At 43.5% G+C, this 57671-nt stretch carries 51 protein-coding genes and 2 tRNA genes (1 of these 53 running past the window's edge); 19 read left to right on the top strand and 34 right to left on the bottom strand.

What is annotated here, in order from left to right:
- Positions 1-44: 44 nt before the first annotated feature.
- From LGT40_RS14155 to LGT40_RS14235, 17 genes are all read right to left on the bottom strand, one after another.
- Complete coding sequence (locus LGT40_RS14155) at positions 45-1178, bottom strand: glycosyltransferase (RefSeq protein WP_226071111.1); 1134 nt, start codon at positions 1176-1178, stop codon at positions 45-47.
- 8 nt (positions 1179-1186) lie between these two features.
- The gene (locus tag LGT40_RS14160) at positions 1187-2068 is read right to left on the bottom strand and encodes a glycosyltransferase (protein WP_226071113.1); all 882 of its coding nucleotides are present in this window, start codon (positions 2066-2068) and stop codon (positions 1187-1189) included.
- A complete protein-coding gene (locus LGT40_RS14165) occupies positions 2065-2787 on the bottom strand; it encodes a glycosyltransferase domain-containing protein (protein WP_226071115.1) in 723 nt (240 codons plus the stop codon). The genes LGT40_RS14160 and LGT40_RS14165 overlap by 4 nt, the downstream gene beginning before the upstream one ends.
- Entirely contained in the window at positions 2784-3416 is a 633-nt protein-coding gene (locus tag LGT40_RS14170; protein WP_226071116.1) for a class I SAM-dependent methyltransferase, read from the bottom strand. The genes LGT40_RS14165 and LGT40_RS14170 overlap by 4 nt, the downstream gene beginning before the upstream one ends.
- Entirely contained in the window at positions 3397-4695 is a 1299-nt protein-coding gene (locus LGT40_RS14175; protein WP_226071118.1) for a lipopolysaccharide biosynthesis protein, read from the bottom strand. The genes LGT40_RS14170 and LGT40_RS14175 overlap by 20 nt, the downstream gene beginning before the upstream one ends.
- A 47-nt stretch (positions 4696-4742) precedes the next feature.
- Complete coding sequence (gene glmS / locus LGT40_RS14180) at positions 4743-6647, bottom strand: glutamine--fructose-6-phosphate transaminase (isomerizing) (RefSeq protein ID WP_226071119.1); 1905 nt, start codon at positions 6645-6647, stop codon at positions 4743-4745.
- A 207-nt stretch (positions 6648-6854) separates the two neighbouring features.
- Positions 6855-7835: a sulfotransferase gene (locus LGT40_RS14185; protein WP_226071120.1), complete on the bottom strand. Its 981-nt coding sequence runs from the start codon at positions 7833-7835 to the stop codon at positions 6855-6857.
- Positions 7828-8517 (bottom strand): WbqC family protein, encoded by a 690-nt coding sequence (locus LGT40_RS14190; RefSeq protein WP_226071121.1) that lies wholly within the window; start codon positions 8515-8517, stop codon positions 7828-7830. Before LGT40_RS14190 ends, LGT40_RS14185 begins: the two co-directional genes overlap by 8 nt.
- A 1-nt stretch (position 8518) precedes the next feature.
- Positions 8519-9688, bottom strand: coding sequence for a DegT/DnrJ/EryC1/StrS family aminotransferase (locus LGT40_RS14195; protein WP_226071122.1), 1170 nt, complete (start codon positions 9686-9688; stop codon positions 8519-8521).
- Between the two features lie 143 nt (positions 9689-9831).
- Positions 9832-11010, bottom strand: a complete 1179-nt coding sequence (locus tag LGT40_RS14200; protein ID WP_226071123.1) for a nucleotide sugar dehydrogenase — start codon at positions 11008-11010, stop codon at positions 9832-9834.
- Positions 11011-11045: 35 nt separating this feature from the next.
- Positions 11046-12983 carry a polysaccharide biosynthesis protein gene (locus tag LGT40_RS14205; RefSeq protein WP_226071124.1) on the bottom strand — a complete coding sequence of 646 codons (1938 nt, stop codon included), beginning with the start codon at positions 12981-12983 and terminating at the stop codon, positions 11046-11048.
- 49 nt (positions 12984-13032) lie between these two features.
- Complete coding sequence (gene rfbD, locus LGT40_RS14210; RefSeq protein WP_226071125.1) at positions 13033-13905, bottom strand: dTDP-4-dehydrorhamnose reductase; 873 nt, start codon at positions 13903-13905, stop codon at positions 13033-13035.
- Complete coding sequence (rfbC, locus tag LGT40_RS14215; protein ID WP_226071127.1) at positions 13906-14451, bottom strand: dTDP-4-dehydrorhamnose 3,5-epimerase; 546 nt, start codon at positions 14449-14451, stop codon at positions 13906-13908.
- Entirely contained in the window at positions 14451-15332 is an 882-nt protein-coding gene (gene rfbA / locus LGT40_RS14220; protein ID WP_226071129.1) for a glucose-1-phosphate thymidylyltransferase RfbA, read from the bottom strand. The genes rfbC and rfbA overlap by 1 nt, the downstream gene beginning before the upstream one ends.
- Positions 15329-16399: a dTDP-glucose 4,6-dehydratase gene (gene rfbB, locus LGT40_RS14225; RefSeq protein ID WP_226071131.1), complete on the bottom strand. Its 1071-nt coding sequence runs from the start codon at positions 16397-16399 to the stop codon at positions 15329-15331. The genes rfbA and rfbB overlap by 4 nt, the downstream gene beginning before the upstream one ends.
- 126 nt (positions 16400-16525) lie before the next feature.
- Positions 16526-16602, bottom strand: a tRNA-Arg gene (locus tag LGT40_RS14230).
- Between the two features lie 35 nt (positions 16603-16637).
- A tRNA-Pro gene (locus tag LGT40_RS14235) sits at positions 16638-16714 on the bottom strand.
- Positions 16715-16855: 141 nt separating this feature from the next.
- On the opposite strand from LGT40_RS14235, the gene folD reads away from it, so the two are divergent.
- A complete protein-coding gene (folD, locus tag LGT40_RS14240; protein WP_226071133.1) occupies positions 16856-17710 on the top strand; it encodes a bifunctional methylenetetrahydrofolate dehydrogenase/methenyltetrahydrofolate cyclohydrolase FolD in 855 nt (284 codons plus the stop codon).
- Positions 17711-17754: 44 nt separating this feature from the next.
- Here folD and LGT40_RS14245 read toward each other — a convergent pair whose 3' ends face one another.
- The 4 genes from LGT40_RS14245 to LGT40_RS14260 form a co-directional block, all read right to left on the bottom strand.
- On the bottom strand, positions 17755-20136 hold the full coding sequence (locus tag LGT40_RS14245) for a phosphoketolase family protein (protein WP_226071134.1): 2382 nt from the start codon (positions 20134-20136) through the stop codon (positions 17755-17757).
- 13 nt (positions 20137-20149) lie between these two features.
- Entirely contained in the window at positions 20150-21343 is a 1194-nt protein-coding gene (locus LGT40_RS14250) for an acetate/propionate family kinase (protein ID WP_226071137.1), read from the bottom strand.
- A 162-nt stretch (positions 21344-21505) separates the two neighbouring features.
- Entirely contained in the window at positions 21506-22912 is a 1407-nt protein-coding gene (cysS, locus tag LGT40_RS14255) for a cysteine--tRNA ligase (protein WP_226071139.1), read from the bottom strand.
- Between the two features lie 3 nt (positions 22913-22915).
- Positions 22916-24583: a glutamine--tRNA ligase/YqeY domain fusion protein gene (locus tag LGT40_RS14260; RefSeq protein ID WP_226071141.1), complete on the bottom strand. Its 1668-nt coding sequence runs from the start codon at positions 24581-24583 to the stop codon at positions 22916-22918.
- Between the two features lie 165 nt (positions 24584-24748).
- Between LGT40_RS14260 and LGT40_RS14265 the strand changes: the two genes are divergently transcribed.
- The gene (locus LGT40_RS14265) at positions 24749-25330 is read left to right on the top strand and encodes a peptidylprolyl isomerase (protein ID WP_226071143.1); all 582 of its coding nucleotides are present in this window, start codon (positions 24749-24751) and stop codon (positions 25328-25330) included.
- Between the two features lie 15 nt (positions 25331-25345).
- Positions 25346-26098: a UDP-2,3-diacylglucosamine diphosphatase gene (locus tag LGT40_RS14270; RefSeq protein ID WP_226071145.1), complete on the top strand. Its 753-nt coding sequence runs from the start codon at positions 25346-25348 to the stop codon at positions 26096-26098.
- On the opposite strand, the gene LGT40_RS14275 is transcribed toward LGT40_RS14270, so the two are convergent.
- From LGT40_RS14275 to ffh, 8 genes are all read right to left on the bottom strand, one after another.
- Positions 26087-26815, bottom strand: a complete 729-nt coding sequence (locus LGT40_RS14275; RefSeq protein ID WP_226071146.1) for a thioredoxin fold domain-containing protein — start codon at positions 26813-26815, stop codon at positions 26087-26089. The two genes, LGT40_RS14270 and LGT40_RS14275, sit on opposite strands and share 12 nt — an antisense overlap.
- 13 nt (positions 26816-26828) lie before the next feature.
- The gene (locus LGT40_RS14280; RefSeq protein WP_226071147.1) at positions 26829-27314 is read right to left on the bottom strand and encodes a YajQ family cyclic di-GMP-binding protein; all 486 of its coding nucleotides are present in this window, start codon (positions 27312-27314) and stop codon (positions 26829-26831) included.
- A gap of 68 nt (positions 27315-27382) precedes the next feature.
- The gene (gene xerD, locus LGT40_RS14285) at positions 27383-28288 is read right to left on the bottom strand and encodes a site-specific tyrosine recombinase XerD (protein ID WP_226071148.1); all 906 of its coding nucleotides are present in this window, start codon (positions 28286-28288) and stop codon (positions 27383-27385) included.
- A gap of 112 nt (positions 28289-28400) precedes the next feature.
- Positions 28401-28745, bottom strand: coding sequence for a 50S ribosomal protein L19 (gene rplS / locus LGT40_RS14290; RefSeq protein WP_226071149.1), 345 nt, complete (start codon positions 28743-28745; stop codon positions 28401-28403).
- A gap of 13 nt (positions 28746-28758) precedes the next feature.
- Positions 28759-29502, bottom strand: coding sequence for a tRNA (guanosine(37)-N1)-methyltransferase TrmD (gene trmD / locus LGT40_RS14295; RefSeq protein ID WP_226071150.1), 744 nt, complete (start codon positions 29500-29502; stop codon positions 28759-28761).
- Positions 29503-29511: 9 nt separating this feature from the next.
- Positions 29512-30033, bottom strand: a complete 522-nt coding sequence (gene rimM, locus LGT40_RS14300) for a ribosome maturation factor RimM (protein WP_226071151.1) — start codon at positions 30031-30033, stop codon at positions 29512-29514.
- Positions 30034-30054: 21 nt separating this feature from the next.
- Positions 30055-30303, bottom strand: a complete 249-nt coding sequence (gene rpsP / locus LGT40_RS14305) for a 30S ribosomal protein S16 (RefSeq protein ID WP_226071152.1) — start codon at positions 30301-30303, stop codon at positions 30055-30057.
- Positions 30304-30389: 86 nt separating this feature from the next.
- The gene (ffh, locus tag LGT40_RS14310) at positions 30390-31760 is read right to left on the bottom strand and encodes a signal recognition particle protein (protein WP_226071154.1); all 1371 of its coding nucleotides are present in this window, start codon (positions 31758-31760) and stop codon (positions 30390-30392) included.
- Positions 31761-32042: 282 nt separating this feature from the next.
- On the opposite strand from ffh, the gene LGT40_RS14315 reads away from it, so the two are divergent.
- The 9 genes from LGT40_RS14315 (at position 32043) to LGT40_RS14355 (ending at position 42205) form a co-directional block, all read left to right on the top strand.
- Positions 32043-32840: a cytochrome C assembly family protein gene (locus LGT40_RS14315; protein ID WP_226071155.1), complete on the top strand. Its 798-nt coding sequence runs from the start codon at positions 32043-32045 to the stop codon at positions 32838-32840.
- Positions 32841-32844: 4 nt separating this feature from the next.
- Positions 32845-34128, top strand: coding sequence for an HlyC/CorC family transporter (locus LGT40_RS14320; protein ID WP_226071158.1), 1284 nt, complete (start codon positions 32845-32847; stop codon positions 34126-34128).
- A 1-nt stretch (position 34129) separates the two neighbouring features.
- A complete protein-coding gene (locus LGT40_RS14325) occupies positions 34130-36058 on the top strand; it encodes a cyclic-di-GMP receptor FimW-related protein (RefSeq protein WP_226071160.1) in 1929 nt (642 codons plus the stop codon).
- 60 nt (positions 36059-36118) lie between these two features.
- Positions 36119-38587, top strand: coding sequence for an AsmA family protein (locus LGT40_RS14330; RefSeq protein ID WP_226071162.1), 2469 nt, complete (start codon positions 36119-36121; stop codon positions 38585-38587).
- Positions 38588-38642: 55 nt separating this feature from the next.
- Positions 38643-39692 (top strand): A/G-specific adenine glycosylase, encoded by a 1050-nt coding sequence (mutY, locus tag LGT40_RS14335; RefSeq protein WP_226071249.1) that lies wholly within the window; start codon positions 38643-38645, stop codon positions 39690-39692.
- Positions 39689-39955, top strand: a complete 267-nt coding sequence (locus LGT40_RS14340; protein ID WP_226071164.1) for an oxidative damage protection protein — start codon at positions 39689-39691, stop codon at positions 39953-39955. The genes mutY and LGT40_RS14340 overlap by 4 nt, the downstream gene beginning before the upstream one ends.
- 307 nt (positions 39956-40262) lie before the next feature.
- Positions 40263-40472 (top strand): cold-shock protein, encoded by a 210-nt coding sequence (locus LGT40_RS14345; protein ID WP_226071166.1) that lies wholly within the window; start codon positions 40263-40265, stop codon positions 40470-40472.
- A gap of 146 nt (positions 40473-40618) precedes the next feature.
- Entirely contained in the window at positions 40619-41374 is a 756-nt protein-coding gene (locus LGT40_RS14350; RefSeq protein ID WP_226071167.1) for a DUF4197 domain-containing protein, read from the top strand.
- 66 nt (positions 41375-41440) lie between these two features.
- The gene (locus LGT40_RS14355; protein ID WP_226071169.1) at positions 41441-42205 is read left to right on the top strand and encodes an Aq_1264-related membrane protein; all 765 of its coding nucleotides are present in this window, start codon (positions 41441-41443) and stop codon (positions 42203-42205) included.
- A gap of 73 nt (positions 42206-42278) precedes the next feature.
- On the opposite strand, the gene uup is transcribed toward LGT40_RS14355, so the two are convergent.
- From uup to ung, 3 genes are all read right to left on the bottom strand, one after another.
- The gene (gene uup / locus LGT40_RS14360; protein WP_226071171.1) at positions 42279-44171 is read right to left on the bottom strand and encodes an ATP-binding cassette ATPase Uup; all 1893 of its coding nucleotides are present in this window, start codon (positions 44169-44171) and stop codon (positions 42279-42281) included.
- Between the two features lie 3 nt (positions 44172-44174).
- Positions 44175-46070, bottom strand: a complete 1896-nt coding sequence (locus tag LGT40_RS14365; RefSeq protein ID WP_226071172.1) for an ATP-binding cassette domain-containing protein — start codon at positions 46068-46070, stop codon at positions 44175-44177.
- A 67-nt stretch (positions 46071-46137) separates the two neighbouring features.
- Positions 46138-46824, bottom strand: coding sequence for a uracil-DNA glycosylase (ung, locus tag LGT40_RS14370; RefSeq protein ID WP_226071173.1), 687 nt, complete (start codon positions 46822-46824; stop codon positions 46138-46140).
- Between the two features lie 222 nt (positions 46825-47046).
- Between ung and LGT40_RS14375 the strand changes: the two genes are divergently transcribed.
- The 6 genes from LGT40_RS14375 to LGT40_RS14400 all read left to right on the top strand — a co-directional run bounded on the left by LGT40_RS14375 (position 47047) and on the right by LGT40_RS14400 (position 54634).
- On the top strand, positions 47047-48099 hold the full coding sequence (locus tag LGT40_RS14375) for a response regulator (RefSeq protein ID WP_226071174.1): 1053 nt from the start codon (positions 47047-47049) through the stop codon (positions 48097-48099).
- Positions 48068-51598: a transporter substrate-binding domain-containing protein gene (locus LGT40_RS14380; protein WP_226071175.1), complete on the top strand. Its 3531-nt coding sequence runs from the start codon at positions 48068-48070 to the stop codon at positions 51596-51598. The genes LGT40_RS14375 and LGT40_RS14380 overlap by 32 nt, the downstream gene beginning before the upstream one ends.
- 64 nt (positions 51599-51662) lie before the next feature.
- A complete protein-coding gene (gene msrB, locus LGT40_RS14385; protein WP_226071176.1) occupies positions 51663-52058 on the top strand; it encodes a peptide-methionine (R)-S-oxide reductase MsrB in 396 nt (131 codons plus the stop codon).
- Positions 52045-52314, top strand: a complete 270-nt coding sequence (locus tag LGT40_RS14390) for a GIY-YIG nuclease family protein (RefSeq protein ID WP_226071177.1) — start codon at positions 52045-52047, stop codon at positions 52312-52314. The genes msrB and LGT40_RS14390 overlap by 14 nt, the downstream gene beginning before the upstream one ends.
- A gap of 54 nt (positions 52315-52368) precedes the next feature.
- A complete protein-coding gene (locus LGT40_RS14395) occupies positions 52369-53967 on the top strand; it encodes an ABC-F family ATPase (RefSeq protein ID WP_226071179.1) in 1599 nt (532 codons plus the stop codon).
- A gap of 103 nt (positions 53968-54070) precedes the next feature.
- Positions 54071-54634, top strand: a complete 564-nt coding sequence (locus LGT40_RS14400; protein WP_226071181.1) for a BPSL1445 family SYLF domain-containing lipoprotein — start codon at positions 54071-54073, stop codon at positions 54632-54634.
- A 12-nt stretch (positions 54635-54646) separates the two neighbouring features.
- Here the strand turns inward: LGT40_RS14400 and LGT40_RS14405 are convergent, their stop codons facing one another.
- Both LGT40_RS14405 and LGT40_RS14410 read right to left on the bottom strand, forming a co-directional pair.
- Positions 54647-54856: a dodecin gene (locus LGT40_RS14405; RefSeq protein WP_226071182.1), complete on the bottom strand. Its 210-nt coding sequence runs from the start codon at positions 54854-54856 to the stop codon at positions 54647-54649.
- A 12-nt stretch (positions 54857-54868) separates the two neighbouring features.
- Positions 54869-55687, bottom strand: coding sequence for a formate/nitrite transporter family protein (locus tag LGT40_RS14410; protein ID WP_226071183.1), 819 nt, complete (start codon positions 55685-55687; stop codon positions 54869-54871).
- A 184-nt stretch (positions 55688-55871) separates the two neighbouring features.
- Here LGT40_RS14410 and LGT40_RS14415 point away from each other — a divergent pair, with 184 nt between their 5' ends.
- On the top strand, positions 55872-57671 hold the 5' portion of the coding sequence (locus tag LGT40_RS14415; protein ID WP_226071184.1) for a DEAD/DEAH box helicase. It continues 9 nt past the right edge of the window; only the first 1800 of its 1809 coding nucleotides appear in the window; its start codon is at positions 55872-55874; its stop codon lies beyond the right edge, outside the window.

Consider the following 57671-nt stretch of genomic DNA (forward strand, 5'->3'; position numbering starts at 1 on the left):
AATGGAGTGTCTCATTGATTCAGTTTTTTTTATTTGAATATCCACTATCTTATCAAAGTCATGTATTTTTCAAACCATTCAGTCGTGGTCGGATAATTTTTAAATTGTTCAAAAGACTGGTTCGATTTGTAAAAATAATATTCAGAATCAATTAATAGGGTTTTTATTATTTCCATACATTCCTCAGCATTATCCTCAGAATAATATAGTCCTGCACTGCCAACAATGGATCGAGCGTATTCTAAGTCTGGCACTATAACAGGCAAGGCATAGCACATGGCTTCTATCAATGGGTTACCAAAGGTTTCAGCCCTTGATGGAAATAAAAACATATGGGTGTTTTCATAATATTGAGCAAGTTCTTCTTGCTTTAACTCACCAATGTTGATTATCGAAATATCTCGAGGAGAAATAGATCTTAGGAAGGTTTGAGACTCGACTAAAGAAGGGTCAACTGTCACTTTAATATTATGAGATATTCCTATTTGGTTTAATAGCTTAGATAACTGAATAAGAAATAGATGGTTTTTATGCGGATAATATCGACTGACGTACAACAAATTCAAATGTGTGGTAATAGAAGCTTCACGTTTTTCTATCAAATCCTTAGTAGTTAGTGACTCAGATCTTATTTTCAGTATTGAGCTTATGGGGTTGGGAATCATTTGAATGGAAAATTTATGCTTAGGATACTTTTTGATCAATATATTTTTCATATATGAACTTTGAACAACAACGGTATCAACCATCTTGGTAGTTAAATAAAACCCAATACGTTTTAACTTTTCTATGAAGCGTGGCTTGTATTCCAGCTGTGAAAGTAAATCATCGTCGACCAAATATGGGTGATGCAATAAAACTATTTTTCTTATAGATATTGGCGAAAAGTTAAAGTTACCAAAGGCTAGTATTTTATTGACTCCAAACCTTTTAACTATAAAGGGAATCAAAAATAATTCTAGATAGACCCTAAATCCAATCTTAAAAAAAACATTTTTAGGGCAACATAGTTTAATTATTTCAACCCTTCCCTCGGAAGTTAAAAAATTATAATCATTATTATCTGGGACTAATAGAAAAAATTTCGCATCCAAATTTGAAGAAAGCACTTCTTGAATAAAGTTTAGGGAGATATGTTTAGGACCCGCTCCTTTTTGATTATATAAATTAACAATCATTCTCAAACTCATAACCAAGAAATCTTAAAAAGAAAAGCCATAACAGTTAAAAAAGTAATTTTTATTGTCAATTTCATTATAGAAAAATAAATTGTTGTTTTACTCACTTTAATTTTATCGACAAGCATACTTTTATTCTTTATAAGCCATTCTTTCACAAGCTTATGTCTTAACAGGCTGAGACTGACATTTTCGCTATTAAACGATAGTAACTTACGAAGAATTAATCCGAAACGACTTATTATTGATGGAGAATTTACAAATTGACCGTTTGTTGTACTGCTTTCATGTCGTCTGTATAAAGCTAGTACTTCAGGAAGAATATATTTAACTCCACAATAATACGCACATAAATGAAGCCATGTATCATGGGACAAAAACTTTTCAGGTATTGGCAAACAAATCTCTAGAAAACTTGACCTTACTGCTGAAGCCATACCGGTAACATGATATTTATGAACATTTGTAAATTTTTTTAAACGATTAAGTTTTGTGTGTCCCATAGGTACAAGATGCTCATCACAAAACTCCAGGTCATGAATCAGCAGAAAAGTATTCGGTAATCTAGAAAACGCTTTAGTTACCATTTCAATTTTTTCGGGTAGCCAAAAATCATCTTGATCACACATCAAGACAATATCGCCAGTAGCAAGACTTAAAGCTTCATTAAAGTTTCGGCTATATCCTAGCCTGGCTTCGTTTACACAATAAATAATATTAAAAGGTGAAGACTCAACAAATTCATTAATTATAGAAGAGGTTTTATCTGTTGAAGCATCATCTGAAATTATCAATTCATTTGGTAATTGGGTTTGTGCGGCGAGACTTTCTAATTGCTTTTTTAAATATGATTGCCCGTTATAGGTGGTCATTACAACTGATATTTTCATGTTCGCTTGAAAATCCTATTTAAAAAAAGCATTATTTTCTCACGATAGTAAATAGTGACTTTTTTCCTATGCGGGCGAATACGAAATGTTGAGTTTCCATATCTAGAGTTACCATTAAATTTACTATAGTTTAACCGATTCAACCATAAGCAATAATTAAAACTTAATTGATCTCTTCTACTATAGTTACTTACCATACCCCACCAATCACTCATACATTTAACTATTAATGGATTATTATGATTTCTAATAACAACATTACTTTCAATTAAACCATTATTTTTTGGATAGGAAATACTGCTATAGAAGTTTATTTGTTTTTTAATTATATCTGGCTCATCTTTACCTTTTTTTATACAAAAATCTGCTTCTGAATATATACAATCGCGACTGGGATGTTCAAATACCTTTATTAAATCACAAGATTTTATAAAATCCCTTATTTCGTCTATTAAAGTAATTCTAAATGCAATATTGGCATCAACCCAAACTGATATATCGTACTCTTTTAAATAGATATGAGGTCGTATCTTTACATCTCTACATCTTCTAACTTTATCCAGCTCTTCATTTGGAAAGGGTCTTATCTCCCAACCGTTGATATTTTCATAGTAAGTATCAGAGAAACAGATAAATTTATACTCCCTTAACTTATTGGGAATTTTATATAAATTATCATATCCATCAGAAACAGCTGTATATATTACGATTTTTTTCATCTATTTTTTTCAAATATATAAAATCTATGGTATGGGTTCTCTTTAACTCTGTAAGTTTTGTTTAAAGTAACTTGACCGGAACCTAACAACATTTTCTCAACATAACTTTCATCGTAACCTTTTTTGTTTACTTCCCAATAATGTTGGCCATCATATTTGTGAGTTGATTGAATAGTAAAAGGTTTTTTTACTATAAATCTGCAATCCCCAATTTTTGGAATATAGATTAAATAGGGCCAGTATTGTGCGGCATCTGGAAGGCTAATAACTACATATTTCTTAGCGACACGACACATCTCTGAAAATATTTTTAGTGAGCTTTCAAAAGGAACGTGTTCAAGCATTTGAAATGCACAAACTACATCAAAAGCATTACCATCAAATGGCATCTGATCTGCTGATGCAATAAAGTCGGGGCTCAAATCATCCGCAATATCTAAAGTTTTCACCGAAATACCGAACACTTCACACATTGCCTTAAACACACCTAAGCCAGGACCAACTTCCAATACTGAAGATGCATCTAACTTAGTAATTTCATCAATCTGATGCCAAATACTTGCCCATCTCCTCTTATGCATGTATTTGTTGAATCGATAATGCTCCTTATTAACTTGTTTTTTTTGCATTTTTCTTCACCGTGAAATTTTTAGCTATAACTAAAACCCATAAAATCAAAATAATGTAGGCTAACGAGCCAGCAATACTGAATAACATTACTGCTATTAAGTCATTGCTGTAGAGGGTATATGCATAATAGAGTGCTATGAACTTACTCCCCGTGCTAAATATTTCATAAATTACAAGACCGAACTGTTTTCCAAGTACCGGAATTGAGGCAACACTTGGCTTATTTATCAGATTCATATAAAACATCAAAGATAACCATTGAGCATATTCTCCAGCTTTTGACCATTCATCCCCAAACACCAAACCAAATAATTCTGGACCCAAAATAATAATCATAGAAAATGGAATAAGGCCTAATAGTCCCAAGGCAATAGTAGCCTTAACAATTATTTTATATACATCCTCACCTTGCTCAGCTGCGTGATTAATTCTTGGGTAAAATACATCACCAACCGCTTTACCAATTAGCTGTGAAGGTAGTGCCATTACGGTTCTACCTAACACATAAAAACCGGCGGCGGCGGCACCAAAAAAGCTTGCCAACATCAAAACTGGCAAACTTTGAGAAATCGCATTGATAAATACTTGTGGTGCTCTATAAAGTGGGAAGTCATAAAACTTTTTTGCAATACTTGCCAAACAAGGAGTTGAGCCCAAATGCCTAATTGTAGTGCTTTTTTTCAATCCTATGAAAAGCATGAATGTATGTAACAAATTGCCAAATATATTTGTGAGTATCAATATAATTGCATAGGGATAAAACAAACCAATCAGCACTTTAGAAATATTTAAAATTAGAGACTGTGAAAATGCAGCTTTTGCAAGTAATGAAAATGCATTTACTCTTATAGACCATTGTTCTGTTACTTGAAAAAATGCAGCAAAAAAAGCAGCCAAGGGTAATAATAATATAAAGTTTGAAATTGTCTCAGCATTTATCAGTTTTAATAAAACATCACCAAAAAGTATAGCTATTAATAATATGAGACCACTCATGAAAACTGCTATGTACAGTGATAGTTTTGTCACTGTCATTGCTTCTTGATTTTTTTTGGGCAATACGATGGCAATAGGGTACGACAATGCTACTATTGGGGTTAGAATAATCAATAATGAGGTAAAAATTCCTAAGAGACCATAAGACTCAGGCCCATACATCCTCGTAATAAATGGAACAAAGATTAGCGCTACAAGCTGTGAAGCAACCGTTCCTGTTGCAAGAACAGCAACATTTCTAACAAACCTACTTTTAACCAATTCTGGAATATATTTTTTCACAAATTATTTTCCACCAGGAAAAAGTTATGGATACCAGAATTGGAAGGTCACTCAACCGTAACTGATTTCGCTAGATTTCTAGGTTGGTCAACATCAGTACCTTTTATCAAAGCCACATGATAACTGAGGAGTTGCAGCAGAATATTGTAGGTTATGGGTGCTGTAATACGACCGACGTTGGTAGTGGCTTTAACAACTTTAAACCCACTTTCAGAACTGATATCCGACCGCTCATCTTCGAATACAATCATTTGGCCACCACGTGCTTTGACTTCCTGGAGATTGGATTTGAGCTTCTCCAATAAATCATCGAGTGGGGCAATCGCAATAACCGGCATATTTTCATCGATCAAGGCTAATGGTCCATGTTTCAGCTCACCAGCGGGATAGGCTTCAGCATGTATGTAGCTGATCTCTTTGAGCTTTAAGGCGCCCTCAAGGGCTATCGGGAACATGGTGCCACGACCTAAAAACAGGGCATGTTGTTTGTCTGCAAATGCTTGAGCGATATCCTGAATTTCCTGTTCATGCATCAGGGCGTTCTGGATCAGGTTAGGTAATTTCTGCAGGCCTTGCGTAATGTGTTTTTCACGTTCACGAGAGATACGTTTTTTAACTTTGCCGATACAGGTTAGCAATAACGCCAGTGCCACAAGTTGTGTGGTGAATGACTTGGTGGAAGCAACGCCGATTTCTGGGCCAGCATGAGTGAGATAACTCAGATCAGCTTCACGTGTCAGGCTGCTCTCCGCCACGTTACAAATCGACAAAGTCGGAATATTTTTTGCTGCAAAAGCCTCAGGACTCTCTGCTGCATGTGCTTTAATTTGCTGAAGTGCTGCCAAGGTATCAGCAGTTTCTCCTGACTGACTGATAGTGACAAACAAGGTGTTGTCTTCAATAACGGGATTGCGGTAGCGAAACTCGCTGGCTACCTCAACCTGACATGGGATACGAACAATATCTTCTGCCCAATATTTCGCCACCATGCCGGCGTGATAACTGGTACCACAAGCGATAATATGCAGCCGTTCAACGCTTTTGAAAATCGATTCTGCACCAGGACCGAAGGTGGAAACCAAAACCTGGTCTTGAGTTACTCGCCCTTCAAGGGTGTCGATGACCGCTTGAGGCTGATCAAATATTTCTTTATGCATGTAATGACGGTGTTCGCCGAGTTCTACAGCAGTAATATTCAGTGTTGATTGTTTGACAGGGCGTTCTACCTTTTCACCCGTGATAGCGCTGAATATTTCTACAGTTTCACGGGTCAGGCGGGCCACATCGCCATCTTCCAGGAAAATAAAATTTTGTGTTACTGGCAGTAATGCAGAAACGTCTGAGGCGATAAAATGCTCGCCAATACCAATACCAATCACCAGCGGACTACCTTTACGCGCGGCTATAAGGATATTGGGATCGTCGGTAGCAATCACACCAAGCGCATAAGCGCCTTCAAAATCACGTGTTGCTTCGATTACCGCTTCCAGTAAAGAAAGGCTGGTTCTATTTGCCGTTGGAGAGGCATCACCGTAGAGATACTGGTAAATGGAATGCGCAGCAACTTCGGTATCAGTCTCAGAGGTAAACCTGTAACCCTGGTGAATTTGTTGTTGTTTAAGTACTTGGTAGTTTTCGATTATACCGTTGTGCACAACGGCGATTCGATGATTACAGATGTGCGGGTGAGCATTGTTTTCAGAGGGTATGCCATGAGTTGCCCAGCGGGTATGGGCTATGCCCATCTGACCCGAAAAGCTGGTATTTTCTGCATCAATTTTGGCTTCAAGTTGCTTGATTTTGCCAAGCGACCTGACACGGTGAATATTGGCATCCGCATTCAGCAGGGCCACCCCGGAGGAGTCATAACCTCGATACTCTAGACGGCGAAGTCCTTCCATTAAAATTGGGGCTACATTCCGCTCAGCAATACCACCGACTATTCCACACACTGATGGTCGTCCTCCAAAAAAGCAAACGAGGATTATACATCAGCCCGCAACCAATAACTCCTGTTGTGATAATCGATTCGATGAAGAAATATCAACTTTTCACTACTGAGCGTTGCTGACAGTATTATTTTTTGTTGTCTTGAGCAGCGAGTTTCTGCAAATGATCAAACAAGATCTGTAAGATTCCATTTCCAACGAACTGAGTCGTTATTCAAAATTAAGCATGCTTTTCGCAATGCATTCAGCATTACGATCTTTTTCTCTACTTGATGTGAATGTTGATGGTCCGTTATAGTTTGCGCTCTCAATAGCGAGTTTTTCAGCCAGTTTGTGAAAGTAATATTCTGGTCGAATACAGAAGTCTTCGTACTGAATAACTAGCTTCCTGTTGGGTTCAACTTTATCCAGCCCTTTATCGACAGCGTTATTTATGTAATGGATCTGACCACAAACTTGTGTAACCGGATCCTTATTTTTAAGTTCTGAATATTCTGGGATCTTGAACGAATACCATTCTGTTTCATTTCCCAATTGTCGTTTGCGGGCATCCAATACAGAAGCCACATTAGTAACAGGGTCACGTTTTATCTGAACGAAAATTACATTGTCAAAAACGCTATTGAGAAATGGAATGTTATAGTTAAACAGCATCCCTTTAGCAGCAAATGGTTTCTGAAATACCTCCATTATGCCAATTAGCTCTGCACGCAGAGTATTGATATTCATACTTTGCTTTAGTTCATCATCTGTCCAGACATCGCGTTGTGGTTCAGTCAGGAAACGCCGCCAGAAATACCAGAATTCATTTGGAGCCAGAGCACCCTTAGTTTTGCCATTCTCTGAACGGTATTCCGTTTGTTGGAAAAACTCACCCAATTCATCCCGAAAGTTAAAACGTGGATCGGTCAGTAAGAGCTGGATTTTGGCTCCCAGAATAGGCGCTTGATAAAAACGCGAGAGCAAGTTTGTTGGGTAAGCAACAAGGCCAGTATTGGCCAACCATTGAGTAAACAATGTAGTTCCACTACGCAAAGGGCCCATCACCATTATTAAAGGATATGGCATTTTTTTGTCTAAGTTTGAGCTGATTAAACTTTGTTCGCTTAGTTGCAGATCATCATTCAGTTCTGCCATCAATTGTTCAAGCAGTATGTTTCTACGAAAATGTTGTGTTCTTCGTTCAGACAAGCTCAAACTCCCTGACCATTTGCTGACATTTTTGCTGACTGTTATACATCATCACATCAATTATGGATAAATAAGGAACAAACTCCCCTTTAGTTTGTTGGTAGGGAACAATTTCAGGGGTTATAAAAGATAGTTGAATATTGTGCTCAGCAAATTTTTTATGGTCATACAGTAATTTCCCTCCTGGCATATTAATGTACTGAGTTGCATTAAAATATTTGCAAATCGCCAAGATTTTCTCTTGGCCTCTCAAGGCGTTATTTTTTTCAATTGCTGAAGATAGATACCATTGAGTATTGATATCCAGATAATGACAAATATTTTCTAGCCCGTTCGTAAGATACTTTGCCAAGTTAGTCTCAACATTCAGCAGGGCTTCCTTTATGACCGGAAATGCCATTTCAAAATATGGAGCTTTTGCGTACCCAAGCTGGATGGTTTTGAGAAGTTTGTCGTTGTTGCACCCAATTTGAATTTCATTGATCAGACGGTTTTGACTTGCTCCTTCAAGCTGCAAGGTCAATCGAATCTTCTGTTCATTTGAAAGCACATAATTCCGATTAATCCATCCTCGGTTTATGTAATTAACGTCATCATAGACAACAAACACATCTACAGCCTGAATCAATTGGAAATAACCAATGTAGGGAAAATAATAAGGCTGCATTATGGCGAGTTTCATTTTAGACCTCTATGCGGGTTTGAATGATTTTGCAAACCGTTTCAACAGCCTCTTCTGTCATTGCTGTCCCCGTTGGCAAAACAATCACTCTTTCAGCAACTGTGAGTGTATTTGGCAGAAGTAAGCCCGCATGTGGAAATAATTGTTTATAGGGATGCATATTATGGCAACCCGGCCAGAAATATTTTCGCGCTCTGACATTTTCGGCATGCAATACATCCACCATTTCATCGCGACTGATTGGACAGTCTGGGCCCACTTCCATCACAATATATTGGTAATTGTTATGCTCATTCTCATCGAATTGATAAAGGCTTATTCCGGCAAGACCGGCAAGTCCTTTTTGATACCCTTCATAATGCTGTTTATTTATCTCAACGACATTTTCAACATTTTCCAGGTTAACCAGGCCCATTGCGGCGGCAATTTCTATCATTTTGCCATTCGTACCTGGATGAATCACATTATCCAGCCCTGTGAAGCCAAAGTTACGCATCAAGCGCATTTTTTCGGCCAGTTCATCATCATTGGTCAGTACTGCACCACCCTCAAAGGTATTGAAAAATTTAGTCGCGTGAAAGCTCAAGACCTCAGCCTGACCAAAATTACCAATTTTTGTCCCTTGATAAGTCCCATTGAAAGCATGGGCAGCATCAAACATCAACTTTAAGTCATATTCATCAGCGATTTGTTGCAGCTCATCAACCGGTGCGGCATGTCCCCATAAATGCACACCAATGATACCGCTGGTTCTGGGCGTGATCATTTTGCGAACAGCATCGGGATCAAGGCAATGCGTGCGTGGATTAATATCGGCAAAAACTGGTGTAATCTCCTGCCACTGCAGGGCGTGTGCTGTAGCAATGAAAGTGTACGAAGGGATAATGACTTCGCCCGTTAAGCCCAGTGCACGAATAGCAATTTCCAGTGCTATTGTGCCATTACACATCGCTACACAATTTTTGACATGATGCTTATCGGCTATTCGCTGTTCTAATGTTCGAACCAAATCACCGTTATTGGTCAGCCAGCGGTTGTCAAAAATTTTATCTACATATTCAATAAATTCTGACTTACTACCGATATTGGGTCGGCCAACATGCTGCGTTTCGTCAAATGCTGGGGGAGCACCATTAACTGCCAAATCATTCAGAGAGCTAATTTTTTTCATTTCACCTGTTATCTCGAAATATGCTGATTTTGATGATCAAGCCAATCAGCAATTGAATCAAAATATCACTTCATCACAATTCGAGCATACAGGATTTATGCCAAATAGTAGTTCAATCCCTGTTACAGATATTTAAAGCGTTTTTAATCCTGACCAAATAGATCTCGGGTATAAATTTTATCTTTGACGTCCTGAATATCATCTGTAATACGATTGGCAATAATTAATGAGGATTGTTGTTTGAATGCTGCCAAATCGTTGACCACTTTGGAACGGAAAAACTCAGGCTCTTCAAGAACCGGTTCGTACACAATAACTTCAATACCTTTTGCTTTTATCCGTTTCATAATTCCTTGAATAGCCGAGGCCCGGAAATTGTCCGACCCCTGCTTCATCACCAAACGATAGATACCGACTACAGCCGGATTTTTCTTGATGATCTGATCAGCAATGAAGTCTTTTCGCGTGGTATTGGCATCAACGATTGCTCTAATCAAACTGTTTGGCACGGTGTCATAGTTGGCCAATAGTTGTTTTGTGTCTTTTGGCAAACAATAACCGCCATAACCAAAAGAAGGATTATTGTAGTGGTCGCCAATCCGGGGGTCCAAACCAACGCCTTCGATGATCTGACGACTGTTCAGATTATGTGTCTCGGCATAGCTGTCGAGTTCATTAAAATACGCTACGCGCATTGCCAGATAGGTATTGGAAAACAATTTAATGGCTTCTGCTTCAGTCGGGTCAGTAAATAAAACCGGTACGTCTTTTTTTACTGCACCTTCTAGCAATAAATCGGCAAATAAACGGGCTCGTTCACTTTGCTCACCCACCACAATGCGTGATGGATACAGGTTGTCGTATAAAGCTTTTCCTTCACGTAAAAACTCGGGGGAGAAAAAAATATTTTCTGTACCAAACTTGGTTTTGACCGTACTGGTGTAACCAACCGGAATGGTTGACTTAATGACCATGACCGCATTTGGATTAATGGCTATAACATCTTGAATAACCGCTTCGACCGATTTGGTATTAAAGGTGTTGGTAACCGAATCATAATCGGTCGGTGTGGCAATAATGACAAAGTCGGCATTTTCATACGCCATTTTTTTGTCAGTCGTAGCCGTTAAGGTTAACGGCTTATTGGCCAGGAAATCTTCAATTTCCTTATCTACGATTGGAGATTTTTTGGCATTAATCAGATCCACTTTTTCAGGAACAATATCCAGAGCCGTCACGTGATGGTGTTGCGCCAATAAAACAGCAAGTGACAGGCCAACATATCCTGTTCCTGCCACGGCAATATTGAGTGTTTTTTCCATAATCCGTCTCTATATAAAATTAATCGGGCCAATATTTATTGGTTTACCACAACTTTGTGATTTAACCAGTCTTCAATTCCGCACTGAGGCATAAAGCCATCCACATACCTACCGAGAATCACTCTGATTTGTTCATAATCTGACACATTTACCGCATGCTGCAGATCAGTCAGTATCAGTTGTAAATCCTGCCAGGGGATAATATTTTCTTCCGCACGCATTATTTTTTGATGCGCTGTCTGGCTCACATTGTCACCAATTAACAGTTCTTCAAATAATTTTTCGCCAGGTCGCAAGCCGGTATAGGTAATTTCAATATCACCATCAGGATTTTCGGCATTTTTTACCGTAAAACCGCTGAGGTGAATCATACGCATCGCCAGATCGACTATCTTTACAGCTGAGCCCATATCCAACACAAACACATCCCCACCCTGACCCATTGCTCCGGCCTGAATCACTAATTCAGCTGCTTCCGGAATTGTCATAAAATAACGAATGATTTGCGGGTCGGTCACCGTCACGGGACCACCTTTGGCAATCTGTTCACGGAATAATGGAACGACAGAACCTGAAGACCCCAGAACATTGCCAAATCTCACCATAGTAAAGCGTGTATCGGCGGTGCCTGTCAAAGCTTGCAACACCAGCTCGGCCAGGCGTTTACTTGCACCCATGGTATTGGTAGGACGAACGGCCTTGTCAGTGGAAATTAATACAAAGGTTTCAACATTTGCTGCAATCGCTGCCTGGGCACAGTGTAATGTGCCAAAAACATTATTGCGAATCCCTTCACCCACATTTTTTTCAACCATCGGTACATGTTTATATGCCGCTGCATGATAAATCGTTTGTACTGAAAAATGCTTACAGATTGATGTCAATCGCGTGCGGTCAACCACCGAACCTAATAAGGCAATCACCTCAACGCCGCTTTGCAGCTTACAAAGTTCTTGTTCAATTTGATATAAGGCAAATTCACTGATTTCAAACAACAGTAACCGACTGGGCTTGAGTTTGATGATCTGCCTGGACAGTTCTGAGCCGATGGAACCTCCGGCACCGGTGACCATTACACATTTATGATGAATATTCGCTGTTAATAATTGCGGATCAGGATCGACCGCTTCTCTACCCAGTAAGTCTGCAATATCAACTTCCTGAATATCCGAGACTTCCAGTTTGCCTTCGGCAATATCGGTTAAATCCGGTAAGGTCCGAATATGTACGGGTAATTCCTCCAGCGATCTGAGAATTTCACTACGACGGCTTCTGGAAGCAGATGGCATAGCCAACAACACATCACGCACCTGAAATTTATCAATCAACTTCACCAGATCGCGAGGGCGGTAAACATTCAGGCCATTAATCTGTTGCCGATACAGTGTTGGTTCATCATCAATAAACGCAACCGGACGAAGTTGGCGGCCCATTTTTAATAATGCGGATAACTGGGCACCTGCCCGTCCCGCTCCGTAAATCAGAACGGGTGGAATGTAACGTTGATTCTCCAATTCAGCCAGGGGATGACGTGTTGAACTGATAAAAAGCCAACGGGCATAAAGCCGTAATCCACCAACAAACAAGAAAAGTAACAATGCATTGATAATATAAACCGTTCTTGGAACGAGACCGGCATAGGGTCCGGACAATACGACGACAGTGGCAAAAATGACGGTAAACAGGCCAATCGCTTTAAAAATTGTCCACAACGCATCCAGGCCGATATAGCGCACAATCGCCCGGTAAAGACCTAATTTGATAAAAATGGGGATGGCAATTAACTGCGCCAGAAAGAATAACCATAATTGGGATACCGGCGGTTGATACAACGTGCTGAGACGCAGTGAAAATGCCAGCCATAAAACCAGCATGACCACCATGTAATCGATGACAATACTCAGTATGCGTTTGGTGGTTCGCGGACGACTTAGAAACCACTGCATTAACTTGTTAAAAGTGGTTTGTATCACGAGTTTTTTCCTTGATACTGCTTACCATGGCAAATCGGTATTAGACGGTTTATGACTGTAAAACCCATTGTAAACTTTGCTGCCAATCGGGTAATTGCAAGCCGAAATGCTCTTTTAGTTTGCTGTTATCCATCAGTGAATTTAACGGGCGTTTGGCTGGCGTAGGATATTCTGAGGTAGGAATTCCGGTGACTTTTGGCACGTGACGACCATCTTGTTCGGCATACTTAAAAATCGCCTCGGCAAAGCCCTTCCAGGTCGTTTTACCTGCCGCACTTAAATGATAGATTCCACTATTTTCCAGCCAGAATGATTCGTTTTTATGGGCTTGCGCCAAAGCCTGGGCCGTAACATCTGCGATATGTCGGCTCCATGTCGGCGTGCCCACCTGATCATCCACAATATTCAATTGTTCGCGTTCTTCAGCCAGTCTTAACATGGTGTTTAAAAAGTTATGCCCGCGTCGATCATATACCCAGCTGGTTCTGAAGATAAGATGATCACAGCCACTTGCGATAATAGCCTGCTCACCTTCCAGTTTAGTCTGACCATAATGGCTTAACGGCCCAGTCGTATCCGTTTCCAACCAGGGTGAGTCCTTACAGCCATCAAACACGTAGTCGGTTGAATATTGCACTAATGGAATCCCAAGCAACTTGGCTTGTGCGGCTAATACTTCAGGCGCAATCGCATTAATTTGTCTGGCTAGCTCGGTTTCGTCTTCCGCTTTATCGACCGCAGTATAGGCAGCTGCGTTAACAATAAGCTGTGGTTTAACCTCGCTAACCAATGAACGAATCGCGTTAATATCGGAAAGATCCAGATCTTGCCTCGCGGTAACGTGTAACGCTGCTATATTTGCCAGACTTCGTTGCAGTTGGAAGCCAACTTGTCCTTGTCCGCCTATCAGTAATATTGTCACTTAAAACGTCTCTGCCAATTTAAACGGCGTACCTTGCTGATCCTTGGCAGATAAAACCGGAGTTATCCCATCTAAATGCCAATCTATAGCTAGAGCAGCATCATCCCAGGCTACCGTTCGCTCATATTCCGGGGCGTAATAATCTGTCGTTTTATAGAGAAAATCAGCACTGTCACTCAACACCAGAAAACCATGTGCAAATCCTGCCGGAACCCAAAACTGTTCCTGGCCTTCAGCCGTTAAAATAGCGCCCGTCCAATGCCCAAACGTTGGTGAATCACGACGCATGTCTACGGCAACATCAAAGACTTTGCCGGCGGTGACACGGACCAGTTTGCCTTGTGGTTGTTTGATCTGATAATGCAACCCGCGCAATACGCCTTTGGCTGAGCGAGAATGATTATCCTGCACAAACTCAATATCCAGCCCCAGCAAATCCTCAAAGGTTTTCTTGTTATAACTTTCCAGAAAAAAACCACGTTCATCGCCAAACTTTTTGGGCGTCAGTAATTTAACATCGGGAATACTGGTTTCGGTGACTAACATCAGTAAATTGTCTCATTAATAATGTTTAACAGATATTTACCATAACCGCTTTTCAGTAATGGCTGTGCCAATTGTTCGAGCTGCTCGGCATTAATATAACCCATTCGGTAGGCGATCTCTTCGGGACACATGACTTTAAGCCCTTGCCGTTGCTCAAGGGTTTGAATAAACATCGACGCATCGAGCAAAGAGTCATGCGTGCCGGTATCCAGCCAGGCCATGCCGCGCCCCATCACCTGAACATTAAGCTTGCCATTATCCAGATAAGCCTGATTGACATCGGTAATCTCAAGTTCACCCCGTGCAGAGGGTTTGAGATTACGGGCAATTTCGACGACTTGATTATCATAGAAATACAGCCCGGTAATCGCATAACGTGATTTGGGCTTTAACGGTTTTTCTTCGATACTCAGTGCTTTACCGTTTTCATCAAACGCCACCACACCATAACGTTCCGGGTCGCTGACAGGGTAAGCAAACACTGTCGCGCCCTGTTTATTGTTATCAGCATCTTGCATCATATCGGCTAATTCATGGCCGTAATAGACATTATCCCCTAGCACCAAAGCGCAATCATCATCACCAATAAAGTCTGCAGCCAGAGTAAAAGCCTGTGCAATACCTTCCGGCTTATCCTGAACAATATAGTGCAGATTCAATCCCCATTTACTGCCATCGCCGAGCAACTGTTCAAGGCGTGGAGTGTCTTGAGGGGTGGAAATAATGCAGATGTCTCGCATGCCCGCCAGCATCATGGTGGCCAGCGGATAATAAATCATCGGTTTGTCATAAACCGGTAGCAGTTGTTTGCAGATAGATTGGGTGACCGGATATAAACGTGTGCCGCTTCCCCCTGCCAGTACAATTCCCTTACGACTCATTTATTGTCTCCCAGTCCAAGTCTTTGCTGTTGATAACTGCCATCCATTACATTTTCACACCACTGGCGATTATCCAGATACCACTGAACCGTTTTACGTAAACCGGTGGCAAATGTTTCCTGAGGTTTCCATCCCAGTTCACGTTCGATTTTACTGGCATCGATGGCATAACGGGCATCGTGACCAGGACGATCGGTGACGAACTCAATCAGGTTTTTATGTGGACGATGTGGTGAGTCTGGTAACAGCTCATCCAGAATCTGGCAAATGGTTTGCACAACATCAAGATTGGTATGTTCATTAAAGCCACCGACATTATAACTTTCGCACAACTTACCTTCTGCCAGCACCAGTCTTAATGCTCTGGCATGATCATCGACATATAGCCAATCGCGGATATTTTCGCCTTTACCGTAAATGGGTAGCGGTTTTCCGGCCAGTGCATTATTAATCACCACGGGGATCAATTTTTCCGGAAACTGATAGGGTCCGTAGTTATTGGAACAGTTCGTCATTAATACTGGCAAACCGTAGGTATGGTGCCAGGCGCGAACCAAATGGTCGCTGCCCGCCTTGGTAGCAGAATAGGGTGAGTTGGGTTGGTAGGGAGTAGTTTCCGTAAACAAACCTGTCTCGCCTAAGGTGCCATAGACTTCATCAGTAGAGATATGATGAAAACGGAAACTGCTGGCATCGTCAGCAGATAATGTTTTCCAGTATTTTCTGGCCGCTTCCAGCAATGTATAGGTCCCGACCACATTGGTTTGCACAAAATCTGCGGGACCATCAATCGAGCGATCAACATGGGATTCCGCCGCCAGATGCATAATGGCACTGGGTTGATATTGCGTAAAGATCCGATCCATCGCTTCTGCATCACAAATATCAGCTTGTTCAAAATGATAATTGGGCGAAGCATCAATTTCGGTTAAAGATTGCAGATTACCGGCATAGGTCAGTTTATCGATATTGATAACGGTGAAATCAGTTTCGGTAATTAATTGACGAATTAATGCAGAGCCGATAAAACCAGCGCCGCCAGTTACAAGCAGAGTATTTTTTTTCACGTTGCTGAGTTCGCTATTGAGTTTGAGAAATCCAGATATGCCGTCCTTGGTCACGTGAAAGTTAGCATTGACCAGGACTAAAAATCAACTTGAAAGTTCGTCGCAGTGTTTGAGGTGGATAAAAGATGGTACGCCCGGCAGGACTCGAACCTGCTACCCTCGGCTTAGAAGGCCGATGCTCTATCCAGATGAGCTACGGGCGCATTAATAACTAAGTGAGGCTGAAGCAGTCAAAAAGTGGTCGGGGCAGAGAGATTCGAACTCCCGACCCTCTGGTCCCAAACCAGATGCGCTACCAGACTGCGCTATGCCCCGACTTTTCCAAGGACAGACATCCTCGAAGAAGGCGAAATAATACGCTGATGAAGATAACGAGTCAACAGCACAGTTATATTTTTTGCCGTGGCTGACGCAACGTGCGATCATAGCCGCTTTTGAAAGGCCGGAATCAACAGAATGACTGCTCAAATCATCGACGGAAAGACAATTGCTGCCGAGCTAAAACAGAAAATCAAGGCAGCAACCCAGATGCGCCTTGCTACCGGCAAACGTCGCCCTGGACTCGCTGTAATATTGATTGGTGACAATCCCGCTTCACAGGTTTATGTTGGCAGTAAGCGTCGCAGTTGTGAAGAAGTCGGCTTCAAATCTGAATCCTTTGACTTGCCAGAGACCGCCACTGAACAAGAACTCCTGGATCTGATAACTCAGCTCAATGAAGACGATGAGATTGATGGCATTCTGGTGCAGCTGCCTTTACCAGCACATTTCAATACCGATGTGGTGATTGAACATATTGCCCCTCATAAAGATGTAGATGGTTTTCACCCTTACAATATCGGCCGCCTAGCCCAGCGTAATCCACAATTACGTCCTTGCACGCCCAAAGGTGTGATTACGATGATGCAATCAGTCGGGATTGAACTGAAAGGTAAGGAAGCGGTAGTTGTCGGAGCATCCAATATCGTCGGCCGCCCCATGGCACTGGAATTATTGCTGGCCGGTTGCACGACCACGGTTTGTCATCGCATGACAAAAGATTTGGAATCTCATGTGCGTCGTGCTGAAGTGCTGGTTGTCGCAGTAGGCAAGCCCAACTTTATTCCGGGTGACTGGATCCGCGAAGATGCGATAGTGATTGACGTAGGTATTAACAGACTGGAAAACGGAAAGTTAACCGGTGACGTTGATTTTGATAAGGCCAGTGAAAAGGCCTCTTGGATCACCCCGGTGCCAGGTGGTGTTGGACCTATGACCGTGGCCACCTTATTGGAAAATACATTATTTGCTGCTGATCAGTTGCATCCATAACAATGAAAACCCCTCCGCTTTAGGAGGGGCAGCCCAGAGCTTGTTTAACTATTCCATTGCCAGTCACGAATTTCAGGTAAATCCTGGCCATGTTCCCGGATATAGTCATCATGTTCTGCCAGTTTCTGTTGAATAAATAATTCAATTTCAGACACTTTCTCGCTGGGCAGCTCTGTTAAATGTTTGACGGCATTTTCCAGCAGATGAAAACGATCCAGACCATTAATCACCGCCATATCAAATGGCGTTGTGGTGGTGCCTTCTTCTTTGAACCCATGGACATGCAGGTTTTTATGATTGGTACGGCGATAAGTCAATCGATGTATCAACATTGGATAACCATGATAAGCAAAAATAACCGGTTTATCTTTGGTGAAGAAGGCATCAAATTCATCTTCTTCAAGCCCATGAGGATGTTCACTGGGTGATTGTAATTTCATTAAGTCCACAACATTGATCACCCTGACTCTCAGCTCCGGCAAAAACATATTCAGTAATTTCACCGCTGCCAGCGTTTCCATCGTCGGCACATCACCACAACAGGCCATCACCAGATCCGGTTCATTGCCCTCATCATTACTGGCCCAATCCCAGACACCCACACCAGCGGTGCAATGTTTTACTGCCGACTCCATATCCAGCCATTGCGGTGATGATTGTTTACCAGCCACAACTACATTCACATAGTTACGGCTGCGCAGGCAATGATCGGTCACCGATAACAGTGTATTGGCATCAGGCGGCAGATACACCCGAACTACTTCGGCTTTTTTATTCACCACATGATCAATAAAACCAGGATCCTGATGTGAAAAACCATTGTGATCCTGCCGCCAGACATGTGATGACAATAGATAGTTTAATGAGGCAACAGGTTTACGCCATGGAATCTGATTACAGATTTTCAGCCACTTGGCATGCTGGTTAAACATCGAGTCGATAATATGAATAAAGGCTTCATAGCAGGAAAAAAAGCCGTGGCGCCCCGTTAACAGATAGCCTTCCAGCCAGCCCTGACATTGGTTTTCACTAAGCATCTCCATCACTCTGCCGTCTTTGGACAACTTGTCATCCTCTGGAATCATTTCCCCCATCCAGGTTCTGCCAGTGACTTCCAGAACATCCTGCCAACGATTGGAATTATTTTCATCTGGACTGAACAGACGGAAGTTCTTGGCCTCAAGATTCTGTTGCATCACATCGCGTAAAAATTTACCCATTACCCGGGTAGCTTCGCCTTTGGTGGTTCCCGGCTTTTTAACTTCCAGGGCATAATCACGAAAATCCGGTAACACCAAATCCTGCAACAGTTGTCCCCCATTGGCGTGAGGATTCGCGCCCATTCGGCGGTTACCTTCAGGTGCTAAAGCTGCCAGTTCCGCTTTGAATTTGCCATTGTCATCAAATAATTCTTCTGGTCGATAACTTTGCATCCATTTATTAAGGATTTCGAGATGCCCTTCCTTATCCATATCCCCCATGGGAACTTGATGCGAACGGAAGGTGCCTTCCGTTTTCTTGCCATCAACTTCTTCTGGCCCAGTCCAGCCCTTAGGTGAACGAAGAATGATCATTGGCCAGCGGGGACGCAAATGCACGCCATGCTCTCGTGCGTCGGTTTGAATATGACGGATCTGTTCCAGGGCTTTATCCAACGTTGCCGCCATCAATTGATGCATTTGCTGCGGATCATCACCTTCAACAAAATACGGCGTATAGCCATAACCGTAAAACAAGGCTTCCAGCTCATCATTAGGTATACGCGCCAGCACAGTCGGACTTGCGATTTTATAACCATTCAAATGCAATATTGGTAATACCGCACCGTCATGCTGGGGATTTAAAAACTTATTGGAATGCCAGCTGGTTGCTAGCGCACCGGTTTCTGCTTCACCATCACCGACTACACAAGCCACCACCAAATCAGGATTATCAAATGCTGCGCCATACGCATGAGATAACGCGTAACCTAACTCACCCCCTTCATGGATCGATCCTGGGGTTTCGGGAGCTACATGGCTGGGGACACCACCGGGAAAAGAAAACTGTTTGAATAAACGTTTTAATCCGGCTTCATCCTGTGAAATTTCCGGATAGGTTTCACTATAAGTCCCTTCCAGATAGGTATTGGCAACTAATGCTGGACCACCATGACCTGGACCAGCAATGTAGATCATATTCAGATCACGTTGCTTGATGACGCGGTTTAAATGCACGTAAATAAAATTAAGTCCAGGTGTGGTGCCCCAATGCCCTAATAGCCGTGGTTTGATATGGCTCGTTTGCAGTGGGTGTTTCATTAATGGATTGTCGTAAAGATAGATTTGCCCCACTGACAAATAATTTGCCGCACGCCAGTAAGCATGCATTTTGTTTAATAAGTCCTGATCCAGCGGTTGTAATGTATTTGATGCTTCAAATGTCATTTTGCTTTTCCCCTTAATGATTCAGGTTCAACAGATCACACATGGATTGCGCAATCATTAATTCTTCGTCGGTCGAGATTACCCAGACCGTTACCCTGCTTTGTCGGCTGGATATCTGCAGCGCGTTTTGCTGGTTCAAATCCCTATCAAGTTCGATACCCATAAATGTCAGTTGTTCACAGATCTGGGAACGAATTTCAGCGACGTTTTCGCCAATACCACCAGAAAAAACCAGCGTATCCAGCCCGCCTAAAGCGGCAGCATAGGCGCCAATCTGTTTTTTGGCCTGATAACAAAAGACGTCTATAGCCTCTTGGGCATGACGATCATCAGAGCGGGTTTGTAAAAGCTGCTGCATATCGCTGGTCGTAGTGGAAATTCCCAGTAATCCAGATTGCTGGTTAATCATTGTTTCAAACTGCTGCTCCGTCATGCTTTCACTTCGGTTAAGAAGCCCAAATAAACCGGGATCCAGATCACCACTGCGGGTCCCCATCACCAGACCCGCTGCTGGTGTCATAGCCATCGTGGTATCAATAGATTGTCCATTCTTTATTGCCGCCATACTGGCACCATTGCCCAGATGCGCGAGAATAATCTTTTGCTGGTTGATTCTGCTCCCTTCATGCTGATGCAACATCTGCATCAGATATTGATATGACAAACCATGAAAACCATAACGGTAGATACCTTTATCAAAGTAATAGCGGGGGATCGGCAGGAGTTTGGCTACATTTGGCAGCGTCTGGTGAAATTCCGTATCAAAACAAACCAGTTGTTTGATATACGGAAATTGTTGCTCCAGCGCTTCAATTAACTGAATTTCGCCGGGTAAATGCTGAGGATCGAGCGGAGTTATTGCTGATAAATGCTTGAGTAAATCTTTTGTGACCCATTGCGGTTTTTTATATTGATGGCCACCGTGAACAATTCGATGGCCGATAGCTTGCAATGAATTGATATTGAGGTGCTGCTGAAACCATTCCAAAAGTACCGCTACAGCTTGCTGGTAGTTATCGGCTTGAACCTCTGTTGTTACCTCGCCGGCACTGGAATCATTAACGCACAGGCTGGCAGTGGGCAACCCCAAACCTGTGAGCTTGCCTGATAAGAAGGGAGTCAGCGATTCGTCTACGTTGTACAACGTAAATTTAATACTGGATGAACCGCCATTGATAGTTAAAAAATACGTTTTATCTTTGGGCATAATCGATCCATTAGATTAAATTCGATCATGCCCACACTAAACCGCTTTGTATACCCAAGAAACAGATTAATAATGCTATCGTTGATTCAGATCAGCAGAAAGCGCTATTAATTAAATTGTCTCAGTCCATAGATAAGTGGCATAGGTGACTAACTACCAACGTTAAATTTTACGCCAGCTGGTTTTACCTGCAGCATCTTCAAGCACAATACCCATCTCGGTCAATTTATCCCGAATTTCATCGGCCCGCGCCCAGTTTTTATCAGCACGCGCCTTATTTCGTTCTGCTACTAGCTCATCAATTTCTGTAGGAGTTATCAAGGGTATTGCTTCTTCAATTACAGTTTCGATACCCCGCTGAAGATACTCATCAACATCCTGCTGAAACAAACCCAACACATCGCCAAAAGACAGTAGCAGCCCAGCATAATATTCAGCCGAACTATCTTCTTGCTTTCGCGCTTTATTGAGCGCCTGCCGCACATCAGCCAGAACAGATAAGGCCAATGCCGTATTAAAATCATCATCCATGGCTTCACGAAACCGTGGGGCAAACTCAGCATCATTCTGCCAGTTAACGGCTTGAGGAGTAACATCACGTAAGGAATGATAAAAACGGGTTAACGCCGTTTTGGCCTGTTCCAGCTGATCTTCTGCATAATTCAAAGGACTGCGGTAATGACTCATTAAAATGAAATAACGAACTGCTTCCGCCGGATACTTTGCCAATACTTCGCGCACGGTAAAGAAATTACCCAGCGATTTGGACATCTTTTCGTCATCAATCCGCACAAAACCATTGTGCATCCAATAATTCACACTCTGACAGCCATGTGCCCCTTCTGATTGCGCAATTTCATTTTCGTGGTGGGGGAACTGCAAGTCCTGACCACCTCCATGAATATCAAAGTGATGACCCAGGCATTCTGCAGACATGGCGGAACATTCAATATGCCAGCCAGGACGTCCTGCTCCCCAAGGGGATTCCCAGGAGGGTTCTTCAGGTTTAGCGGCTTTCCACAATACAAAATCCAAAGGATCGGTTTTGGCTTCATTTACGGCAATGCGTTCACCAGCACGTAATTCATCTATCTGCCGGCCCGAGAGTTTGCCATAACCTGAAAATTCGCTGACATCGTAATAGACATCACCATTATCAGCGACATAGGCCATCCCTTTATCAATCAATGTCTGAATCATATCCAGTATCGGTTGCATGGCTTCAGTCGCACGAGGTTCACGGTCTGGTCTGAGTACCCCTAAAGCATCGGCATCAGCGTGCATTTCATTGATATAGCGCTCGGTCAGTGTCTGAATCGTTTCGCCGTTATCCGCTGCCCGTTTGATAATTTTGTCATCAATGTCGGTGATATTACGAATATAGGTCACATCATAACCACTGGCCCGCAAATAACGGGTCACCACATCAAACACGACCATTACCCGTGCATGGCCGACATGACAGAGGTCATAGACCGTCATACCACAGACATACATTTTGACTTTGCCAGGCTCGATTGGTTTAAAGACTTCTTTCTGTTTGGATAAGGTGTTGTAAAGTTTTAACATTTTTTACTTTTCTGAAGTATCTTTTAGACCAATAGTGAGATTGAACACCGGCGTATCGAGGCGATGATCATAACGATCACTGACAAAATAGCCCTCTCGTTCAAACTGAAAGACAGTTTCCGGTTCACAATTGACAATAGCCGGTTCGGCAATCGCTTTTATGACCTTTAACGAATCCGGGTTAACGTCATCAAGATAGTTACCGGTGGCTTTTCCTGGTGCTTCGGCCAAAAACAATCTGTCGTATAAGCGCAGTTCGACTTCTTTGCCTTCTGTTGCTGAAACCCAGTGAATCACACCACGAGGTTTTATTTCAGCGGGCGGGTTTTGACCAACCGTATCAGGCACTAATGAGGCTACCACTTCAATGATGTCACCTTTGTCATTCTTGATAACTTCGTCAGCCTTAATGACATAAGCACCGCGTAACCGAACATAATCGCCGATCACCAAGCGCTTGAATTTTTTCCGGCTCAGGCTGGTATCTTCGGTAAAGTCAGAAGCATCAATGAATATCTCTTTTGTGAATGGCAATAAACGATGCCCCATGGCTTCCTGTTGCGGATGATTCGCGACTTCCAGCCATTCAATACTTTCAGCAGCATTGGTGATGGTCACTTTCAAGGGATTGAGCACACACATGGCACGTGCTGCGTTTTCATTTAAATCTTTACGGATTTCAAATTCCAGCTGGGCAATATCCACGATACCATCTGTTTTGGCCACAGCCAGACCATTACAAAATGCGCGTAACGCCGCAGCTGTATAACCGCGTCTTCTCATGCCTGAAATTGTTGGCATTCTGGGATCATTCCAGCCGTCAACGATATGTTCATCGACCAGTTGTTTTAAATTGCGCTTACTGGTCACCGTATGGTTAAGATTAAGACGGCCAAACTCATACTGCTTGGGCTTTGAAGGCACTGGCAGGTTTTCGATAAACCACTCATATAACGGGCGGTGATCCTGAAATTCCAGCGTACAGATACTATGGGTAACACCTTCAATCGCGTCGCCCTGCCCGTGGGCAAAATCATAGCTGGGATAAATACACCATTTGTCACCGGTTTGGTGATGTGGCTGCTTACGAATGCGATAGAGAATCGGGTCTCGCAGGTTCATGTTAGGCGAAGCCATATCGATTTTCGCGCGCAAAACACAAAAACCTTCAGCAAAGTCGCCATTTTTCATTTTTTCAAACAATGTAAGGTTTTCTTCTACGCTGCGATTTCGAAATGGAGATTCTTTACCCGGCTTTGTCGCCCAGCCACGATATTCACTGGCCTGTTCGGCAGTCAGATCACAAACATAGGCTTTGCCTTGCTTGATCAGATGAACAGCCCAATCGTAGAACTGCTCAAAGTAGCTTGACGCATAACGCACGTCACCTGCCCATTGAAACCCCAACCACAGAACGTCTTCTTTAATGACTTCGATGTATTCCTGCTCTTCTTTAGCGGGATTGGTGTCATCAAAACGTAAATGACAATCCCCACCAAACTCTTCAGCCAAACCAAAGTTCAGGCAGATAGACTTGGCATGTCCGATGTGCAGATAGCCATTGGGCTCTGGTGGAAAGCGGGTAACCACTTTTCCGGCCACCCGGCCAGTGTCAATATCTTCCTGAATGATAGGGCGTATAAAATTATGATTGACAGCGGATTCCGACATATTGAGTATTTATAGTTAATTGTGAACGCGCATTATACGCTGTCAGCAGCCTAGGATAACAGCGCTGTTTCGGCATGCTGCCTCAGCAAAGGTCTTTATTGTCTTCACCTGAGTCTGTGAGATGGACTATCATGATGGTTTTTTGCAATTTTGGATGATAACCCCATGAAATTACTTTATCGCCATCTGGCACCCCTGTTTTTTGCTTCGTTTTCGCTGGCTGCCCAGGCCGAAGGTGGCAGCACAGAAACTAAAGTGAAGCTCAGCACCAATCACGGCGACATTGTTATCGCACTGAACGCTGAGAAAGCTCCAGAAACAGTCGCCAACTTCATCCGCTATGTTGAAGCCGGGTTTTATGATGGCACTATTTTTCACCGCGTTATTGAAAATTTCATGATTCAAGGTGGTGGGTTTGATGAATCCTTTAAGCAGAAAAAAACACAAACCCCAATTCAGAATGAAGCCGATAACGGTTTAAGCAACAAACGTGGCAGCATCGCCATGGCGCGCACCGGCGATCCACATTCAGCCACAGCGCAGTTTTTTATCAATACAAAAGATAATGACTTTTTGAATTACCGCGGCAAAACCATGCAGGATTGGGGCTATGCGGTCTTTGGTGAAGTTGTTGAAGGTATGGATGTGGTGGACTCAATCCGCAAAGTGACAACCACAATGCGCGGCGGTCACCAGGATGTTCCTGAAGAAACTGTAGTGATTGAAAAAGCTGTTGTGGTCGAGTAGGCACGCGCTCAATAAATGAAAACACTTTTTATCTCAGATCTGCATCTTAGTCCTGACCAGCCGGAGCTTATCCGGCTGGCCACTGACTTTATTAAAAATCAGACTGAGGTAGATGCGTTTTATATTCTCGGCGATATTTTTAATACCTGGCTGGGTGACGACTTAATCCCGGAAGAGTTCGAACCGTTTATTCAAGCCTTGCAAGATCAACAGCAGCAAGGTAGTAAGATTTTTCTGATGGTTGGTAATCGTGACTTTATGCTGGGGAATGATTTTGCCAGACTGGTTGGCGGTACTTTATTGGCAGATCCTGTGGTGGCGAATCTCTATGGTCATCCAATTTTATTGATGCACGGTGATAGTTTGTGTACCGATGATGTCGGTTATCAGCGTTATCGAAACGTCGTGCGTAAGCGCTGGTTACAAAAGCTGTTTCTGGCCATGCCCTTGTCCATTCGGCAACGTATTTCCGACAAAATCAAAGCCAAAAGCAAACAGAAAAAGCAGTATAAACAAGCACAAATTATGGACGTCAATCCTGCAGCAGTGCGACAGGAAATGAAGAAGCACAAGGTAAATTTATTGCTGCATGGCCATACGCATCGTCCAGCCATCCATCAACTGGAATCGATACAAACTATTCCGAGCTACCGGATTGTTTTAGGTGATTGGCAGCCTGAGCCCAGTTATCTCGAAATCACCCCTGAAGCAATACGCCTGGTTGATAACCGCTTGCCCCATGGAGAATTACTTCTCTCATTCACGTGAGCCGATATACTCGTCCAGCACGTCACGCAGTTTTTGGGGTGGCAGATACCCCGGTAACATCTGACCATCATCCAGGAAAATAGCTGGGGTGCCACGAACGCCTAATTTACCGCCAATTTCAAATTGTTCGGCCACTGGATTATCAGCACATAAAGAAGTTTTATTCACTTCACGCTGCGCTTTGGCATCTGTCATGGCTTTCTGCTGATCCTTGGCACACCAGACTTCTATTAATTTATTCGCCGATTCGGATTCTGCCCCGGCGCGTGGAAACGCCATATAACGAATGGTAATGCCTAAATCATTATAGTCTTTCACCTGACGATGCAATTCTCGGCAATAGCCGCAATCAACATCGGTAAACACCGTGACGGTATATTCTGGTTTTTTTGCGGCGAAGATAATCATCTCATCTTCATTTATCCGATCCAGCAATCCTTTTTTCACTTCCAAACGTCGGGCTTCGGTAATATTCTCACGTGACTCTAATGCCAGAATATCGCCTTGCAATAAATACTGGCCGTCTGCCGTAAAGTAATAAATCCGATCATCAATAACGGCTTCGTATAATCCCGTCTGACCAACAGGTGCTAATGATTGCAATTGCATATCCGGTAGTTGTTTTTGCAGTTCGGCTTTTAATTCTGCCATTTCATCTGCATGTACCAGACTTACGCAGAGCAATAATGGCAACCATGCCAGTCGGCTTAAATTCATTCGGTCAGTTCTCTTAGTCTCTAAAATTATTGAATTGCAGTGGCATATCTATCGAATCATGACTTTTTAACAGTGCCATGACCTGCTGAAGATCATCACGTTTTTTACCAGTGACTCTGACACTATCACCCTGCACCGCTGCCTGTACTTTAATTTTGCTTTCTTTAATCAATTTGACAATAGTGCGCGAGAGATCTTTTTCAATTCCTTCACGTACCAATACATCCTGTTTGCGCATCTTGCCATATCCCACAGGATCTTTTAGCTCAAGGCAGCTGATATCAATCCCACGTTTAACCAGTTTCATTCTGAGGATGTCGAGCAACTGATCAAGTTGAAAATCGCTGTTGGCAAACATGGTCAGCGTTTTGTCTGACTGCTCAACTTTGGCTTCGGTTCCGCGAAAATCAAAGCGGTTATCCAGTTCCCGGTTTGTCTGATCAACGGCATTGGTCAGTTCATGTTTGTCTACTTCAGAGACAATATCAAATGAGGGCATCAAGCTTCTCCCAATCAAATTAAATTTTAACCCGTCAGTTTACCATCAGCCCACACAGCAGCGGAAATTCAACCACGAGGATGATGCTGATTATGCATTTGTTGCAATCTGGCTTTGGCAACATGCGTATAAATCTGGGTGGTCGATAAATCAGCATGGCCTAATAACAATTGCACGACACGTAAATCGGCACCATGATTAAGTAAATGTGTAGCAAAAGCATGACGTAAGGTATGAGGCGAAAGTGGTTTGTCGATGTTTGCCAGTTGGGCGTAACGTTTGATGATGTACCAGAAAGCCTGTCGTGTCATTGATTGGCCTCGACGGGTTGGAAACAAATCATCGGTGATCTGCCCTTGTAATAATTGCGGTCGGCTTTCCAGCAAATACAATTGCAACCAGTCCAGCGCCGTTTCCCCTAACGGAACCAATCTCTCTTTATTGCCTTTGCCAATGCAGCGGATCAAACCCTGACGCATATTAAGTTGTTCGAACGTGAGCGCCACCAGTTCAGAAACGCGTAAGCCGGTGGCATACAGGACTTCCAACATCGTTCTATCGCGCATACCTAATGCCGTGTCAGTATCTGGTTGCGCTAAAAGATTGATGACATCTTCTTCAGACAAACTGCCTGGCAATGATTTGCCTAGTCTGGGCGATTCCAGCATCGCGGTAGGATCTGAATCTCGTATATCTTCACGACATAAATAGCGGTAAAAACGGCGAAGGCTGGAAAGCAATCGCGCATCACTGCGCACCTTTTTGCCATCGCGCATTCGCTGCTGCAGATAGCGCTGAATATGTTCACGCTCGGCATTACTTAAGGTCACATCAAATGGCTGCAGCCAGCTGGCAAAGGCGACTAAATCATGTTGATAGGCGGTTACCGTGTTATCACTAAGTCCAGACTCCAGCCATAATGAATCAAGAAAACGCTGGAGATGACTTTCTTGATTATCAACAGATGGTTTCATGTGCTTGCTTCATTTGCTCACGCTGAACCTGGTTATAGGCGTAAAAAAAGGACAAAGTTGATAGTCAACTTTGCCCTTCTTTTTATCACAACGGATCAAAAGATCCGCTGGATTACAATTTTTCTTTAATACGTGCAGCCTTACCAGTCAGATCACGCAGATAGTAAAGTTTTGCACGGCGAACATCACCACGACGTTTTAATTCAACACTGGCGATAGTTGGACTGTGAGCCTGGAAAACACGCTCAACACCTACACCGTTAGAGATTTTGCGAACAGTGAAAGCTGAATGCAAACCACGGTTACGTTTTGCGATAACGATGCCTTCAAAAGCCTGTTCACGCTCACGCTCACCTTCTTTAATACGAACCTTGACAACAATTGTGTCACCGGCAGAAAAATCCGGAATATCCGTTCTTAATTGTTCAGCGTTAAGCTGATCGATAATGTTACTCATTGTTTGCTCCCAACTAATCCTGCCCGCGCTCGGCAATAAATTCTTCCAATAAAGCAGCCTGCTCTGTTGTTAATGTCATCGATTCCAACAAATCAGGTCGCCGTAACCATGTTCGTCCTAAGGACTGTTTGAGACGCCACTGACGTATTGCCTCATGATTTCCACCTAACAGTACGGCTGGCACTGTCTGGCCATTTAACTCTTCAGGTCGGGTGTAATGTGGATGGTCCAGCAGACCACTCATGAATGAATCCTGCTCAGCAGATTCAGCATCACCCAATACCCCTGGTAATAAGCGGGCAATGCCATCAATCATCACCATGGCTGCCAGCTCACCCCCACTGAGGACATAATCACCTATCGACCATTCCTCATCAATTTCCTGTTCTACTAATCGCTCATCAATACCTTCGTAGCGACCAGCCAGCAAAATCATTGATTCGCGTTTGGCCATTTCACCTAACGCGTGTTGATTCAGCTTTTGTCCCTGTGGTGATAAATAAATAACTTTCACATCATCACCAAGTTGCTGTTTTGCAGATGTAATTGCATCCAACAAGGGACTAACTTTCATGACCATCCCGGGCCCGCCACCATAAGGGCGGTCATCCACGGTCTGATGTTTATCTAACGTAAAATCTCTGGGGTTAAGGTAATTCAGGCTTAATCTGCCTTGTTTTACCGCCCGTCCAGTTACGCCATATTCTGTCACCGCAGCAAACATCTCCGGAAACAATGAAATTACCGATAGCTGCATTTCATCGTTCTAAAGATAATCAGCTTGCCAATCAACCTGAATCTGTCTCTTTTCCAGATCAACCTGCAATACGGTTATATCTAAAACAAACGGGATCAGATATTGCGTATCTGCTTCTGTCCCATTTACCACTAAAACATCGTTGGCACCTGTCTCTAACAAGTGATCAACAATGCCCAGCTTTTCATTATCAGTATTAATCACGGTCAGACCCACTAAGTCTGCCCAATAAAACTCATCTTCTTCCGTTTCGAGCAATTGCGAACGTTTAATCGCCAGCTCTGATCCAATCAACGTCATAGCCTGATTACGGTCAGTGACTTTCTCAAGGCTCATAACCACCGCTTTACCTTGTAGCTGACCACCATTTACTTCGATTGGAATCCAATCACCATGGCGATGCACGTAAAGCGGTTTGTATTCGAGGATATTGTCGCGTGGGTCAGTAAAAGAAAACACTTTCACCCAACCCTTAACGCCAAATACTCCTGATATTTTCCCTACCGGGATAAATTCGCTGGCATCAGCCATCACGACACTCCCGGAGTGAAATTAAGCAGCTTTTTGTGCTTGCTTGATCAGCTGAGCAACACGCTCAGAAGTTTGTGCACCTTGGCTGATCCAATGTTTAACACGCTCTAAATCAATGCGTAATTCTTCTTCTTGACCTTTAGCGATTGGGTTGTAGAAACCAAGACGCTCGATATAACGTCCATCACGTTTGCTACGTGAATCTGTTACGACAATGCCGTAGAAAGGACGCTTTTTAGCGCCGCCGCGTGTCATTCTAATTGTTACCATAAACCTACCCGTTGAAAATCTGGATGGAAAAATAGAGTTATTTTACGCACTTATCTTACGTTTGCAAAGCTGTAAATACGATTGTCCTAAAATGGCATGCCACCACCGCCCATCGGCAGTTTTCCACCCAGGCCACGCATCATTTTCGCCATGCCGCCTTTCTGGCCCATTTTTTTCATCATTTTTTGCATTTGCGAAAACTGTTTCAGTAAACGATTGACATCCTGAATCTGTGTTCCTGAGCCAGCTGCAATACGTTTTTTTCTCGAACCTTTTATTAATTCAGGACGACGGCGCTCTTTGGGTGTCATGGAGTTAATCATCGCTTCCATTTTCACCAGTTCTTGATCATTGGCCTGGTTTTTTACAGAATCCGGAAGCTGTCCCATACCGGGCAACTTGTCCATTAATGAGGTCAGTCCGCCCATTTTGCTCATTTGTTGCAACTGATCACGAAAATCTTCGAAATCGAAACCTTTACCTTTTTTAAGCTTGTTCGCCAGCTTTTCGGCAGAACCGGCATCCATCTTGCGCTGGGCTTCTTCGACCAGCGACAACACGTCACCCATGCCAAGAATTCGTGAAACGATACGATCAGGATGGAAAACTTCCAATGCGGTTGTCTTTTCGCCAACCCCCATAAACTTTATCGGCTTACCGGTAATATGACGTATTGATAAAGCTGCACCACCTCGTGCATCACCATCTGTTTTGGTCAAAATGACCCCTGTCAGAGGCAGGGCTTCATTAAACACCTTGGCCGTATTGGCAGCATCCTGACCGGTCATACTATCTACGGTGAACAGGGTTTCAACCGGATTAATCGCCGCATGGATGCGTTTGATTTCACTCATCATGTCATCGTCAATATGCAACCGACCGGCTGTATCAATAATGACGACATCAACGTACTCAAGTTTGGCCTGCGCCACGGCGGCTTGCGCAATTACTACGGGATCCTGACTGGCATCACTGGGAAAAAATTTCGCTTCTACATCCGTGGCCAATGTTTTGAGCTGTTCAATCGCCGCAGGCCGATAGACGTCAGCACTAGCGACCATCACCGATTTTTTGTGACGCTCTTTTAGGAATCGGGCCAGCTTCGCCACACTGGTCGTTTTACCAGCACCTTGTAACCCCGCCATCAGAATAACGACAGGCGGCTGACTATTGAGATTAAGGCTGTTATCTTCATCGCCCATCACAGCGACCAGCTCGTCGTTTACTATTTTGACGAAAACCTGACCCGGACTGAGACTGCGCATTACATCCTGTCCCATTGCCCGCTCTTTTACTCTTTCAATAAATTCGCGAACAACGGGTAGTGCAACGTCGGCTTCCAGCAAAGCCATGCGCACTTCACGTAAGGTTTCTTTAATATTATCTTCGGTGATTCGACCCTGGCCACGCAGTTTCTTAAGGCTACCGGCGAGTCTGTCACTTAGGCTGTCAAACATAATGTATCCTGCATCGTTACTGAAAAATCAGTACTGTTTAGATAACAGTCTGTTTATCTTTCATCATCACCGCTGAATGCGATTTTGTGTCCAGCATCGTGAAAATAAAATGATGTCGTTATTCTACATAAGTCATTCCTACTCACTCAGTAGGCAATGAAAGATAAACAGACTCTAGATATTGCATTATAACTGATATGATATCCGGCGAAGCAGCTTATCGTTTATGATAAAACAGCCTTTAAGCGGATAAACATTACTAAAATTTAAGGATTTTCGCTCATGGCCATTGCCAACGCATTAGCCTTCTTATTGTATTTAAGTAGTAGCGTTATCTTGATCCGTGACTTTGTCAAACGGGATCATAACGCGAATAAACTTGCTTTACCGATTGGTATTTTGACCACCTTGGCACTGTTGTTTCATGCTGCAGATATTTATTTCACCATGAAATTTGCCCAAGGTTGGGATTTAAGCTTGATGAGCAGCTTATCTATCGCTGCCTGGTTAATGGCGTTTATTGCCATGTTAGCAGGTATGCGTTCTCCTGTTGCCCATCCGGGTATTGTGGTTTATCCCCTGGTTGCTTTATGTCTGATGTTTAAAGTCGAAGCCCCCGGTAGTCAACAAACCCTGAGTGATCCAGCGCTGGAGTGGCATATTTTACTGTCACTTACTGCATATGCCTTACTGGCACTTGCCGCGATGCAGTCTGTCATTCTGGCGATTCAGGAAAAACAATTACGCAAAAAAAATGCAAGCGGCCTTATGCGCAAGCTTCCGCCCCTGCAAACGATGGAAAAAGCACTATTTCAATTGCTTAACGCCGGGTTTATTTTATTGACTCTGGGTCTGGTCACCGGCTTTGTATTTGTAAATGACTTTATTGCCCAGCATGTTGCCCATAAAACGGTTTTATCGGTTATTGCATGGCTGGTTTTTGCTGGATTATTGTGGGGCCGGAGGCAATATGGCTGGCGAAGCCAGACAGCGGTTAAGTGGACGTTATCCGGTTTTGGATTTTTATTGCTGGCCTACGTCGGTAGCAAACTCGTTCTCGATTTTTTAATTCAAAGTTAAGCTGATGCTGGAAAATACTTCATTAATAGCACTATTTCTGATCCTGTTCTTTTTATTAGTGTTATCGGCTTTTTTTTCAAGCTCCGAAACGGCCTTGATGTCGTTAAATCGCTATCGACTGAAACACCTTGCTCAACAAGGACATCGCGGAGCGATAATTGCCAGCAGTCTGCTGGCAAGACCAGATCGACTGATTGGCCTTATTCTGCTGGGTAATAATTTCGTCAATATTTTTGCCTCAGCCATCGCAACCGTCATCGGCATCAAGTTGCTGGGCGAGAATGGTATTGTTGTGGCGACCTTTACCTTAACGTTAGTCATACTATTATTTGCTGAAGTCACTCCTAAAACCCTTGCCGCTTTGCATCCGGAGCGTGTGGCTTATCCCGCCAGTTTTGTTTTAAAACCTCTCTTATTTATATTGTATCCATTGGTATGGTTTACCAGCGCCATTACTAACCAGTTATTAGGACTGTTTGGTGTCAGTCGAGAGGATGCAACCTCCACAGCCATCAATATCGAAGAATTACGGGTCGCCTTGATGGAGGCTGGCAGTATGATTCCAAATAGGCATAAAGATATGCTTATGAGTATTCTGGATTTGGAACAAGTTACGGTTAATGACGTGATGGTGCCGCGTAATGAAATCGAAGGTATTGACATCAATCTGCCGTTTTCAGAGATCGTCAAACAGCTGTCACATTGTGGCTATACCCGATTACCGGTTTACCGCGACAGTATGGATAATATCGTCGGTATATTACATGTCCGTAAAGCCTTGAATCTGATGACGCAGGACAACTTAAATCCTCAGTCATTCCAGAGCATTGTTAAAGAAGCCTACTTCGTCCCGGAAGGTACCCCACTTAATACTCAGCTGATCCAGTTCCAGCGTAAATTACGCCGCACAGGTCTGGTGGTCGATGAATATGGTGATTTGCTTGGTTTGATTACGCTGGAAGATATTTTCAGAGAAATTGTCGGCGAGTTCACAGCCAACACAATTGATGACGAAAAAGAAATTCATCCACAAATCGATGGAAGTTATCTTATTAATGGTTCGGCCAATATTCGTGAATTGAATCGAACATTGGATTGGAGTTTGCCCATAGATGGTCCAAAAACGATTAATGGGTTGGTTTTGGAATATCTAGAAAGTATCCCAGATCCCGGTGTGAGCTTACGTATCAACGGATATGTGATTGAGGTAATCCAAACGGCTGATAACGCCATCAGAACCGTGCGGCTTCGCCAATTAGAGCCAACTACCGAGGCGGAGCAAAGTTAAGTTGGCTAATCTGCGGATACGATGCTTCGGCTTCACTGATGCAGATCATCAACAACTGCAAACCTTACTCACGCAGTACAACTCTTCATTAAACCATCAATGGCAAATCAGTCGATTAGGCCATGCCGTTTTGTATTTTTACAATATTGATAACGCTGAAGGCCTGAAAGCCTGGCAACAGCGTGATATTAATCTGCTTAATATTTATTGCAGTCGACGCAACACCAGTCGAGAACAAAATCTGCTGCAAATAAAATTACCACTTACCAGAAGCAATTTATTTTCTGTATTTGCTTTTGCTGAAAGACATTTTTCCCATTCCAGCAAATTAACCGCTAAAGGTTTTCATTTTCTGCAGACGCCTGCCAAATTAATCAATCCCAGGTTGTTTCGTATGTGGCTGGGAAACAAGTTGTTACGCAACGAAGCCAAACCGGCGAAGGATCTCCCCCCATTGCATCTGCTGGTGTCTGAGATGACTGTCGAGCGACGGGGAGATATTATTACCGTTCCGGCGCTTTTGAAAACCTGGTTATCACAGCTTACTGATGATCCAGTCCAACGGCTTTCAATTCTATTGGCAAACCTGCAAGCCATCAAACAACATCATATCTCTGAAAACAGACAGATAAACCTTTTGGAAGTCTACTATCATGAATTAAAAAGGCTTTTATTACAGCGTGACAGCAAAACCCTTGCTGCAGAAGCCAGCATAAAAAGGCCTGCCCCCAAAAACCTGAACAATTTTAGCCTGACATTACGCTGTTTAGCCGAATTGTATTTCAATCTAGCTGACAAACATTATCAACGCGGTGAACGTCCAGCAGAACAACCCCGATATTTATTTTGTTTAAATCGAGGCAGCGATTTACTTGCTTTACAGATTCTCCATGCCTATATGTATTATCGAACACCCCCGCCAAACTGCTGGGCCCAACTTCATCAAATACTAATTTACCTGGAACAGGCAAAAGCACTTGAGCTCAAGCCAGAACTAGCATCGCTCGAAACCAGTGATAGTTTTGAGCACATTTATAAACACATCGTTTTAATTGCCATTGCCGATCCATATAGTGTGTCAAAACACGCTGTACTTCGGCTATATAATTTGTTCTCAGAGGTATTGGATAAAGCTGTCATTACCGTTATACCGCCGCAACAACAAGTTCTGGAAAATGCGTTTCTGCTGACAGGTTATTTCTGTATTGACGCTGAACAGGACGAAGCACCAAAAGCCTTATCGAAAACACCCCAGTTAATTCGAGTTGCTGCTGATAGTCGTATGTTACAAACACAGGATGTTTTAACAATTCTGGGGCAAAAGCTGATTCCCGCCCATAAACAGGAAAACAGCCTGGATCTCCAGTTGATTCGGCAGGTCATGCCTCAACTTGCTGCTAATTATCAACGCCAGTCAGCCCGGCAACAGCTGCTGGATACGGGCTATATTGAATTAGTTTATGGCTTCGAGAATATTGTTGATTTTCTTAATGGTGCTGTTTCGACCAGCTTGAATGCGATGGTATTAAATAATTCAGATCAAGGTAGTTTGCTGCTGTTTGAAAAGTTGCAAGACAATATTGATGTGAATGAATTAGTGTTGATAAAGACTTCCGGCAAACTGCAACTCGCCACCATTTGCTGGTTTTGTAATGATTGGCAACATAATGCTCAGGCAGGTTTGAGCTTGATTGATGGCTCGCCGGAAATCGTCACCTGCCAACCGAAATCCGCCAGTTATTTATACTCGGCTTTACAATTAAACACACAAATTCCAGCACTAATTACACAGAAAGGTGTCTTTAGTCCTAAACGCCAACTAACTGTATTCAAACCAAATGGAAGCTTTACCAGTGTCGAAACCAAGGACTTATTTTCAGCGACATTGGATTATGAACGTTTTAGCTATATCGTCAAAGCCGGTTCATAAACCCTGTTAAATGGCTTATCATCTTTAATATAACACCCATCTAAAGCACAGGATAAAAGCATGCGCACCTTTATCAAACTGATTATCGCAATAATCATCATTGCTATCGCTGCACTCGCAGCACTCCCTTTCATTATCGATCCGAATGATTATAAAGATGAGATTGCAGCGCAGGTTGAAAAGGCCACGGGCCGGCAATTAACACTTCAAGGCGATATCAGTCTTTCTGTATTTCCCTGGATTGCCTTAGAACTCGGACCATTATCGCTGAGTAATGCCAGCGGTTTTAAAGCAGAATCATTTGCCAGTGTGGAAGCCGCTGAAATTCGCATCAAATTGATGCCTTTGCTGAAAAAACAGTTGGAAATGGACACCATTGTTTTGGATGGACTGCTATTGAATCTGGAAACCAACGAAGCAGGTGTAACTAACTGGGATGATTTGACTGAACCAAAAGCAGAAACAGACGAGACCGCCTCAACCACTTCAGACAGCTCTGCAACTGAACCTTCAAATGGTTTGGCAGCCATTAGCATTGCTGGAGTCAAATTAACCAATGCCAATGTATTGTGGTCGGATGCCAGTAAAGATGAAAATTTTCAGCTACGTAACCTCAATCTTGATACTGACCCGCTAGTCCCCGGTGAACCAACGGCTTTAACGACCTCCTTTGATTTGATTAGCAGTAAGCCAGAAGCCAAAGCCCATATCAAAATTGATACTAACGTCATTGTCGATTTGGAAAAACAAGTTTATGCATTGGAAGAACTGAAACTGAATACTGTGGCCAATAGCTCTGCGATGCCATTACAACAAGCCAATTTAAACTTACAAGCTGATGTAAATGCCAATATGGCGAGTGAAATGATCACCATTAATAACCTTGTCATGAATTTACAGGCAGCTGGTATTGAGCAAAAAATTGATGCCGAGTTAACTGGGTTAATTGAAGCGAATCTAGCCACTCAACAACATCGCATCAGTAACCTTGTCATTACGGCCGACCTTGAAGATGAGAAGCTTCCAGGCGGCAAGGCTAAATTGGATGTAAACACTAATATTATTGCCAATTTGGCTGATGAAACCTTCCAAGCCAATGATCTTGCGATCAAACTGGCAGATCTCACTATGAATGGCCGTTTTCAGGGTGAAAAGATTTTGTCAGATGATCTTGCTTTTAATGGCAACATCCAAATCAAGCCTTTCAATCTTCGCAAGTTAGCGAATGATTTAGAAGTAGAACTTCCCGAAATGGCAGATACCAGCACGCTGGAGTTGGTTCAGTTGACTACTGAACTCAGTGGTACTAAAAATTCTGTGCAGACTAAAGACTTACAGTTAACACTTGATCAGAGCCAGTTAACCGGTCAGTTTGGGATGCGTAATTTTGAAAAACCTGCATACACCTTTAATTTGTCATTAGACCAAATTGATGCTGACCGCTATCTTCCGCCGGTCAAGGAAGGCGCCGACCAACCTGCGCAAGAAGTGACGACACCTGCAACTGCAGCTGCGGGAGGCTCCAGTGAATTACCGCTAGCTACCTTACGTGACATTAACGCAAAAGGAAGTCTGAATATTGGAAAACTCAAAGCAAGTGGAATAAGCACTGAAAATATTGTGATTACTATTGATTCAAAAGATGGATTAATAAAACTCAGTCCATTATCTGCAGAGCTGTATCAGGGAAAGTATCAAGGTAATATCAATATTGATGCACGAGAGGACAACCTGAAACTGGCTATTGATGAAACTTTGCAAGGGGTTCAGGCAGGTCCATTACTAATGGATCTGACCGGTAATGACCGTATCTCGGGCACTGCTAATGCCAATGTAAAACTGAATGGCAGTGGTAAAGATCTTGATGCAATTAAGCAAAGTCTGGCTGGCAATGGCGCATTTTCTTTTACTGATGGTGCATTAAAGGGAATTAATATCGCAGAAGCCATTCGTCAGGCTAAAGCCCTGCTTTCAGGACAAAAAGCCACCGAAAACAATCAACCGGTGCAAACAGACTTCAGCAGCTTGAAAGGCTCTTTTACGGCAAATGAAGGTATTGTGAACAATCAGGATCTCGAACTCATGTCCCCCTTGCTGCGTGTCACTGGCGCCGGCGATATCGATATACCAAGAGAAGTCATCGATTATGCTGTCCGGGTTTCAATCGTGGGCACTGCCGAAGGTCAGGGTGGTAAAACTCTGGAAGAGCTGAAAGGCTTAACTATTCCAGTTAAAATTACGGGTAGTTTTGATAGTCCACGGCCACAAGTAGATTTGGCAGCTGTTTTAAAAGAACAAGCTACGGATGAAATGAAAGCCAAAGCAGAAGAAAAACTAAAAGAAAAATTGGGTGACGGCTTGGGTGGTTTATTGGGTGGTAAGCTCGGTATCGAGTCTGAATCCGAGTCCTCCTCGACTACTACTGAGGAGCCAGTAACGGAAGAACAACCTTCAGCTGATACCACTGAGGAAGAAGCATCTCCTTCAGCAGAAGATGCTCTCAAAGAGAAACTCAAGAGTTTATTCTGATTAATACTAGCCTAGAGGCCGTGTTCAATTTCGAGCACGGCCGACTCCTGTGTTGATGACCAACCCGTTCAGTGAACGCTTATTAGCCTGGTATGACCAATATGGTCGTAAGGATTTACCCTGGCAGATAAATGCATCGCCTTACCATGTCTGGTTATCGGAAGTAATGTTGCAACAGACGCAAGTGGCTACAGTTATCCCCTATTATCAGCGCTTCACCCAACGGTTTCCGGATATTGATAGTCTGGCTGATGCCAATATTGATGATGTGCTTGGGCTTTGGGCCGGTCTGGGATATTACGCTCGCGGTCGCAACTTGCACAAGGCGGCCATCCAAATGCAACAACAGCATGATGCTCAGGTGCCGGAAAATTTTGAGGCACTATTGAGTTTGCCTGGGGTTGGACGCTCCACGGCAGGTGCAATTATGTCTTTGGCGTTTCATCAACGTTTTCCCATTTTGGATGGCAATGTTAAACGTGTGCTTGCCCGATATGACGCAATACCGGTTTGGCCAGGTGAAAAACAAGCTGAAACAGCCATGTGGCAACGGGCCGAAGCGTTATTACCCACCGAGCGTATTGCAAATTATATTCAGGCCCAAATGGATCTGGGTGCCACCTTATGCACTCGCAGTCGTCCCGCATGTCAGCAATGTCCCTTGCAAACCGATTGTCAGGCTTTTGCATCCGGTGAACCGACGTTATTCCCGGTTCGTAAAGCCAAAAAAAGTCAACCAACCCGTAAAACAAACTGGTTTGTTTGTATAGACAAAAATAACAATATCCTCCTGGAACAACGACCACATAGTGGTATTTGGGGAGGATTATGGAGTTTTCCAGAGGCTGAAACATCAGAGATAACCGATCACTCTCTGCCAGTGAAACATATTGTCTTTCAATCATCATTATCTGAAATAAAACATGTTTTCAGCCATTTCAAGCTGCTTATCCATCCTCACTTGGTCACTGCAGAACCGATTGATATGGTGGCCGAGAATAAACTGTATATCTGGGTTAAAATAGATCAGGCATTAACCATGGGTTTACCTGCCCCGGTTAAACAATTAATTGAATTCTTATCATCAACCGAGAGGATGCTATGACACGTACCGTGCATTGTGTAAAACTCAATAAAGAAGCTGAGGCACTTGATTTTCCACCTTACCCTGGAGAGTTGGGCAAAAAAATCTATGAGAGTGTCTCCAAAGAGGCCTGGCAAATGTGGGTAGCACATCAAACCATGTTGATAAATGAATATCGTTTATCGTTGGCGGATCCCAAATCTCAGTCTTTTTTAAAGACAGAACTGGAAAAATTCTTTTTTGGTGAAGGGTCTGATAAACCGGCTGAATTCAAGCCAGTTTAGCCTATGTTAAAGGCAAAATCGCGCATTTTATCTGCCTCTGCAGTTGCTCAACTGACATTAAATATAATCATTCAACTGGAATATTTTGAGTGTCACATATTAAATAAACATAATATATTCAATAACTAACCGTTCCATCTTCACTTTAGTCATATGTTTTTCAGGATAAAAAAAAAGGGTCGGGCCTAAAATAAATGTGACTTTTTGTTAAATTTTGGGCGTACAATGCGATTAACCCCTTTTTAAGGGGTAGTGTAAGCTGACTTAGGAGTTAAGTTAGCAGAAGATTTAAGATATTGAGGTTGATATGGCAGAGCAAGTTACAGGCACAGTGAAATGGTTCAATGACGCAAAAGGATTCGGTTTTATTGAACGCGCCGATGGTCCAGATGTATTTGTACATCACAGCGCGATTAAATCAGATGGTTTCAGAACTCTGAAAGAAGGCCAGTCTGTCACGATGGAAGTGACACAAGGTCAAAAAGGTCCACAAGCGGAAAACGTTGTCCCTAACTGATAACCAGATCCGATACAGACATGAAAAACCGGTTAAGAAATTAGCCGGTTTTTTTTTGTTTGTTATTTGTAATGACGATAAAGGATTGCTTGACGCTAGTAGCATGACGCAGGCAGGATCCCCTATCGTATGGAAGGAAATTCGTTATGATTTATCAAGCCAAATTTGGCCGCATTTTATTCACCTTCTTGTGTTTTGCAGTGTCGTTTCCGGTACATGCTGACTGGAAGCAATTTCTTAACGATTTTAGCAAAGCGGGAAGTTCAGCACTGGAGACTCAGCAAGGTACCGAGTTAAGCTCTGATACTATTGTTAATGGCTTAAAAGAGGCTCTGGAAGTTGGTACAAAGAAAGCGGTAGAAAAAGTCAGCCAGCAAGGTGGTTATCTGAATAATCCACAAATTCGGATTCCATTGCCCCCCCGGGTACAACAAGCTGCAGCTTTAATGCGTCAGTTAGGTTTAAATAAACTAGCTGATGATTTCGAACAAAGTATCAACAGTGCTGCGGAAAAAGCTGCGCCACAGGCTACATCGATTATGATTGACGCAATCAAAAGCATGAGCATTGATGATGCACGTCATATTTTGAATGGTAACAATGATGCCGCGACTCGCTTTTTTGAAGACAGGACACGTGACAAACTGGCCGTGCTATTTGAACCTATCATCAATACATCGCTGAATGAGGTTGGCGCTACCCGATACTATAATCAGCTGGATGATAAACTGAGTTCCGTTCCTGTTGTAGGTCAGGATTTAAACCTGGATCTGCAGGATTATGTAACAGGTCAAGCCCTGGATGGTTTATTTACCATGCTAGCGCAAGAAGAACAGAAGATCCGGGCGAATCCTACAGCAAGAACATCGGAAATATTGCAACAGGTTTTTGGCAGTAAATAGCGTATTTGGCTACTCACTAAGTGCGTGATGTAATAAAATAAACACAATAAAAATAAGGGAAGCAACATGGCAACAAATCACAACCTCAATCTCGCGAGTCAAGGCACCTCATTAAAAGCACTGTTTACCGGTTATTTGGTTGTGGTGGCGGTTGGTTACCTGATGGCGATCGTTCAAATTCAGCTGACGCATGGCTTGGCTGATGGTAAATATGGTCTGTCTGTAGATGATATTGTTTACAGTTATTACGGCAACAGAAGTAATTCATTGCTTGAAAATAAGCTGCATGGTTCGATGAAACCCATGGCAACCGATGAAGAACGTGCCAAAATTATCAGCTGGGTTCACGCCGGAGCGACTGAAGATTCTTATGAAAATGACGGCATCAGACAAATCTTTGATGCCAAATGTATTGTCTGCCACAACGCCGATGCGGGTGGTGCGATTCCGGACTATTCTGATTTTAAACAGATAAAAGAACGGGCTGTGGTCGATACCGGTGCCAGCATAGCGTCACTTGCTCGCGTCTCACATATCCACTTGTTTGGTATCGCTTTTATCTTTATGTTTGTCGGCTTGATTTTCAGTCTGGCAGCAGGTGTACCTAAAGCATTGAAAGTCACCGTCATTTCCATGCCATATATCTTTCTATTAGTCGATATTAGCGCTTGGTGGTTAACTAAACTGCATCCAAATTTTGCCTGGTTTGTCATCATTGCTGGCGGTGCAATGGCGTTATCATTTGCCTTTATGTGGGTAGTATCGATGTACGAAATGTGGATTCTGCCACGTATTCGTGAAGACAACCGTGATGCGTTGTTAGACGAGTAAACTCACGAAAAAAAGCCGCTGACTTAACTAACAAGTCAGCGGCTTTTTTGTATCTGGAAAATATAAACAGTGGCTAGGCGTTTTGCAAAGCTTCCAGTTTTTCCCATTTATCAAAAGCGCGTTCGAGTGATTGTTCATACTCAGCCAGCTGAGATTGAACCTGTTTAATCTTCGCGGCATCCTGCTGATAAAAATCCGCTTCCGCCATTGTTTTTGTTACTTCAGCAATTTGCTGCTCAAGCTTTTCGATTTCCAGCGGCAAAGCTTTTAAATCCAACTGTTGTTGATAAGTAAGTGTTGTCTTCTTCTTAGTGGCTTTCGCTGGCGAAACAGATTCCAGTTTGGTTGCTGGTTTTTCCTGCTTCACTGACTGTTGCCGTTGTGCCAGCCAGTCATCATAGCCTCCCACATACTCCCGCACTTGGTTATCTTCATCAAACACAATACAGCTGGTCACCACATTGTTTAGAAAGCTTCGATCATGACTGACCAGCAGCATCGTACCGGTGAAGCCGAGGAGTAAATCTTCCAGCAGCTCAAGGGTTTCCGCATCAAGATCATTGGTTGGTTCATCCAGTACCAGTAAATTCGCTGGCTGGGTGAACAATTTCGCCAGTAACAAACGATTACGTTCACCTCCAGACAATGCTTTTACCGGCGTTCTGGCACGATCCGGTGTGAACAGGAAATCTTGCAAATAGCCAATCACATGTTTCCGACTGCCATTAATTTCAACAAAGTCCCTTCCCTGCCCGACATTGTCTACAACACTGGCTTCTTCATCCAATTGACTGCGTAATTGATCAAAATATGCCACCTGCAGATTGGTTCCTAATCGTACAGTGCCAGATTGAGGTTCTGCCCGGCCCAGTAAAATGGAGAGTAAAGTACTTTTACCACAGCCGTTTGGACCAATAATACCAATGCGATCACCACGCTGGATCACTGATGAGAAATCTTTAAATAATTGTCGGCCATCAAATGCCTGACTAATATTCTCGACCTCAACCACCAGCTTGCCGCTCCGATCACCTTCCTGGATCTGCATCGAAACATTGCCTTGTACTTCTCGGCGTTGTCCCCGTTCACGTCGCAGTTTTTCCAATGCCCTTACCCGGCCCTCATTACGAGTGCGCCGCGCTTTAATGCCCTGGCGTATCCAGACTTCTTCCTGTGCCAGTTTTTTATCAAACTGTGCATTCTGCTCAGCTTCAGCTGCTAACATGGCTTCGCGTTTTTGCAAAAAGCTTTTGTAATCACCCGGGAAACTGACCAACTGACCACGATCCAGTTGCACTATACGGGTTGCCAGCGCCTGCAAAAAACTACGATCATGGGTAATAAACAGTAAGGTGCCACCGTAACTTTCCAGAAAACCTTCCAGCCAGGTGATTGAGCTGATATCAAGATGGTTGGTAGGTTCATCGAGTAACAAAATATCCGGTTGACGAACCAGGGCCTGAGCCAGTAAAACGCGGCGTTTCATCCCACCGGACAAACTGGAAAACTCAACATCCGCATTCAGGGATAATCGGGAAATGACGGTTTCAACCTGCTGTTCAAGACTCCAGCCATCTACTGCCTCGAGTTTGTGTTGGGCTTTTTCCAGCTTGTTAAGAATTTGTTCACTGCTGTCATGCTGTAACTGCTGAACAATATGGTGATATTCCACCAGCAATGGTCCAACATCACCCAGTCCGGCGGCAACAACATCAAACACACTGCCAGCAGTGCCCGCTGGCACTTCCTGCTCTAGCCGGGCAATTTTCAATTCTTGCAAACCCACCATCTCACCACTGTCTGGGGTGATCTCGCCGGCAATAACCTTCATCAAAGTAGATTTACCAGCACCATTGCGGCCTACCAGGCAAACCCGCTCACCTTTGTCGAGCTGAAAGTCGACTTTATCAAGTAAATTGGGGCCACCATAACTGACGGTCAGTTGTTTTAAAGACAATAATGCCACGGATTAAACCTCTGCAGTTTCTGCGTTTTCGAGTATTTCACTGGCCTCAAGCCAGTCCATTTCAGCCTGTTCCAGTGCAGATTTAGTTGCTGCTTGTTGTTGTAACAGGTTTTTTAACTTTTCTTTATTAGCTACTTCATACAATGTTGTATCTGCCAGTTGTGTTTCAATACTGGCCAATTCGGCATTCACCTTATCCAGCATCTGCTCGGCTTTTTTAACTTGATTACGCAGTGGTTGTAATTTTTGGCGTTGTTGCGCTGCCGCCTGACGATCCAGTTTTTTTGCGTTATGGGCCGCAGGGCTTTTATCAGTAGCAATATTTCCCGTATCACGCCCCAGCCGCAGTTGCCGGTAATCCTCTAGATCCCCCTCAAAAACATCGGCTTTACCATCGGCGACCAACCAAAGATCATCAGTGACATTACGCAGGAAATAGCGGTCATGCGAAACCACCACTAATGCACCTTCATATTCCTGTAATGCCATGGTAAGAGCCAAACGCATTTCTAAATCCAGGTGATTGGTTGGCTCATCCAGTAATAGCAGCGCCGGACGCTGATACACCAAGAGAGCAAGCACCAGCCGGGCTTTTTCACCACCTGAAAATGGCGCAACCGGTTCCAGAGCGGTATCACCATTAAAACCAAAACCACCCAGAAAATTACGGCAATCCTGTTCGGTCGCCATGGGATCCAGCCTCTGCAAGTGCTTCAATGCACTTTCATCAGGACGTAATTGTTCCAGTTGATGCTGGGCAAAGTAACCAATAACAATATCTTTGCCTTCTCGACGCTTGCCACTAAGTGGCCCAAGTTCTCCGGCGATTAACTTGATTAATGTCGATTTACCGGCGCCATTGGGTCCTAACAAACCAATACGATCACCTGGTGCAAGGTGGAGCTTAATATTATCGATTAACGGGGTTTGTTGATAGCCGACACTGGCTTTATCCAGCGCGAGAATTGGTGTGGTTAAACGCCGTGGCTCAAAAAAGCTGAAATGGAACGGTGAATCCACATGTGCCGGAGCAATCTTTTCCATGCGTTCCAGGGCTTTTATTCGACTTTGGGCCTGTTTGGCTTTGGTCGCTTTAGCTTTAAAGCGGTTTACAAAATCACGGATATGCGCGATTTCTGATTGCTGTTTCTGATAGGCAGCTTGTTGATTCGCCAAGTGTTCCGCACGCGCTAATTCAAAATCTGAATAATTACCGGTATACAATTTGATGCGCTGTTGTTCGATATGGGCGATATGCGTAACCACCCTATCCAGAAATTCCCGATCATGAGAGATGACTAACAGCGTTCCGGCATAACTGCGTAGCCATTCCTCCAGCCAGTAAACCGCTTCCAGATCCAGGTGATTAGTCGGTTCATCCAGCAGTAACAAATCACTGCGACACATTAATGCCTGGGCCAGATTAAGCCGCATGCGCCAACCACCAGAAAATATTTTGACGGCTTTTTCCTGTTGATCGGCACTGAAACCTAAACCATGCAGTAATTTTGCTGCACGACTGCGGCCGGTGTAACCGTCAATCAATCCTATTTTGTCATGCAATTGGGTTTGCAAATGACCATCGCCATTTTGCTCTGCTTCAGACAGCTGTACCAGTAAATGGCTAAGCTCTTCATCACCTTGCAGCACATAGTCAATGGCTGCAGTGTCCACCGCGGGTGTTTCCTGTGCAACATGAGCTATCACCCAGGTTTCAGGCAATGTCAGATCACCACTATCCGCATGGATTTCATTACGGATCATCGCAAACAGACTGGATTTACCGGTACCATTTGCACCGGTTAAACCAATACGTTGGCCAGGATGAATGACCAGGTTGGCCGCCTCAAACAGCAATCGCGGTCCGCGACGTAAAGAAAGTTGACTGAAATTTATCATGGCGCGAATTGTATCAAGCCTGCCGGTCGGCTGTATTGGAGAAATAGTTTAAGTGTTCGGTAAATCGCTAAACTGATTGAGGCAATTGCCAATCTATAGGCGTTTGGCCATGCTGTTGTAAATATTTGTTTGCCTGGCTGAAATGCTTGCAGCCGAGAAAACCGCGATGAGCTGACAAAGGTGACGGATGCGGTGCTTTTAATACCAGATGTCGATCATTATCAATCGCAGCACCTTTTTTTTGTGCGTAGCTGCCCCACAGCATAAAAACGACATGTTCACGTTGTTGATTCACCAGACTGATCACCTTATCTGTGAATTGCTCCCATCCTTTTCCCTGATGGGCATTGGCTTGACCATGTTCAACCGTTAACACTGCATTGAGCAATAAAACCCCTTGTTTCGCCCAGGACTCCAGATAGCCATGCTTGACCGGCGCAATACCAAGATCATTATTCAACTCTTTATAAATATTGATTAATGAGGGTGGGATAGACACACCCGGCTTCACTGAAAAACACAAACCATGTGCCTGTTCTGGTTGATGATAAGGGTCCTGACCAAGAATCACTACTTTGACTTGAGATAATGGTGTGGTTTCAAGCGCATGAAACCAGTTTGCTGAGTGTGGATAAATGACTTTTTGTTGGCTTTTTTGCTGTTGTAAAAATTGCTTTAACTGCTGCATATAAGGCTGTTCAAATTCCTTCCCAAGAACTGCCTGCCATTCTGGTGCTTTTTGTAAAGCCTTCATCACTTCCTCACTTTAAAATAATTGCCACTTAATTTTGACTTCCTCGGCCAATATTGCAACTCAATTATAAAGTTATCAGTCAGATTCGCACTGCTTGCAAACACGAGATACTGAAAAAGTAAGACGAATAGACAAGCTATAAAGTTACTGTTATTTTCAACAGATACCATTTGCAGTCATTGCAGGGAGTGCCGCAAAAGTATCTTTATACAAGGAATCGCGATGGATAGTAATAGCGCCAATGTTTTGATCGTCGATGATGTACCTGACAATATCCAGGTGGCGATGAATTTTTTAAAAGAAGAGCCCTACAATCTTTCCTTTGCAACCCGGGGACAGGAAGCTCTGGCATTAATGCGAACACATGACTACGACTTGATTCTGCTTGATATCATGATGCCGGATATGGATGGTTATGAGGTTTGTCGTCGAATTAAGGCAGAACCACGCTTTCAGGATATTCCGATTATCTTCGTAACCGCCAAAGTTGACGTTGATTCGATTAGTCAGGGTTTCCAGGCTGGCGCCGTTGACTATCTCTGTAAACCCTTCCATGCAGAAGAGCTCCTGGCTAGAGTGAATACTCACCTGACCCTCTATCGAGCTAAAAAGCTTTTACAACAACACAACCTTTCGTTACAACAAAAGTACGAGCAAAACCAACAACGTCTGCTAACAGAGCTCGAGCAGAATCAGTTGGAAATGATTTATGTACTAACCGAGCTGATGGAGTCTACCTCGGATGAAACCGGTAAACATATTCGCCGAGTAGCAGAATGCTGTAGATTGCTGGCTCTCTACCATGAAAGTCTGACGGATGAAGATGCCGATATCTTATTCCATGCAGCGCCCATGCATGATATTGGCAAAATTACCATTCCCCATTCCATCTTACATAAACCGGGCAAGCTGACTGAAGATGAGTTTGCCATCATGAAAACGCATACCACTCGGGCTTATCAACTGCTTAATAATTCCAAACGCAAATACACCAAAGCTGCGGCCATCATTGCTCATCAACACCATGAAAAATGGGATGGTTCGGGCTATCCCCAAGGATTGAAAGCGCAGGATATACATATCTACGGCCGAATCGTCGGTTTAATTGATGTATTTGATGCCTTGATGCACAAACGTGTCTATAAAGATGCCTGGACATTAGAAGCCACGATTGACTACATCAAAAAACATAGTAGTAGCCAATTTGATCCCTACCTGGTCAATCTACTACTGGAACATTTGGATGAATTTGTTGCCATTTCCGATCAAAACTGACTGGCTGTTATTTTTTGTTCTACTGATGCTCAGCTGTCGACTGTCGGCACTGACATTTACCCCAGAAGAACAGGCATGGATGGCTGAAAACCCGGAGATTCTGCTAGGAGCAGATTTTAGTTGGGCACCTTACGATTTTATTAATGAAGAAGGTGAACATGATGGTATTGCAACCGATGTATTAAAGCTCATCAGTGCAAAAAGCGGCCTTAAAATTACCGTTGAACCGGATGTCTGGGCCAATACCATGGAAAAAATGCGTACGGGTAAACTCATGGGATTGAGTTGTGCCGCGGCGACTCAGCAACGACAGGATTTCTTATTATTTTCCAAACCATACGTAAGCCTTTCCTTAGGTATCATTGTTCAGCAACACCGTGACGATATCCAATCCATGGAGGATTTGTTAGGCCTCACGGTCGCGGTCAATAAAGATTCTTATCTGCATAACTGGCTGAAAATAAATTATCCCGATTTGGATCTGCTTCTGACCGATTCCAATGATGACTCACTGGAAGCCGTTTCGTTTTCCAAAGCTGACGCCTATATTGGCAATATTGCTGTTGCAACCAATGTCATTAAACAGCGTTATTTGTCCAATCTGAGAGTGGTTGCCAAAGTGCCCAATTTCACTACAGACACCTCCGTCGCTATTGATAAACGTTATCCTCTGTTACATAGCATTATTGAAAAATCACTCTCTGCTATTACAGCAGCTGAAAAGCAGCAAATCATGGATAAATGGTATGCCGTGGTCAGTGACAGCTCGGCATTTGAAGTCTTGCCATTTGAACAGAGCCGACTGAATTTAACTGAAAGCGAACAGCAATGGATAAACAATAATCCTGTCGTGCGAATTGGCGTCGATCCTTACTGGCCGCCTTTTGATTTTATTGACAAAAATGGAATTCACAGCGGCATCAGTGCTGACTATTTGCAGCTTATCAGCGAGCAAACCGGCCTGCAGTTTAAGCTTGAACCCTTACAGGATTGGCAGTCGGTCATTGAAGCGGCTCAAAATAATGATATTGAACTGATTGCCGCCCTGTCACGAAATACCTTTCGTGAAACATTTCTGGATCTATCTATTCCCTATCTTGATTATCCTCTGGCCATCGCTACCACTAAATTCGGCCACCTGACCAGCCTGGACGAGTTTAGTAATAAACCTGTCGGCGTGGTTAAAGGCTATTTTGCCGAATCGATATTACTGGCCTACTATCCGGAAGTTGATATTGTCTATGTTCCAACAGTTCGTGATGGCTTGGCCATGCTGGCGGCAGAAGAAATCGATGCCTACTTTGATATTATTGCCACTATCACTTACAACGCCAGTCAATCGGGTTTAACCCATCTGAATACCAGCATTGTTCGGGAATATTCCTCGGCATTACATATGGGGATTGTTGATGAGTACCCTGAACTCTTATCTATCATCAATAAAGCCCTGACAGCCATCACAGAGGAGGAAAAACGGACCATTGATCAACGCTGGATGTCTGTAAAAACTATTCAACGCACTAACTACACCCTGCTGGCTCAGGTGGCAGGTGTGTTACTGCTTATCCTGCTTGCCAGTGCTTACTGGAATCGACGATTACGCATTGAAGTTAATAAACGTCTGGCCTCTGAACAAAAACTTCGGGATAGTGAAGCGCAGTTATTACATTTGATTAATGTCATGCCAATGAGCTTGATGGTAACTTCTGCTGCCGATGGTAGCATTTTGCTGGCCAATGAACATTGTTACAAAGAGCTGGGTTTTTCAGCTAAGCAGCAAGAATCGCTGAAAGTGCAGGATTTCTATGCAGATATCAGTCAACGTAAGCATATATTAGAAAAACTGGCTGCTGAAGGTGAAGTCAATGGCGAGTTGGTTAAAATCAAGACCCAACATGGCTGCATAATTCAGGGTCTGTTTTCGATAATCTCCATTCAATATTTAGGGAAACCAGCTTTTCTCGGTTTTTACCTGAATATGGATGATCGCATCGCTTTAGAAGATTCGCTCAAGGAGGCCAAAACCCATGCAGAGGCGGCAAATCTCGCCAAATCTCAATTCCTCGCTAATATGAGTCACGAAATCCGCACTCCGATGAATGCCATTATGGGATTTACTGAATTACTGGATGAACAAATCACCGAACCCAGGCTTAAATCCTTTATTAAAACGATCCGTGGTGCTGGAAACACCTTACTGCTGTTGATTAACGACATTCTCGATTTATCAAAAATTGAAGCCGGAAAACTGGTCCTCAACAAAACAGCAACCGATCCTCATCAATTATTCGATGAAATTGCCAATATGTTTATTCTGCAAATCCGTAATAAAGATTTGGCATTTCATTTAGATATCGATCCAAACTTGCCTCATGGCTTATTGCTGGATGCCACCAGACTTCGGCAAGTGTTGTTTAACCTTATCAGTAATGCCGTTAAATTTACTGATACCGGCCATGTTCGTATTCATGTGCATGCCGATAATGTTGATGACCATTTGAGTAAATTGGATTTACATATCCTTGTTGAAGACACAGGTATCGGAATTGCGGAATCTGAAATTGAACACATTTTTGAAATCTTCGCCCAGCAATCTGGACAAGATGTTCGTAAATATGGCGGAACGGGACTCGGCTTATCCATCACTCGTCGCCTGGTAGAAATGATGGGCGGCAAAATACAATTGCAAAGCAAAAACGGTGGGGGTTCAGTATTCAGTATTGATTTGCCCGGCGTTGATATAGCTGCTATTGCCAGTGACAAGCTTCGGCAACAAGCCCTGGCCTTCGATGCCAGTCATATCCGTTTTGAAGCGGCACATATGTTAATCGTTGATGATGTCGATCATAACCGTGAGCTTATTCGGCAGCATTTTATTAATAGTAATATCCAGACCAGCGAAGCTGACAATGGTCAGTTAGCAGTCGAGTTTGTTAAAAACCATCCGGTAGATCTGGTCTTGATGGATATTCGAATGCCGGTCATGGATGGTTATGAAGCTGCTCAGCGAATCAAAATGCTAAAACCCGACTTACCGGTGGTCGCATTGACGGCATCGGTGATGAAGGACGCTTACGAGCAGGATAAATTGCAACATTTTGATGCCTATCTGCGTAAGCCTGTACTGAGGAATGAGTTATTTCATGCCTTAAGTGTATTTTTACCTTATCAGACTGTTGATGTTCCGGTGAACACAACACCCCAGCAAGACTGGTCAAAATTGGATAAACAGCAATTACTCTCGATTTTTAATCACTTCCAGACAGAGATGGATGAAGCTTGGCACAAAGCTATTCAGAGTAATAGCATGACCGATATTAAACGGTTTGCTCATGAAATCGCCAAACTGGCCACGCAGTATCAGGTGGAGACACTGGATCGATATGCCAGCCAATTGCTGGAACGTATCGATGCCTTTGATATAGAAGGCATGCAGATATTATTAAAACAATTTCCTTCGATGGTGAGTGCCGTCCAACAAGCCATCCGAACAGATTAACCCGGGGTGTGATTTGTTCTTTACTTTTTATACAATGCCCACACATTGTAATTGAGATGAACAGATGAACTCCGAGTTAAAAACGGATGCACATTGGCGTCAACAACTTAATGAAGAGCAATATCGTGTCACCCGGCAGGCTGGGACAGAACCGCCTTTTTCCGGCGAATATGTCGATCATGACGAACATGGCCATTATCACTGTGTCTGTTGTGGTCAAGCCTTATTTGCTTCTGATGCCAAATTTGATGCTGGTTGCGGTTGGCCAAGTTTTTATTCTCAGCTGGAACATGGCGTCGTAACGCATCATCCTGATTACAGCCATAACATGGACCGTACTGAAGTTCGCTGTCAGCAATGTGAAGCACATTTAGGCCATGTTTTTGATGATGGCCCCGCTCCCACCGGACTTCGCTATTGTATTAATTCGGTGGCACTCGATTTTCATGATAAAGACTGAGTGGACGCTGTATATCATCCAGGCCGCAAATGGCCATCTATATACTGGCATTACAACTAATCTGCAAAGACGCTTAAAACAACATCAGAACCATAATGGCGGCGCTCGCTTTTTTCGCACCAGCGAGGCCCAGAAAGTGGTCTATCAGGAACAACACCCGGATCGCAGCAGCGCCAGTCGTCGTGAAGCCGCAATCAAAAAACTCAGCAGACGCCATAAACTGATCCTTATCGGTAACGCATCAGACCATGTATAATGGGGCGTTTTTTCAGCACGTCTGAATTTCTCCTTTAGATACAGGATTTTAACTTTGTTAAGCACTGCTAACATCACCATGCAATTCGGGGCCAAGCCCTTATTCGAGAATGTCTCAGTAAAATTTGGCGGAGGCAATCGTTATGGCCTGATTGGCGCAAATGGTTGTGGTAAATCGACTTTCATGAAAATTCTGGCCGGCGTGCAAGAACCCACCTCGGGTAATGTGAGTTATGACCCGAATGAATCCTATGCCGTATTAAAGCAAGATCAGTTTGCTTATGAAGATCAGCGTGTTATTGATGTGGTGATCATGGGGCAACCGGAATTATGGGAAGTCCATCGTGAACGGGACCGCATTTATAATCTGCCGGAAATGAGTGAAGAAGATGGCCTGAAAGTCGCTGAACTTGAAGGTCAATATGCTGAGATGGATGGTTATACAGCGGAATCCCGTGCGGGTGAGTTGTTATTAGGGGTGGGCATTCCGGTCGAACAGCATTATGGGCCAATGAGCGAAATTGCTCCCGGCTGGAAACTGCGTATCCTGCTGGCTCAGGTACTGTTTGCTGATCCCGATATCATGTTGCTTGATGAACCGACCAACCATCTGGATATCAATACCATTCGCTGGCTGGAAGATGTCTTGAGCCAGCGTAACAGTACCATGATCATTATTTCGCATGATCGTCACTTTTTAAATCGTATCTGTACACATATGGCGGATATGGATTATGGCGAGTTACGGATTTATCCAGGTAATTATGATGAGTACATGATTGCCTCGACTCAGGCACGCGAGCGTCTACAGTCTGATAACGCCAAGAAAAAAGCGCAAATAAAAGAGCTGCAGGAATTCGTTTCACGCTTTTCTGCCAATGCTTCCAAAGCAAAACAAGCAACTTCCCGGCAAAAGCAAATGGAAAAGATTCAGCTGGATGACATCAAACCTTCCAGCCGAGTGAATCCATTTATCCGCTTTAATCAGGAAAAGAAACTGTTTCGTAATGCATTGGAAGTCAGCAAGCTGACACAGGGTTACGATAACGAAAAACCGTTGTTTGAAAATTTCAGCTTTATGGCGGAGGTCGGTGAAAAAATTGCTGTTATCGGTCCTAATGGTATTGGTAAAACGACCTTTGTAAAAACCCTCGTCGGTGAACTGGCCCCTATATCCGGTAATGTAAAATGGTCGGAAAATGCCAATATTGGTTATTACGCTCAAGACCATGACCATTTGTTTAAAAACAATATGACCTTGTTTGAGTGGATGTCACAATGGGGTAGTCCTGAAGATGACGAGCAGGTTATTCGTGGCACCTTAGGTCGTCTGCTGTTCTCAGGTCATATGATCGATAAAAAGGTTAATGTGTTATCCGGTGGCGAAAAAGGCCGCATGTTGTTCGGCAAACTCATCCTGCAAAAACCTAATATTCTGGTTATGGATGAACCGACCAACCATATGGATATGGAATCCATCGAATCGCTTAATCTGGCGCTGGAAAATTATGAAGGCACGTTGATTTTTGTTTCTCATGATCGCGAATTTGTCTCCTCATTGGCAACCCGCGTTTTTGATATGGAAAATGAAGGGATAACAGACTTTACCGGCACCTATGATGAATATCTGAAAAGCCTCGGTATTCATAATTAAATTCAATTATCACCAATGCGCTTTTAAGCGCATTGGTCCACTTCCCTCCCCCCGATTAGCATGCTATGTTGAAGCCCCAATAATATCGTTGAGGATTCACAGTATGCTAAACCTTCACTCGATTAAATGGCCGGTACTGTTGGCCTCATTGTTTGCTCTCCTATCATTTACTGTCGCTTCATCTTCCTATGCCGCTTCTGCTTCAGAGATTGACATCAAAGTCGATGAGGCTTTGAAGCGCTTCCAAAAAGAGGTTTCAGGTGGTGATCGTTTTCTTGAAAAAGCTGCTGGCGTGTTGGTTTTCCCCGATATCATCAAAGCCGGTTTTGGTATTGGTGGTGAATATGGTGAAGGTGCCTTACGTATCGGCGGCACTACTGTGGATTATTACAACACTGCCGGTGCCTCGATCGGCTTTCAATTGGGAGCCCAGCAAAAAACGGTCATTCTGGTATTTATGAATGATCAGGCTTTGAAACAGTTCCGAGACAGTGAAGGCTGGAAAGCCGGTGTCGATGGCTCGGTAGCCGTCGTTGAGTGGGGTGTAGGCGAAGACATCAACACTGTTGATATACAGGATCCCATTGTTGGGTTTGTATTCAGTAACAAAGGCTTAATGTATAACCTGACGCTCGAAGGCGCCAAGTTTACCAAGCTCAACAAATAAATTGCTGGTTATTTAACCTTCAATACGGAAACCTAATTTAATGGTAACTTGCCAGTAACGGACCCCGCCGTTTTCGATATAGCCGCGGGTATCCGTTACTTCAAACCAATGCAGGTTCTTAACGGTTTCTGCTGCTTTTGCAATAGCGTTTTCAATCGCTTTGTCTGAGCTTTCAGCCGAGCTGCCAGTAATTTCAATATGTTTATAAACATGTTCAGTCATAATGTTTCCTTATTATTTACGTAAATAGATAAACCAGTAAAACAGTCCTACAAAAACACTGCCGCCCAGCATATTGCCCAATGTCACCGGGATCAAGTTGTGCCAGAAAAAACCACCCATCGTTAACTGCTCTGAAATGATGGGCGAAATTTCTGCTTGTGATTGTGCCAGTAACCCAGCCGGAATAAAAAACATATTCGCAACAGAATGTTCAAATCCCAGAGCGACAAAGGCTGTAATAGGAAAAATAACGGCCAGCACTTTATCTGTGACACTGCGCCCCGCCATACACAACCAGACAGCAAGACACACCAGAATATTGCACAATACGCCGCGGGTGAACGCCTCTATCCAGCTCAGGTTCACTTTACTGTCTGCTATCGCCACCACTTTTTGTCCAAGAGCCCCATCACCCTGCCACCATAAGCCACTTAAATACATCAATAGCAAAATTCCCAAAGCGCCAACGAAGTTACCAAGATAAACCACAAGCCAGTTATGAATCAGTTGCCTGAAGCTGATTAATCCATCAATGCACGCCATCACCAATAAATTATTACCGGTAAATAATTCTGCTCCGGCAACCACCACCAGAATCAACCCCAGGCAAAATGCCAGGCCACCAATTAATCGCATCAAACCTGCTGGCATATCGCCAACGTCGTATGTCACCTGGGTAAAAAAAGCCGCGCCCAGCGCAATAAATGCACCAGCCAATAAAGAGAGAGCAAAGACTTTTAATGGATCAACAGTACATTTACTCTGACTTATTTTTCCAAGTCGACGGGCGATTTCGGCTGGGGTATAAGCATCAACTGAAAAAGGATCCATACAATTTTCTCATGATAAAAAAACCGGTTTGCTGATAATCACATAGATAGAAAATAAGCACCATGCTTATCGAAATAAATGAATGATTTTGCTATCTTTTCACTGGATGGACACGTATAATTGCACGCTCGCAAATGTCACTTTTACAGCTTTGTTTCCAAAGCTGCCCATCACAGGTTATTCAATGTCCACACCAGAAAACGATACAACTCCCTCATTCGCTGAGTTAGGGTTAGCCGCTCCAATTTTACAAGCTATACAACAAGCCGGTTATGAAACACCTTCGCCAATCCAGGCGCAAAGTATCCCGCCTTTACTGGCTGGTAGAGATCTACTTGGCCAAGCCCAAACAGGTACCGGTAAAACGGCTGCTTTTGCCTTACCGTTATTAAGCCGTTTGGATCTGAAAAATAAAGCCACCCAAATGCTGGTGTTAGCACCAACACGTGAACTGGCCATTCAGGTATCTGAAGCGATCCAAAGTTACGCTCGTCAACTTAAAGATTTCCATATCCTGCCGATTTATGGCGGCCAAAGTATGGGCATCCAGTTACGTTCATTACAACGTAAACCGCAAGTCGTCGTGGGTACTCCAGGCCGTATTCTGGATCACATTCGTCGTGGCACATTGAAGCTGGATAAACTGGAAGCATTAGTGCTTGATGAAGCTGATGAAATGCTGCGTATGGGCTTTATCGATGATGTCGAAACCATCCTTAAAGAAACCCCGGAATCGCGTCAGGTGGCATTATTTTCTGCCACCATGCCTGGCCCTATTCATCGCGTCGCGCAGAAATATCTCAAAGATCCGGTTGATGTTCGTATTCAATCCAAAACGTCGACGGTTACCACCATTAATCAGCGATACTGGCAAGTAACCGGTATGCACAAACTGGATGCGTTAACCCGTATTCTGGAAGTGGAAGACTTTGATGGCATGATCATCTTTGTGCGTACTAAAAATGCCACCGTCGAGCTGGCTGAAAAACTGGAAGCACGTGGTTACTCTGCTTCTGCCATTAATGGTGATATGAATCAGGCACTGCGTGAGAAAACCATTGAACGGATGAAAAAAGGCAGTATCGATATTCTGATTGCCACCGATGTGGCAGCTCGTGGTCTGGATATTGAACGCATGAGTCATGTCGTGAATTACGATATTCCTTACGATACCGAATCTTATGTACATCGTATCGGCCGTACCGGTCGTGCGGGCCGCAAAGGTGAAGCCATTCTGTTTGTTTCTCCTCGCGAAACACGCATGTTGAGCGCCATCGAAAAAGCAACACGTCAGGTCATTACCAAAATGCAATTACCGAGCAGCGAAGATATTGCTGATCGTCGGGTTCTGCAGTTTATGGAACAACTCAGTGAAACTATTGAGTCACAGGAACTGGCGTATTTCGAAACACTGATTAGCCAATATCAACAAGAACATAATGCTGATCCGATTGAAATTGCGGCAGCATTGGCCTTTTTAGTACAAAAAGACCGTCCATTGAAACCGGTTAAACACGTAACTGAACGCCCGGCACGTGAAGATCGTGAACGCGGACCTCGCCAGGAACGAGGTGAGCGTCCAGCTCGTGGCAGCCGTGATGATCGCCCGCCAAGAGAAAAACGGGCTCCTCGTCCACATCCTAATGAGCCGGATATGGATACTTACCGTGTCGAAGTAGGTCGTGCAGATAAAATCGAACCCCGAAATCTGGTTGGGGCGATTGCCAATGAATCCGGCATTGAAAGTCAGTTTATTGGCCGTATTACCATTAATGATGATCATAGTCTGATTGATCTGCCACAAGGCATGCCAAAAGATATGTTCCAGCAATTACGCAAAGTTTGGGTGAATAACAAACAGCTGAACATGAGCCTGGCAACCGATGAGGCGGTCGCAGAAAGTGCTGCAGCCCGTCCATCACGGCGTAATTTCAGCAAAGATCGTAAAGATGAGGCAAAAAACAAGCCGGCCAAGAAATTCAAG

The organism is Methylophaga pinxianii (genome assembly GCF_020447225.1).
Taxonomy (GTDB): domain Bacteria; phylum Pseudomonadota; class Gammaproteobacteria; order Nitrosococcales; family Methylophagaceae; genus Methylophaga; species Methylophaga pinxianii.

What these genes read in the sequence shown, in the direction of transcription:
- LGT40_RS14155 (WP_226071111.1), bottom strand. Translation starts at nt 1,178, where the DNA reads ATGATTGTTAATTTATATAATCAAAAAGGAGCGGGTCCTAAACATATC.
- LGT40_RS14160 (WP_226071113.1), bottom strand. Translation starts at nt 2,068, where the DNA reads ATGAAAATATCAGTTGTAATGACCACCTATAACGGGCAATCATATTTA.
- LGT40_RS14165 (WP_226071115.1), bottom strand. Translation starts at nt 2,787, where the DNA reads ATGAAAAAAATCGTAATATATACAGCTGTTTCTGATGGATATGATAAT.
- LGT40_RS14170 (WP_226071116.1), bottom strand. Translation starts at nt 3,416, where the DNA reads ATGCAAAAAAAACAAGTTAATAAGGAGCATTATCGATTCAACAAATAC.
- LGT40_RS14190 (WP_226071121.1), bottom strand. Translation starts at nt 8,517, where the DNA reads ATGAAACTCGCCATAATGCAGCCTTATTATTTTCCCTACATTGGTTAT.
- LGT40_RS14195 (WP_226071122.1), bottom strand. Translation starts at nt 9,688, where the DNA reads ATGAAAAAAATTAGCTCTCTGAATGATTTGGCAGTTAATGGTGCTCCC.
- LGT40_RS14200 (WP_226071123.1), bottom strand. Translation starts at nt 11,010, where the DNA reads ATGGAAAAAACACTCAATATTGCCGTGGCAGGAACAGGATATGTTGGC.
- rfbC (WP_226071127.1), bottom strand. Translation starts at nt 14,451, where the DNA reads ATGTTAGTCACCGAAACCAGTATTCCCGATGTTAAATTACTGACGCCC.
- rfbA (WP_226071129.1), bottom strand. Translation starts at nt 15,332, where the DNA reads ATGAGTCGTAAGGGAATTGTACTGGCAGGGGGAAGCGGCACACGTTTA.
- folD (WP_226071133.1), top strand. Translation starts at nt 16,856, where the DNA reads ATGACTGCTCAAATCATCGACGGAAAGACAATTGCTGCCGAGCTAAAA.
- LGT40_RS14245 (WP_226071134.1), bottom strand. Translation starts at nt 20,136, where the DNA reads ATGACATTTGAAGCATCAAATACATTACAACCGCTGGATCAGGACTTA.
- LGT40_RS14250 (WP_226071137.1), bottom strand. Translation starts at nt 21,343, where the DNA reads ATGCCCAAAGATAAAACGTATTTTTTAACTATCAATGGCGGTTCATCC.
- cysS (WP_226071139.1), bottom strand. Translation starts at nt 22,912, where the DNA reads ATGTTAAAACTTTACAACACCTTATCCAAACAGAAAGAAGTCTTTAAA.
- LGT40_RS14260 (WP_226071141.1), bottom strand. Translation starts at nt 24,583, where the DNA reads ATGTCGGAATCCGCTGTCAATCATAATTTTATACGCCCTATCATTCAG.
- LGT40_RS14265 (WP_226071143.1), top strand. Translation starts at nt 24,749, where the DNA reads ATGAAATTACTTTATCGCCATCTGGCACCCCTGTTTTTTGCTTCGTTT.
- LGT40_RS14270 (WP_226071145.1), top strand. Translation starts at nt 25,346, where the DNA reads ATGAAAACACTTTTTATCTCAGATCTGCATCTTAGTCCTGACCAGCCG.
- LGT40_RS14275 (WP_226071146.1), bottom strand. Translation starts at nt 26,815, where the DNA reads ATGAATTTAAGCCGACTGGCATGGTTGCCATTATTGCTCTGCGTAAGT.
- LGT40_RS14280 (WP_226071147.1), bottom strand. Translation starts at nt 27,314, where the DNA reads ATGCCCTCATTTGATATTGTCTCTGAAGTAGACAAACATGAACTGACC.
- xerD (WP_226071148.1), bottom strand. Translation starts at nt 28,288, where the DNA reads ATGAAACCATCTGTTGATAATCAAGAAAGTCATCTCCAGCGTTTTCTT.
- rplS (WP_226071149.1), bottom strand. Translation starts at nt 28,745, where the DNA reads ATGAGTAACATTATCGATCAGCTTAACGCTGAACAATTAAGAACGGAT.
- trmD (WP_226071150.1), bottom strand. Translation starts at nt 29,502, where the DNA reads ATGCAGCTATCGGTAATTTCATTGTTTCCGGAGATGTTTGCTGCGGTG.
- rimM (WP_226071151.1), bottom strand. Translation starts at nt 30,033, where the DNA reads ATGGCTGATGCCAGCGAATTTATCCCGGTAGGGAAAATATCAGGAGTA.
- rpsP (WP_226071152.1), bottom strand. Translation starts at nt 30,303, where the DNA reads ATGGTAACAATTAGAATGACACGCGGCGGCGCTAAAAAGCGTCCTTTC.
- ffh (WP_226071154.1), bottom strand. Translation starts at nt 31,760, where the DNA reads ATGTTTGACAGCCTAAGTGACAGACTCGCCGGTAGCCTTAAGAAACTG.
- LGT40_RS14315 (WP_226071155.1), top strand. Translation starts at nt 32,043, where the DNA reads ATGGCCATTGCCAACGCATTAGCCTTCTTATTGTATTTAAGTAGTAGC.
- LGT40_RS14320 (WP_226071158.1), top strand. Translation starts at nt 32,845, where the DNA reads ATGCTGGAAAATACTTCATTAATAGCACTATTTCTGATCCTGTTCTTT.
- LGT40_RS14330 (WP_226071162.1), top strand. Translation starts at nt 36,119, where the DNA reads ATGCGCACCTTTATCAAACTGATTATCGCAATAATCATCATTGCTATC.
- mutY (WP_226071249.1), top strand. Translation starts at nt 38,643, where the DNA reads ATGACCAACCCGTTCAGTGAACGCTTATTAGCCTGGTATGACCAATAT.
- LGT40_RS14340 (WP_226071164.1), top strand. Translation starts at nt 39,689, where the DNA reads ATGACACGTACCGTGCATTGTGTAAAACTCAATAAAGAAGCTGAGGCA.
- LGT40_RS14345 (WP_226071166.1), top strand. Translation starts at nt 40,263, where the DNA reads ATGGCAGAGCAAGTTACAGGCACAGTGAAATGGTTCAATGACGCAAAA.
- LGT40_RS14350 (WP_226071167.1), top strand. Translation starts at nt 40,619, where the DNA reads ATGATTTATCAAGCCAAATTTGGCCGCATTTTATTCACCTTCTTGTGT.
- LGT40_RS14355 (WP_226071169.1), top strand. Translation starts at nt 41,441, where the DNA reads ATGGCAACAAATCACAACCTCAATCTCGCGAGTCAAGGCACCTCATTA.
- LGT40_RS14365 (WP_226071172.1), bottom strand. Translation starts at nt 46,070, where the DNA reads ATGATAAATTTCAGTCAACTTTCTTTACGTCGCGGACCGCGATTGCTG.
- ung (WP_226071173.1), bottom strand. Translation starts at nt 46,824, where the DNA reads ATGAAGGCTTTACAAAAAGCACCAGAATGGCAGGCAGTTCTTGGGAAG.
- LGT40_RS14375 (WP_226071174.1), top strand. Translation starts at nt 47,047, where the DNA reads ATGGATAGTAATAGCGCCAATGTTTTGATCGTCGATGATGTACCTGAC.
- LGT40_RS14380 (WP_226071175.1), top strand. Translation starts at nt 48,068, where the DNA reads ATGAATTTGTTGCCATTTCCGATCAAAACTGACTGGCTGTTATTTTTT.
- msrB (WP_226071176.1), top strand. Translation starts at nt 51,663, where the DNA reads ATGAACTCCGAGTTAAAAACGGATGCACATTGGCGTCAACAACTTAAT.
- LGT40_RS14390 (WP_226071177.1), top strand. Translation starts at nt 52,045, where the DNA reads ATGATAAAGACTGAGTGGACGCTGTATATCATCCAGGCCGCAAATGGC.
- LGT40_RS14400 (WP_226071181.1), top strand. Translation starts at nt 54,071, where the DNA reads ATGCTAAACCTTCACTCGATTAAATGGCCGGTACTGTTGGCCTCATTG.
- LGT40_RS14405 (WP_226071182.1), bottom strand. Translation starts at nt 54,856, where the DNA reads ATGACTGAACATGTTTATAAACATATTGAAATTACTGGCAGCTCGGCT.
- LGT40_RS14410 (WP_226071183.1), bottom strand. Translation starts at nt 55,687, where the DNA reads ATGGATCCTTTTTCAGTTGATGCTTATACCCCAGCCGAAATCGCCCGT.